Below are 56655 nucleotides of genomic sequence, written 5' to 3'. Positions count from 1 at the left end.
GACGTACTCGGTGATGGGGGCGCCGCCCGCCAGCGACGGCGGCGAGGCCGAGGCCGGCAGCATCGGCAGGTCGATGACCTCCACCTTGATCATCCGTCCGGCGGAGGTGACCACGCCGAGCTGGGCGCGGGCGCTGGCCCGCACCACCGACACCAGCACGTCGTGCGGGGAGCGGGCGCCCTCGTCGGCCAGCGGCTCGGCCGAGCCCGTACGGGCCAGCAGGCCGGTGGAGGACATCAGCACCAGGCACGGGTCGTCGGCGACCTCCAGCGGCACCGCGGCGGTCGCGGTCTGGCCGGACGACTCCAGCAGCACCGTGCGGCGCGGGGTGGAGAACTCCTTGGCGACCTCGCCCAGCTCCTTGGAGACCACGCCGCGCAGCTTCTTCTCCGACTCCAGGATCGCGGTCAGCCTGGCGATCTCCTTGGCGAGCTGCTCCTTCTCCTTCTCCAGCTCCAGCCGGTCGTAGCGGGTCAGCCGGCGCAGCGGGGTGTCGAGGATGTACTGGGCCTGGATCTCCGACAGCTCGAAGATCTGCATGAGCCGCTGCTTGGCCTGGGACGCGTCGTCGCTGTCCCGGATGATCTGGATGACCTCGTCGATGTTGAGCAGCGCGACCAGCAGGCCGTCGACCAGGTGGAGCCGGTCCTCGCGCTTCTTGCGGCGGTGCGCGCTGCGGCGCCGGACGACCTCGATGCGGTGGTCGACGTACACCTGCAGCATGTCGCGCAGGCCGAGCGTGCGGGGCTGGCCGTCGACCAGCGCCACGTTGTTGATGCCGAACGACTCCTCCATCGGCGTCAGCCGGTAGAGCTCGGCCAGCACGCCCTCGGGGTTGAAGCCGTTCTTGACCTCGATGACCAGCCGCAGCCCGACGTTGCGGTCGGTGAGGTCCTTCAGGTCGGAGATCCCGTTGATCTTCTTGTTGTTGACCAGTTCCTTGATCTTGGCCTTGACCCGCTCCGGGCCGACCGCGTACGGCAGCTCGGTGACGACGATGCCCTTGCGGCGGGGGGTGACGTCCTCGATGTGCACGGTGGCGCGGGTGCGGAAGGTGCCGCGGCCCCGCTCGTAGGCGTCGCGGATGCCGTCCAGGCCCACGATCCGGCCGCCGGTGGGCAGGTCGGGGCCGGGCACGAAGCGCATCAGCTCCTCGAGCGAGGCGTCGGGGTTGTCGATCAGGTGCCGGGCCGCCGCGATGACCTCGCCGAGGTTGTGCGGCGCCATGTTGGTGGCCATCCCGACCGCGATCCCGGACGAGCCGTTCACCAGCAGGTTGGGGAACGCGGCGGGCAGGACCTCGGGCTCCTGCTCCTGGCCGTCGTAGTTGGGCCGGAAGTCGACGGTGTCCTCGTCGATGGAGGCGACCATGAGCATCGCCTCGCGGGTCAACCGGGACTCGGTGTACCGCATGGCGGCCGGCATGTCGTCGCCGCCGAGCGAGCCGAAGTTGCCGTGCCCGTCGACCAGCGGCATCCGCATCGCCCACGGCTGGGCCATCCGGACCATCGCGTCGTAGATCGCGCTGTCGCCGTGCGGGTGCAGCTTGCCCATCACCTCGCCGACCACGCGGGCGCACTTGACGTGCCCGCGTTCGGGGCGCAGGCCCATCTCGTTCATCGAGTACAGGATCCGGCGCTGCACGGGCTTGAGGCCGTCGCGCGCGTCGGGCAGTGCCCGCTGGTAGATGACCGAGTACGCGTACTCGAGGAAGCTGCCGCGCATCTCCTCCGAGACATCGACGTCGATGATGTTCTCTTCGAAGTCCGGCGGGGGAGGGGCCTGGGATCCACGACGTGCCATGTGGGACATTGTGGCGGGTCCCTGAGACAGATTCGCACCGCACCACCCCTCGGCGCGCCGAAACCGCCCCCTCCGGGCGTCCGTATGGCCGCCTCCGGCCGTGTCCGGCCCGGTCGCCGGGGCGCCGGTCGGCGGGCGGATCGATCGCCGAGGAGGTTTCCGATGAGCGCGCTGGCCGACTTCCAGAACGAGATCTACCTGAAGGGGCTGGGCGACGTGCTGCCCGAGCTGCCCACCGACCTGACCCGGCTGGAGGGGCTGGCGGAGCGGAGGCTGTCGTCGCGGTCGTTCGGGTACGTGGCGGGCTCGGCGGGCAGCGAGGCCACCGCGCGGGCGAACCGGGCGGCGTTCGACCGGGTGCGGATCGTCCCGCGGATGCTCCGGGACGTGGCGCGGCGCGACCTGTCGGTGGAGGTGCTGGGCACGGCGATGCCCGCGCCGGTGCTGCTCGGGCCCATCGGCGTCCTGTCGATCCTGCACCCGGAGGGGGAGCGGGCGGTGGCGCGGGCCGCGGCGTCGTGCGGGCTGACGATGGTGCTGAGCACGGCCGCGTCGTACTCGATGGAGGAGGTCGCGGAGGCGGGCGGCGAGGGGCCCCGCTGGTACCAGCTGTACTGGCCCAAGGACCGCGAGATGGCGGTGAGCTTCCTGGAGCGGGCCAAGGCGGCGGGCTACTCGGCCCTGGTCGTCACCCTCGACACGTTCACGCTGGCGTGGCGGCCGCGCGACCTCGACCAGGCGTACCTGCCGTTCCTGCGCGGGATCGGCGTGGCCAACTACTTCTCCGACCCGGTCTTCCAGAAGGCGGTGGGCGGCCCGGTCACCGGCGCCAACCGCGACACCGCGCTCCTGCACTGGGTGGCCAACTTCGGGAACCCGTCGCTGACCTGGGACGACCTGGAGTTCCTGCGGGACCACTGGGACGGCCCGATCGTGCTCAAGGGCATCCAGCATCCCGATGACGCCCGCCGCGCCGTGGACGCCGGCATGGACGGCGTGGTCGTCTCCAACCACGGCGGGCGGCAGGTGGACGGAGCCATCGCCTCCCTGGACGCGCTCCCGGGCGTCGTGGAGGCGGTGGGCGACCAGGCCACGGTGCTGTTCGACAGCGGCATCCGCACCGGGTCCGACATCGCCAAGGCGCTGGCGCTGGGCGCCCGCGCGGTGCTGGTCGCGCGGCCGTACGCCTACGGCCTGGCCCTGGGCGGGGAGGCCGGGGTGCGGCACGTGCTGCGCTGCCTGCAGGCGGAGCTGGAGCTGACGATGGCCCTGTCCGGGCACCGGAGTCCGGATGAGCTCGGCCCGGAGAGCGTCCACCGGAGTTGAGCGCGGGGTGCCCGGTGATGACCCGTGACGGATGTCATGGGTCGGCCCCGCGTTTCTCCCGGGGTGCTCCTGACGCCTGTGACTGCAAGTCTTCGCAGGGTGGCGGCGAGCATGGGGGCATGGGCGTGAACGTGATCGAGGTGTCCGGGGCAGGGGTCTGTTTCGGCGGGCGGGACGCCGTGCGCGACGTCTCGTTCGGCGTCGCCGAGGGGGAGGTCTGCGCGCTGCTCGGCCCACCGGGCGCGGGCAAGACGACGCTGCTGGAGATCGCCTCGGGGATGCGGCGTCCTACGTCCGGGCGGGTGCGGGTTCGGGGGGCCGACCCGTACGAGGACCGGGCGGGGCTGCGCACCGGCGCCGTCTGGCGGGAGGGCGGGCTGTTCCCCGGCCTGACCGTGGCGGAGGTGGTCGACACGTGGCGGCGGTGGACGCTCGACCCGCTCCCCGGTGACGAGGCGCTTCGCCTGGTGGGCCTGGGCGGCTGCGAGGGCGTGCCCTTCGAGAGGCTGACCCCGTGTGCACAGCGCCTGCTCGATCTGGCGCTGGCACTGGTCGGGCGTTCTGACGTCCTCTTCCTGGACGAGCCCTCCGCCGGCCTGGACGTGGCGTCCTCCCGCCACGTCGGCTCGGTCTTGAGAGGGTTGGCCGAGGACGGGGTGACGATTCTGCTGGCGACGCGGGATCCGTACGAGGCGTGGTGCGCGGACAGGGTCGGCATCCTCGACAGGGGGCGGCTGGTGCCCGGCGGCGATCCGGCCTGGCCGCGGCGGGCCGCTTGAAGGCGGCACGTACGTGAGGGCGGCACGTACCCTGGGCCGTGCCATAGCCGGCCCCCCGCGCGGAGGCGGAGAGGTGCAGCCCAGGATTCCGCGTCCCACCGGCATCGCCGCGATCATCGTGGCGATGACGCTCGTCACCTTGGCCGGGCTCCTGCTGCCCGCCGTCTGGTACGAAGTGCTGGACCGGCGCGACCCGGGCCGGATCGTCCTGGGCCTGGTGTGCGTCGCGGCCGTCTTCACCCTGTACGGGCGGCTGCTGTGGCTCAATCTGATGCGCCGCACCGTGCCCGCCCACGGGATCGGCCTGGCCGCCATAGCCGCGGTCTGCTGGACCCTCCCGGCTCTGATGGGCGCCCAGGTCGGCTGGGGGAGCGCCCTGGTCGTGCCGGTGGGCCTCATCGCGGTTGTGCTGCCCTTGCGCGCGGCGGTGCTCGTGACGGCGGCGGCCACGGTCCTGACCCCCGCCTACGGGCTCGTGCTGGGGCTGCCGGTTCTCAACGTCCTGTACCAGCTGGTGGGCGTGCCGGTGGGGGCGTTCTCGGGGTACGTGACCGTGTGGCTGTTCCATGTCGTCCAGGAGTTGCGGGAAGCGCGCGCGGAGCTGGCCCGTTCGGCGGTGGGCGAGGAACGGCTGCGCTTCGCCCGGGACCTGCACGACGTGCTCGGCCACAGCCTCCAGGCCGTCGCCCTGCGCGCCGAGGTCGCCGAGCGCTTCGTCGAACGCGACCGGGAGCGGGTCCGCGGGGAGCTGGTCGAGATCCAGCGGATGGCGCGGGACTCGGTACGCGATGTGCGCGAGATCGTCCGCGGCTACCGGGCGACCTCGCTGCGCAGCGAGCTGCAGGGCATGTCGGCGGTGCTGCGCGCGGCGGGGATCCGCTGCGACGCCCCCGAGGTCTCGCCCGACCTGCCCGCGCACGCGCACGAGCCGCTGGGATGGGCGGCCCGGGAGGCGGCCACCAACGTCCTGCGGCACAGCGGCGCCACCTGGTGCCTGATCACGGTGCGGTCCGACGACGCGCACGTCCGGCTGGAGATCTCCAACGACGGCGCGGGCCGGCGTCCCGCGCCCGCCGCCGGAGCCGCCGCCGGGGCCGGGCTGGCGGGCCTCGCCGAACGGATGGCGGCGGTGGGCGGCGAGTTCACCGCGGGCCCGGCCGGGGACGGCACGTTCCGGCTGGCCGCCGCCGTGCCCAGGGCGGTGCCCAGGGCGGTGCCGAGGGCGAAGGGAGAGGCATGATCCGGGTGCTGCTGGCCGACGACCACCTCCTCATCCGGGAGGCGCTGGTGCTGCTGCTGGAGACCGAGGACGGCATCGAGGTCGTGGCGGACGTCGGCCGCGGCGACGAGGCCGTCGAGAGCGCGCTGCGCCTCAAGCCCGACATCGCCGTGCTCGACATCGACATGCCCGGGCTGGACGGCCTCGCCGCGGCCGAGCGGCTCTCCCGGGAGCTGCCCTCCTGCCGGCCGGTGATCGTGACCGCGCACGGCCGTCCCGGCAACCTGCGCCGCGCGATGGCCGCGGGCGTGCGCGGCTTCCTCGGCAAGGACGCCCCGGGCGCCCGGCTGGCGGAGGTCGTCCGCCAGGTCGCCGCGGGCGCCCGGTACATCGATCCGCAGCTGGCGGCCGACGCGCTCGCCGCCGAGGAGTGTCCGCTCACGCCGCGCGAACTCGACACGCTGCGCGCCGCCGCCGACGGCGCCCCGGTGAGCCGGATCGCCCGCGGCCTGGGCCTGTCGGAGGGCACCGTGCGGAACTACCTGTCGGCGGCGGTCACCAAGCTCGGCGTCGACAACCGCCACGCGGCGGTGCGGGCCGCCCGCGACCTCGGCTGGTTGTGAGCGGGGCCGGGGCGAAACGTCCCGGCAACCTTCCGGTAACGCGCGGCCCCTAACCTCTCCGGCACCCGCCGAAAGGTTCCCCGTGCATCCCGTTAGCCCGGCCCGCCGCCTGGTCCATCGCCCAGGTCGCCGACGTTCAGGCGCGGGCCAGGGTGTAGTCCAGGTCGAGGGCGTCGAGGATGGCGCCGTCCAGGGCCAGGGCCTCCACGACGGGCGCGCGGCGGGCGCCCCAGACCACGACGGTGTGACCGTGTGCGGGGACCTCCAGCATCCGGTTGCCCACGCGCAGGTGGCTGGCCTCCGCCGCGACCCGGAGGCGGGCCTGGCTCACCCACTTGGCGCCCCAGGGGAGCAGCCGGTTGGCGTTGCGGACGGTGCGGCCCGTCCCGTACCGCTGCAGGTGCCGTCCGCCCAGTTCGGCGGCCGAGCGGCGGGCGAGGGGCTCGTCGAAGGCCGAACCGCCGGCGCCGCCCAGTTCCATCCACTCGCCGTCGCGGCGGTGGAACATCCAGCCCTCGATGAAGGGAGGGAGCCCTCCTGAGACGCCCCCCGGCCGTCTTAGGAACGTGACAACGGCGATGTCACCGTCGACGTCGAGGCAGAGCGGCAGGAACCCCCGGCCGTCGTCGAACCCGGCGGCGGTGGGCTCGGGGAGGCCCTCCCGCAGCAGCCGCACACACTCCGCGTGCACCTCGTGGTCGTTCATCCGGTGACCTCATGATCAGGCAGGCAGGGGAAAGGGCCCTCCCGCAGAGAGGGCCCTACGTCGGATTCACTCTAAAGGTCTGGGTCACTCGGTTTCATCCGTCTCTCTGACTCCCGTCGGCTCCGGATATGCCGGGAGTGGTCGCAGCGACCGGACGGCAGGGTGCCCGGCGGGGTTCGGCCCGCGGGTGCGGGCCTTTTCCGGCATGTCCGGATCACGGGTCAGCGCGCGCACCGCCAGCGTCGCGCACAGCCCGGCGACGGGCAGTTCCACGCCGGCGGCGAGGGCCAGCGCGGCCGTCCGCCCGGGCCCTGCGGGAGCGGTGGTCACGTCGAACCAGGCGTCCATGACCAGGAGCGACGCGGTGGCCGCGGCGGTCAGGCTGTGACGAACATCGCCCCGGGCCAGCAGCGTCCCGGTGGCGATCAGCCCGGTCGCGAGCGCCGCGTCCAGGCCGATCCACGCCGCGGACCAGTTGGACACCTGCGTCGTGGACGGCAGCCGCGCGGCCAGGACGCCCATCCACGGCACCAGCGCGGCCCCGCCGGCGACCAGCCCCCAGCCCGCGAGCCGCGTCCTCCTGTCGACGGGGTCCGCCAGACCCGCACGCCACTCCGGCCACTCGCGCCGCCGCCGGGACGGGCGGCGGGCTCCTAGGGGGGCGGCGACCATCGATGACCTCCTTGGCTCGGTTCCCCGTCAGCCTGTCGTGCGGGCGGGCCGCTTTCAGTAGCGCGGAAGTCCGTTTCGGGGGTGGCACTAGGTACAGCCCGGGGCTGCACCCCGCTGCATGGCGCGGTCCATTTCAGGGCAATACGGTTTGCCCATGGCGTCCCTCTCCCTGCTGCGGCGTGCGCGCGTGCACGCTCCGTGGTCGGCGGCGGCGTGGCGCGACACCGCGTTCGCCGCCTCCGGGGTGCCGCTCCAGTTCGGCGCCTGGGTGATCATCGGCGCGCCGTGGACGGTCTGGGAGCCGTGGGACGTCCTGCCCCTCCTGGCGCCGCTGGTGGTCGTGATCCTGGCGCACCCCTTCGCCGCGGCGCAGCGCGAGCGCTGCTGGGCGATGCTGGGCCTGCACGTCGCGCCGCCCGGGGAACGGCCCGGGCGCCTCCGCATGGACGGGCTCTGGCGGTCCCTCGCCTACCACCTGATCGCGGGCCCGGTCGTGGGCTGCGCGGCCCTGCTCGTCCTCGCCGCGTGGGCGGGCGGCGCCGCGCTCGCCGGGATCACCGCCTACGCCTGGACGCTCCCGCAGATCGGCCCGTACGGGCAGTGCGCGCTCACCGCGGCCGGCGTGCTGCTCCTGATCGCCGCGCCCTGGACCGCGATGGCGGTGCGGCGGCTGGACACCCGCGCGATCGGGCTGCTCCTCGGCCCGGACCGCGCCAAGGAGCTGGAGCGCCGCGTCGAGGACCTGGCCGAGAAGCGCGCCGGCGCGGTCGACGCCGCTGACATCGAACGCCGCCGCATCGAGCGCGACCTGCACGACGGCGCCCAGCAGCGGCTCGTCGCCCTCGCCATGAACCTCGGCCTGGCCCGCGAGACGCTGACCGGCGTCCCCGACGAGGCCATGCAGGTGATCGTCGAGGCGCACGAGGAGGCCAAGGAGGCGCTCACCGAGATGCGCGACCTGATCCGCGGCCTGCATCCGGCCGTCCTGGAGGACCGCGGCCTGGACGCGGCGCTGTCGGGGATCGCCGCCCGGGTGCCGCTGCCGGTGCGGCTGCGCGTGGACGTCCCGCGGCGCGCCTCGTCCACCGTGGAGGCCGTCGCCTACTTCGTGGTCTCCGAGTCCCTCGCCAACGTGGTCAAGCACGCCCGCGCGTCCGCGGTGGAGATCGACGTGGCGCGGCGCGGCGACGTGCTGCGGGTGACGGTCGCCGACGACGGGGTGGGCGGCGCCGACCCGGCCCGCGGGTCCGGCCTGGCCGGCCTGGGGCGCCGGGTCCGGTCGGTGGACGGTACCTTCCGCATCGTCAGCCCCGAAGGGGGACCGACCACCGTGACCGTGGAGCTGCCGTGCGCATTGTGATCGCCGAGGACTCGGTCCTGCTGCGGGCGGGACTGATCAAGCTGCTGGAGACCGCGGGGTTCCAGGTCCCGGCGGCGGTCGGGGACGCCGAGGCGCTGCTGTCCGCGGTGGAGGAGCACCGGCCGGACGCGGCGATCGTGGACGTCCGGATGCCGCCCGCGTTCACCGACGAGGGCGTGCGCGCGGCGCTGGTGATCCGGCGGCAGTGGCCCGAGGTGGCGCTGCTGCTGCTCTCGCAGTACGTGGAGGAGCGGTACGCCGCGGACCTGCTGGCCACCAACACCAGCGGGGTCGGCTACCTCCTCAAGGACCGGGTCGCGGACGTGTCCGCGTTCCTGGACGCGCTGCGCCGGGTGGCGGGCGGCGGCACGGCGCTGGATCCTGAGGTGGTCGCGCAGCTGCTCCTGCGCCGCCAGAGCGACCCGCTGGACCGGCTCACGCCGCGCGAGCGGGACGTCCTGGGGCTCATGGCGGAGGGCCGCTCGAACGCGGGCATCGCCGCCGCCCTGGTGGTGAGCGAGAGCGCGGTCGCCAAGCACATCAACGGCATCTTCGCCAAGCTGGACCTCCCGGACGCCGAGGGCGACCACCGCCGCGTACTGGCCGTGCTGCGCTTCCTCGGCGGCGGCGCGGGGAGCGGTGGGGACGCATGACGCGGACCGCTCCCCCGGCGCCGGGCGGGGGCGGGGAAGGACGGCCGCGGCGGCGCGGCATCTGGGTGCTGCTGGCGGTCGGGACCGCCCTGGCCGTGGTGATGCCCGCCGGGCTGCGCGTCTACGGGACGGCCATCCGCCGCACCGTCTTCGACACGGTGGTGCACCACCGCCCGGTCAGCGAGGTGGAGATCGACGCCGGGCGGGCCCGGGTGACGGTCGGGCCGGGACGGGCCGGCCAGGTCCGGGTCTTCCGGCGGCTGACGTGGGCGTTCAGCAGGCCGGAGGTGGAGCAGATCTGGGCCGGGGACGTCCTGCTGGTCCGGTTCACCTGCGAGGGGGACAAGGGGATCTACTCCGACATGGAGTGCGGCGCCGACCTCGACCTCCAGGTGCCGCCGCGGGTGCGGATCAGGGCCACGGCGGACTCGGGCGAGGTACGGGTCCGGGGCATCGAGGGCGATCTCCGGCTGGAGGCCCGGTCGGGGCTGCTGGACATGGCCGAGATCCGCGGCCGGGTCTGGGCGCGGGCGGCCTCGGGGCGGATCACCGGTACGGGACTGGCCGTCCCGGAACTGGAGGCCGAGGTGGGCTCGGGACGGATCGGCGTCGGCTTCGCCGTGCCGCCGCGGCGCGTGAAGGCGTCCGCGGGGTCGGGGGAGGTGCGGGTGACCGTGCCGCGAGGCTCCTACTACGGGGTGGAGGTCGAGTCCGGCACCGGGGACGTGCGGGTGGACCCGGCGCTGGACGACCGCTCGTCGCCGCGGACCATCGTCGCGAAGGTCGGCTCGGGCCCGGTCCGGATCGGGTACCACGGCGCCTCCGGATGACCGGTCGGCGTTGAGGCCACCGGGCTTGTGATCCTGTTCACGGCGGTGCCCGAGAATTTGCGTCAGCTGCGTGGGCCGGGTTTACTCATGGCATGACCGCCGTACGCCCCCGCCCCGCGCCGTGCCGCACGCGCGCCGTCCGGGACCTCGGGTGTACGCGCCGGCGGCGAATGTGTGGGTGCTGAGGGCCCCCGCCTGACCTCGCGCCCCGAAGCGAGCCGTTCACTCCGAGAATCACCGCCGCCATGAGCTTCCAGCGCCACCTTCTGAGCCACGCGCCGTACCCGCCCGGCCGCTCCTGAACCCCGGCGCGCCCCCATGCCCGGCCGGCCTGCCTGAACCGCCTGTCTGCGTGGTCTGCCCGGCCGCCCCCATCCCATCTGCCCGTCTGGACGGATGATTTCCTGTGATTCAGATCGAAAAACTCAGCAAGGTCTACCGCTCCCGGGGACGCGAGGTGACCGCCGTCGACGGCGTCGACCTCACCGTCCGCGAAGGTGAGATCTTCGGCGTCCTCGGCCGCAGCGGCGCCGGCAAGAGCACCCTGCTGCGCTGCGTGAACCTGCTGGAACGCCCCGACTCCGGCCGGATCGCGGTCGACGGCCGGGACCTGCTGTCCCTGGACGGCCGCGAGCTGCGCCGCGCGCGCCAGGGCATCGGGATGATCCACCAGCACTTCGGGCTGCTGTCCAGCCGTACCGTGGCGGGCAACGTGGCCTTCCCGCTGGAGGTCATGGGCGTGCCGCGGTCCGAGCGCGCCGCCCGGGTCGCCGAGCTGCTCGCACTGGTCGGCCTGGACGAGCACGCCCAGGCGCACCCCGCGCAGCTGTCGGGCGGGCAGAAGCAGCGCGTCGGCATCGCGCGTGCGCTGGCGGGCCGTCCCAAGGTGCTGCTCTCGGACGAGGCCACCTCCGCGCTCGACCCCGAGACCACCGCCTCCATCCTGGAGCTGCTGCGCGACCTCAACCGCCGCCTCGGGCTGACCGTGCTGCTGATCACCCACGAGATGGAGGTGGTCAAGCGGATCTGCGACTCGGCCGCGATCATGCGGCGGGGCCGCGTGGCGGAGTCCGGCCCGCTGCGCGAGCTGCTGCTGCGCCCCGGCTCCGAACTGGCCCGCGACCTGCTGCCGCTGCCCGACACCCCGCCGCACCCGGGCGCGGGGACGACCGTGGTCGACGTCACCTTCGAGGGCGACAGCGCGGACCGGCCGTTCGTGTCCTCGCTCGCCCGCACCTACTCGATCGACGTCAACATCCTGGGCGGCGCGGTCGAGCGGATCGGCGGCACCCGGATCGGCCGGCTGCGGATCGAGCTGCCCGGCGACCCCGACGTCAACGCCGCCCAGCTCGCCCACCTGCGCGAGGCCGGGCTCACCGTCGAGGTCCGCACCCCCGCCGACACCCCCGCCGCCGAGGAGGCGTCGCTGTCATGAGCTGGGACGAGATGGCGCCGCTGCTGCGCCAGGGCACCCTCGAGACCCTCCAGATGACCGTCTGGTCGACCCTGTTCACCGCGGCCGGCGGGATCCTGGCCGGGGTCCTGCTGATCCTCACCGCGCGGGACGGCCTGATGCCCTCCCGCCCGGTGAACGCCGTCCTCGGCCTGGTCGTCAACATCGGCCGGTCGGTCCCGTTCGTCATCCTGATGATGGGGATCATCCCGTTCACCCGGCTCCTGGTGGGCACCTCGATCGGCACGCAGGCGGCGATCGTGCCGCTGACCGTCGGGGCGATCCCCTTCTACGCCCGGCTGGTGGAGACCGCGCTGCGCGAGGTCGACCCCGGCACGATCGCCGCCGCCCGCGCGATGGGCGCCTCCCGGCCCGCACTGGTCCGCAAGGTGCTGCTGCGGGAGGCCGCGCCGGGCCTGATCGCCGGGCTCACCATCACCGTCATCGCGCTGATCAGCTACTCCGCCATCGCGGGCGCGATCGGCGGCGGCGGGCTGGGCGACCTGGCCATCCGGTACGGCTACCAGCGGTTCGAGACGCAGATGATGCTGGCCATCCTCGTGCTGCTGGTGCTGCTGGTGGCGATCGTCCAGTTGGTCGGCGACCTGTTCGTCCGGCGGCTCACGCACCGGTGAGGCTCACGCACCGGTAGGCCGCCGCGGCACCCGTCCACCTCCCCTCTTCCGCATCCCTCTTCACGAACGAGAAAGGCACTCCTCGTGCTGCGCAAGATCACCACCGTCCTCGCGTCCGCCGGGCTCCTGCTGGGCCTGGCGGCCTGCGGCGGGTCGGGCAACGACAGCGGGACCCTCACCGTCGGCGCCACCTCGGTGCCGCACGCCGAGGTCCTCACCTACGTCAAGGACAACCTGGCGGCCAAGGCCGGGCTCAAGCTGGAGATCAAGGAGTTCAGCAACTACGAGCAGCTGAACCCCGCCCTCAACGACGGCCAGCTCGACGCCAACTACTTCCAGCACCGCCCGTACCTGGCCGAGTCCAACCAGAAGACCGGGCAGAAGCTGGAGTTCCTCGCGGGCGTCCACCTGGAGCCGCTGGGCGTCTACTCCAAGAAGGTCACCAGACTGCAGGACCTGCCCCAGGGCGCCACCGTCGCGCTGCCCAGCGACCCGTCCAACCTGGCCCGCGGCCTGAAGCTGCTGGCCGACAACGGCGTGGTCACCCTCAAGCCGGGCGCGGGCGAGAGCGCCACCGAGAAGGACGTCGCCGGCAACCCCAAGGGCATCACGTTCCGTCCCACCGACGCCGCCGCGCTGCCGCGCCAGCTCGCCGACGTCGACGCCTCGGTCATCAACGGCAACTACGCCCTGGAGGGCGGCCTGACCCCGGCCAAGGACGCGCTCGCCATCGAGAAGCCGGAGAACAACCCGTACGTCAACGGGCTGGTGGTCAAGCCCGAGAACAAGGGCGACGCCGACATCAAGAAGCTGTCGGAGCTGCTGACCGGTCCCGAGGTCAAGAAGTACATCCAGGACAAGTACAAGGGCTCGGTCCTCCCCGCCGCCTGAGGCCGCCGCGAAGCCCCTGGACGCCCGCGTCCGGGGGCTTCGGCCTTTCCCCCGGAGGAAACCACTGATTTCAACCGTTTCGAGGAGGATGTCGCCGGCGACTGATAGGACGGTCCCCGAATCGAAGGGGAACCGATACCGATGAGCATCTACGAGCACCTCAGCACTTTCGCCGGACTGCGGGTGTGCGATTTCCAGCACGAGCACGAGGGCGACACCGTCCAGGAGCACTACAGCGGGGAGGAGGAGCCCGACTCGCCCGGAGAGGCCGCCTGGCGCGTGGGCAGCTGGTTCGAGGGCCCCTCCTTCGACGACCTCTTCGCCGCGTTCCTGGAGAGGATCGACACCACCGAGGTCACGCACCTGATCATCGGCTTCTGGGGCGCCGATTACGACGACGGGGCGGTCGACCCCGTGCCGGTGCTCGCCGGCGCCGCCGACCGCCTGCCCAACCTGCGCGCGCTGTTCCTCGGGGACATCGTGATGGAGCAGGCCGAGATCTCCTGGATCGAGCAGTCCGACATCACGCCGCTGTTCGCCGCGTACCCAGGACTGGAGCACCTGGGCGTCCGCGGGGGCGCGGGCCTCGCCCTCGAGCCGTTCCGCGCGCCGGCCCTGAAGACGCTGCGGTTCGAGACGGGCGGGCTTCCGGCCGGCGTGGTGCGGGCCGTCTGCGCCAGTGAGCTGCCCGTCCTGGAGCACCTGGACCTGTGGCTGGGCACCGCGAACTACGGCGGCGACGCCACCGTGGACGACCTGGCGCCGATCCTGGGCGGCGAGCGGCTGCCGTCCCTGCGCCACCTGGGCCTGGAGGACAGCGAGATCCAGGACGAGATCGCGGCGGCCGTCGCCGGCGCCCCGATCGTGGCGCGGCTGGAGTCGCTGAGCCTGGCGATGGGCGCGCTCACCGACCTGGGCGCCGAGTCGCTGCTGTCGGGGCAGCCGCTCACCCATCTCAAGCGGCTCGACCTTCACCACCACTTCCTCACCGACCCGGTGGTGAAGCGCGTGCACGCCGCCCTCCCCGGTGTCGAGGTGGACCTCGGCGACCAGCAGCAGAGCGACCGCGACTGGCGCTACGTGGCGGTCGCCGAGTAGCCGGGGCCGGTGGCGGGCGGCGTTCGGCGGCGGTATGTCGGCTCCGGCTGGTAGGACAGGTCCCGACGATCATCCGAGAGGGCTTCAGGGGTGGGAAGCGAATGACGATCAACAGCCATCTGACGGAGTTCGGCGGTCTCCCGGTGGCCGTCTTCGACGCCGAGACCGATCCGGAGACCGCCGAGCTGCCGCCGGCCGCGTCCCGCGCCTGGCGGGTCGACCTGAGCAGCGGCTGGCAGGAGGAGAAGGTCACTCCGGCGGTCCTCGACCGCTTCACCGGCGCGGTCGACTCCACCGCGGTCACCCACCTGATCATGGGGCACTGGGGCATCCAGGAGTACGGCGACCCCACGCCCGTCGAGGTCCTCACCGCCGCCGCCGACCGCTTCCCCGCGCTGCGCGCCCTCTTCCTCGGCGACATCGTCATGGAGGAACGCGAGATCTCCTGGATCGAGCAGTGCGACATCACGCCGCTGTTCGCCGCGTTCCCCGGCCTGGAGACGCTGGAGGTGCGCGGCGCCGAGGACCTGGGGCTCAAGCCCGTGCGCGCCGAGCGGCTGAAGAGGCTCCGGTTCGAGTCGGGCGGGCTTCCCGGCCAGGTCGTCCGCGGCATCGCCGCCTGCGACTTCCCGGCGCTGGAGCACCTCGACCTGTGGCTGGGCACGGAGAACTACGGCGGAAACGCCACCGTGGACGATCTCGCCCCGATCCTGAGCGGTGAGCGGCTGCCGTCGCTGCGCCACCTGGGCCTGGAGGACAGCGAGATCCAGGACGAGATCGCGGCGGCCGTCGCCGCGGCCCCGATCGTGGCGCGGCTGGAGTCGCTCAGCCTCGCCATGGGGACGCTCACCGACCGGGGCGCCGAGTCGCTGCTGTCCGGGCAGCCCCTCACCCACCTGGCCTCGCTCGACCTGAGCCACCACTACATGACCCCCGCCACGGCCGACCGCCTGAGGGCGGCGCTGCCAGGCGTCAAGGTCGACGTCGGCGACGGGCAGGACCCGGACGACGACTGGCCCTACGTCGCCATCGCCGAGTGACCCCCGTACGAAGACCACATCGAGGAAGTCGATGACGTTCAACGAGTACCTGGACGAGTTCGCCGGACTGCCGGTGGTGGGCTTCACCCCCGAAACCGAGGTCGACGAGGGGGAGGCGCTGCCCGACGACCGGGTCGCCTGGGCGGTCCGGGGCGACTGGGGCGACGAGTCGTACCCCGACCTGTTCACCCGGTTCATGGACGCCGTCGACACCACCCGGGTCGAGGCGCTGGTGCTCGGCTTCTGGGGCTGGGACGACGCCGACGGCCTCGGGGTCAAGACCCTGGTCGAGGCCGCGGACCGCTTCCCCGCCCTGCGGTCGGTCTTCGTCGGCGACATCCTCGACGAGGAGTACCACCTGTCCTGGATCCCGCACGGCGACCTGACGCCGCTGGTCGAGGCGTTCCCTTCGCTGGAGCGGCTGGAGGTGCGCGGCTGCGCGGGCCTGAACCTCAGCCCGTTCAAGAGCGACACCCTCAAGGCGCTGCGGTTCGAGTCCGGGGGCCTGCCGGCCGAGGTGGTGCGGGCGGTGGCGGCCAGCGACCTGCCCGCCCTCGAAGAGCTGGACCTGTGGTTCGGCGTGCAGATCTACGGCGGGCACGCGGAGGTCGACGACCTCGGCCCGATCTTCGAGGGGGTGCGGCTGCCCTCCGTCCGCCATCTGGGCCTGCGGAACGGCGAGTTCCAGGACGACATCGCGGCCGCCCTGGCGTCCGCGCCGATCGTGGCCCGGCTGGAGACGCTGGCGCTGGGCCTGGGGATGCTCTCCGACCAGGGCGCGGAGTCGCTGCTGGCCGGGCAGCCCCTCACCCACCTGAAGCGGCTCGACCTGAACTACCACTACGTCTCGGAGCCGATGATGGAACGCCTCCGGAAGGCGCTCCCGGGCGTCGAGCTCGACCTCGGCGGGGCGCGCGCCGTGCCGGCGGAGGGCTGGGAGGAATGGGAGGGCTTCATGTACGTCGCGGTCACGGAATGACGTCCGCCGCGTTCACCGTGATCGGCGCGCCCGGCGACCGGCGCACCGCGCTCTTCGCCGCCGCCTGCCGCGCCGCGGGCCTGCCGGGGCCGCTCGTGATCGGCTGGCACGACGTCCTCACCGCCACCTCCCTGGACATCGGGGCGGCGGGGGACGGGACGCTGGTACGGATCGACTCGCCCGGTGAGGACGCCGCCGTCGACGCCCTGCTGCGCGGCCCGGGGGAGCCGGCGCGGGTGGGCGGAGGCGCCCGCTGGTACCGGACGTTCACCGCGGGCCTGTCGCGCATCGCGGCCGAGGCGGACAGGGCCGGCGCGCGGCTGCTCAACGACGTGGACGACATCGCCGTCATGTGCGACAAACGGCGCTGCCACGCGCGCCTCCGGGCCGCCGGTGTGCCCGTACCGGAAGCACTTCCGCCGGTGTCCTCCTACGCCGAACTCCGCACCCGCATGGCGGAGGCGCGGATGCACCGCGTCTTCGTCAAGGCCGCGCACGGTTCGTCGGCCTCCGGCGTCATCGCGCTCCAGACCGCCCCCGGCGGCCGCGTCAAAGCGGTCACCTCCGCCATCCCCACCGGCTTCGGCTACGTCAACTCGCTGCGCGTCCGGTCGTACGAGACGGAGGCCGAGGTCGCCGACCTGGTCGACGCGCTGGCCCCCGACGGCCTCCACGTCGAGCGCTGGTTCCCCAAGGCGGCGCTGGACGGCCGCGTCCTCGACCTGCGCGTGGTCGTCGTCGCGGGCGAGCCGACGCACGCGGTCGTCCGGACGAGCCGCTCGCCCATGACCAACCTCCACCTCGGCGGCGCGCGCGGCGACCTCGGCGCCGTACGGCGGGCCATGGGCGAGGACTCGTGGCGGGACGCCCTCGACGTGTGCGCGCGCGCCGCCGCCTGCTTCCCCGGCAGCCTCATGGTCGGCGTCGACCTGCTCGTCCGGATCGGGTGGCGCGGGTACGCGGTCGGGGAGGTCAACGCGTTCGGCGACCTGCTGCCCGGCCTGACCGGTCTCCCCGGGAGCGGGGCCGAGGGGATCGACACCTACACTGCCCAGGTCAGAGCCGCCCTGTCAGGAAACCTCCCAGCATGTACGACATGAACGAGGTCATCGGCAGCCATGACCTGCTGCTGGTGACCCTCGACACGCTGCGCTACGACGTGGCGGCCGAACTCGCCTCCGCCGGGGAGCTCCCGACGCTCGCCGGACTGCTCCCGGGCGGCCGCTGGGAACGGCGCCACAGCCCCGGCAGCTTCACCTACGCCGCGCACGCCGCGATGCTGGCGGGCTTCCTCCCGACGCCCGCCCGGCCCGGCCCGCATCCGAGGCTGTTCGCGGCCCGCTTCCCGGGCAGCGAGACCACCGCCTCCGGCACCTGGACGTTCGACGCCGCCGACCTGCCCACCGGCCTCGCCCTGGCCGGCTACCACACGGTCTGCGTCGGCGGCGTGGGCTTCTTCAACAAGCTCACCCCGCTCGGCTCCGCCCTGCCCGCCCTCTTCGCCGAGAGCCACTGGGAACCGGAGTTCGGCGTGACCGACCCCGGCTCGATCGGCCACCAGATCGACCGGATCGCCGCGACGATCCGGCGGCTGCCGTCCACCCGCCGCCTGTTCCTCCTGCTCAACGTGTCCGCCCTGCACCAGCCCAACTGGTTCTACCTGGACGGCGCCACCCGCGAGCACGGCGACTCGCGGGAGAGCCACGCCGCCGCCCTCCGCCATGTCGACCGGCATCTGGACCGCCTCTTCGCGCTCATGCGCCGCCCCTGCTTCGTGATCGTCTGCTCCGACCACGGCACGGCGTACGGGGAGGACGGCCACACCGGTCACCGCATCGGCCACGAGGTCGTGTGGACCGTTCCGTACGGGGAGTTCGTGCTGACATGACCGGGCCCTACCAGGGATACGTGTACGCCTATCCCCACAAGACCGCCTACCGCCCCCTCGACCCCCAGCCGTCCCTCCGCGAGGTCTGGGCGGACGAGGACCGCGCTGCCCTCTTCCTCTACCTGCACGTGCCGTTCTGCGAGATGCGCTGCGGGTTCTGCAACCTCTTCACCCGTACGGGAGCGCCCGAGGAGCTCACCGGCGCCTACCTGGACGCGCTCGACCGCCAGGCGACCGCCGTCCTGGGGGGCCTGGGCGACGCCACGTTCGCCACGGCGGCGTTCGGCGGCGGCACGCCCACCTACCTGACCGCGTCCGAGCTGGAGCGGCTGTGCGACATCGCCGGCCGCTTCGCCGGCCTCGGCTCGATCCCGCTGGGCGTGGAGACCTCCCCGGCCACGGCCACGAGCGACCGCCTCGCCGTCCTCGCCGAACGCGGCGTCACCCGCGTCTCGATCGGCGTCCAGAGCTTCCTGGACGAGGAGGCCCGCGCCGCCGTGCGTCCACAGAAGCGCGCCGAGGTCGAGGCCGCCCTGGACCGCATCCGCGCCGCCGCCATCCCGACGCTCAACATCGACCTCATCTACGGCATCGACGGCCAGACCCCGGCGACCTGGCTGCACTCGCTCGACGCCGCCCTCGCGTGGGAACCCGAGGAGCTGTACCTGTACCCGTTGTACGTGCGTCCCCTGACCGGCCTCGGGCGCCGGGCGCGGGACTGGGACGACCAGCGCATGGAGCTCTACCGCACCGGCCGCGACCACCTCCTCGCCCAGGGGTACGAGCAGGTCTCCATGCGCATGTTCCGCCGCCCCACCGGGCCGGCTTCCGCCGCGTCGCCGCTCACCGGGACCGAGTACTGCTGCCAGACCGACGGGATGATCGGCCTCGGCTGCGGGGCGCGCTCGTACACCACCGGGCTGCACTACTCGTTCGAGTACGCGGTGGGCGCGACCCCGGTCCGCGCCATCATCGACTCCTACGTACGGGAGGCCGACTTCACCACGGCACGGGTCGGATTCACCCTGGACGACGGCGAACGGCGGCGCCGCCATCTCATCCAGTCGCTGCTCCAGGCGTCCGGCGTCGACCGCGCCGCCTACCGCGAACGCTTCGGCACCGACGCCGCCGCCGACTTCGACCTGGAGCCGTTCGCCGAGCGCGGCTGGGTGGAGGAGGATCGCGACGTCGTCCGGCTCACCCCCGAAGGACTGGCGCACTCGGACGCCATCGGGCCGGCGCTGTTCTCACCGGAGGTGCGGACCCTGATGGATTCCTACGAGGCGCGCTGATGGGGCACGGGCATCTCACGATCCTCTACCGCGGGCCGCTGGCGAGCTGCGACTACGACTGCCCCTACTGCCCGTTCGCGAAGCGGCGCGACACCCCCGAGCAGTTGCGGGCCGACCGCGCCGCCCTCGAACGCTTCACCGGCTGGGTCCGGGACCGGCGGCACGCGGTCTCGGTCCTCTTCACGCCGTGGGGAGAGGGCCTGGTGCGGTCCTGGTACCGGCGGGCGCTGGTCGAGCTCAGCCACCTTCCGCACGTGGAACGCGTCGCGATCCAGACGAACCTGAGCCACCGCGTCGACTGGACGGCCGAGGCGGACCTTTCCCGGCTGGCGCTGTGGACCACGTACCATCCCGGCCAGGTCCCCTACGACCGGTTCCTCGGCAAGTGCCGCGACCTCGCCGCGCGCGGGGTGCGGTTCAGCGTGGGCGTCGTGGGGCAGCCGGAGCATCTCGACGCCGCCCGCCGCCTCCGCGCCGACCTGCCGGGCGAGGTGTACCTGTGGGTGAACGCGGCCGAGGGGCGCACCTACACCGACGCCGAGGCCGCCGACTGGACGGCCCTGGACCCGCTCTTCGCCTACAGCCGCGAGCCGCATCCCAGCAAGGGCCTGCCCTGCCGTACCGGCGAAACGGTCATCTCCGTGGACGGCGAAGGGACGGTACGGCGCTGCCACTTCATCCCGACCGTCCTGGGCAACCTCTACGACGGCTCCTACGAGGCGGCCCTGCGCCCCCGCCCCTGCCCCGCCGACATCTGCGACTGCCACATCGGCTACGTCCACCTGGAACCCCTGCCCCTCTACGACGTTTTCGCCGGGGGCATCCTCGAACGCATCCCCCTGACGAGCTGAACGAGAGACCACGGCGGAAGGGCATGTGAAGCCGTGACCGCGCTCGGCTCGTGAGCGAGCATGGCCGGAAATGCCTGGGCGGATGTCCCCTGATGACTAGGGAAGTGATCATCAAGGGACATCCGCCGTGGCGGCCGGGGACACCGCCCCGACCGGTCTAGAACCGCCCTCCACCACCCCGCGGGCCTGGACCCTTGAGCACGGGCCCGGCAGGTAGCGGCGTCCCGCCCGGCGGCGGTTCGGCGATGGGCGTTTGGGATGGGCGTCAGGTCTCCTTCTCCGGGCGGTAGTCGCGGGGGTCGATGCCGAACGTCCAGGCCACGCCCTCGCGGGCGGTGCGCGTGCCCGGCGGGACCCGCAGGAAGTAGGTGCGGTACGACCCGTCCGGCTCCGGTGTGGAGTTGACCACTTCGACCATGGCGATGGCCTCGTCGCCGGGGAGGTCGATCCGCCACAGCACTCCGGACTCGCCCCGGTTCACCGGCTTGGCCCCGGTCTCGGCGAGGTAGCGGTCGTAGCCGAAGATCTCGAGCATGATCCGCCGCTGCTCGGCGTTGGCCTCGGCCCGGATCCGCTCGGGCGTCAGGTCGGTCAGCGACTCGATGAAACCGCCGGGCATCGGCATGCCGCGCCAGGCGTGCAGCGAGAGCCCGTCACCGTAGGCCAGGGCGGGCCCGTCGCCCCGGTGCAGGCGGCCCTGCTCGTCGCGGTGCAGGACGACCGGGCGCTCGGAGATGATCGCGATCCGCTCGTACGGCCACCACCAGCCCGCCACCCGGGAGACCTCCGCCAGCCCGGCCAGCGCGGCGCCGGGATGGCCGTGGGCGTCGAGATGGCCGAGGGAGTCGACCAGCGACAGCCACGGGGCGTCGTGCTGGCCGAGGACTGCGTCGAGGGTGGCGCCGCGCAGCAGGGTCGCGGTCGCGGGGTGGTCCGCGGCCAGTTCGCCGATGGCGCGGCGGACCCGCGTCGCGAGGTCGTCGACCTGGGCCCAGAGGCGGCCGCCGGTCTCCGCCCAGGCGCGTGCCCACTGCTCCGGCCCCAGTTCGGAGCATGCGGCGGTGCGCGCCTTCTCCCACGGGAGGGTGCGCACGGCCTCGCGCACGCTCGCACCCGTCTCCGGCATGTCGACCAGGGGCGCGACCGGCGCGATGTACTCGCCGAGCCCCGCCTCCCGGAGCGCGTCCCCGTGGCCGGCGATCAGTGCGGCGGCGATCGCGCCGTGCGCGGGGGAGGGCACCCAGACGATGCGTTCGGGCGGCGCCAGGCCGGCGGCCGTGTAGGCGGTGCGGACTCCGGCCTCGGCGCGCTCGTGCTCGGCGGTGCCGGTCGGGCCGGAGGAGAAGGCGACGGACTGCCAGGCGAGGACGGTCTCGCCGCGCGTCCGGACGGGGGCCTGCGGCTCGTCGGCGCCGGCGGGGGTCTCCTGGGTCGTGGTCTGCACGTCGGGCCTCCGGCTCAGTCGGCCACGACGCGGACGGCGCCCGGCACGTACTCGCGCTGGCGGATGACGCGGAACCAGCCCTTCGGGAGGGCGATCGCCGCGTGCTCCTCGTGCACCAGGCGCCCGCCGTGGGGGAGATGCAGATGGTCGGGGCGCAGCGGATCGGCGTCGCGCAGCAGCTCGCCGGGGGCCGCGACGGCGTGCGCGTGGCCGGTCGCCTCGCCCAGCGCGAGCACCATGCGACCGCGGTCGTCGCGGGGCGCCGGCGACAGCCCGCGCGCGGCGGCGGGGATCTCGTCCTCGGGGACGGGAACGATGAGGATGTCTCCCTGTCGGTACATGTGCCGCAACGTAACCGGCGCCACTGACATTTCCGCGCCGCCGGACCGCCGGAAACCCGCCGCGTCCCCCGGAACCATCGGCCTCTGAAGCTCTGACCAGCGAGGCCACCCGTCTCGGGGACCGCCGGAAAATCGGTGCCGGGCGACCGCCGGACGAGCGATCGCCCGGACGGTCAGTAGCCGCGGGTGCGGCGGGCGGCGGGACGCGCCCAGCGGCCCGAGGCGCTGAGCCCGACCCGCTGGAAGGCCCGGACGAGTTCACCGCCGAGGTTGACCCCCGCGCCCAGGGCCAGCGCCACCGACAGCGCGGCGATGAGGCTGAGCACCCCCGCCTCCGGGTCGCCCGTGTTCAGCTCGACCATGCCCCGGTAGAGGAGCGTTCCCGGCAGCAGCGGCGCGATGGCCGGGACGACGTAGGGCAGCACGGGCGCGTTCCGGCGGCGCGCCAGCATGCTGGCCAGCAGGCCGATGGTGGTGGCGGAGATGGCCGAGGCCAGGACCGGGGTCACGTTCCAGTTGAGCAGGAGCACGTACATGACCCAGATCACGCCGCCGCCCAGGGCCGCCGCGACGAGCACGTCCTTGGGCACGGCCAGGGACACCGCGAACGCCAGTGACACCGCCGCGGCCGCCAGCACGGGCACCGGCTCGAAGAGGGCGGGGGATTCGGGCAGGTGGGCGACGCTCACGTTCACGTTCAGCTTCACCGCCACGTACACGACCACGCCCAGCCCGGCGACGATCGCGGCGATGATGAAGAACACCTCCAGCATGCGCGCGCCCGCGCTCACCAGATCGCCGGTGATGCCGTCCTGGATGCTCGCCACCAGGGGGCGGCCGGGCAGCAGCGCGAGGACCGCGCCGGTCACCACCGTGGACGCGCGCGCGGGGCTGCCCATCGCCACCACCATCGCGGCGGCCGTGGCGCCGAACGACGAGGCCACGAGAAGCTGGAAGAACTCGGCGATCCCCCGGCGCGCCAGGGCGGCGGCGGCGCGGTCGCCCAGCATCGTCGCCACGAACGCGGTCGCGGCGACCAGGGGTCCGCCGCCCACCAGCACGCTGGCGGACGCCGCGATCAGCCCGAACGACACCACCAGCAGCCACGGCGGGTAGGGGCCGCGGCCCCGCTTGATCGCGGCCAGGCGGGCGTGCGCCTCTTCGAGCTCCAGCATCCCGATCGAGGCTTCCTGGACGATCTGGTGCAGCGCGGTGAGCCGCCAGTACGCGGGGGTGCGGCGCCGGATCGCGCGCGACCCGGTGACCGGGAGCGCGCTGCCCCCCGGGTGGGCCGACACCAGCAGGCTGGTGAAGGTGACCTGGACCTCGCAGCGGGGCAGTTCGTAGGCCACCGCCAGGCCGAGCATCGCCTCGTTCACCCGCTCGGTGGACTCGCCGCTGGCCAGCAGCAGTTCCCCCACGCGCAGCACGAGGTCGATCACCCGTGCGTTGACGATCTCGCTGGGTTCGTCCTCCGGGGGTTCCGGTGGCGAGCCGTCCATCAGGACCTGCCAGGTCCGCCGCAAGCGCTCCGTCGCCCGCCTCATTCCCGGTCCTACGCCTCCGTCCGTTCCCGGCACCGAATTCGACGGAAGGCTACCCGTTTGGGGATCATGCTCAATCCAGCGGGGAGGGGAGAGTTGTCCCCAGAATCGGGTTCGGGTGCATGCCGTCGGCGGCGGCTGGTAGCAAGGACGAATGAGCCTTCCCGAGACTCCGCCGGGCCCCGCCGACCCCGCCTCCGACGACGGGCTGCGCGCCGAGGCCGAGCGCTGCCTGCGCGCCCTGGCGGGGGAGGGCGCGCGGCTGCGCGACGACCAGTGGACCGCGATCCACGCGCTGGTCGTCGGGCGGCGCCGGGCGCTGGTCGTGCAGCGCACCGGCTGGGGCAAGTCCGCCGTCTACTTCGTCGCGACCCGGCTGCTGCGCGGCCGCGGCGCCGGCCCCACGGTGATCGTCTCGCCGCTGCTGGCGCTGATGCGCAACCAGATCGACGCCGCCGCCCGGGCCGGGATCCACGCCCGGACGATCAACTCCGCCAACACCGACGACTGGGAGCCGATCTTCGCCGAGGTCGAGGCGGGCGCGGTGGACGTGCTGCTGGTCAGCCCCGAGCGGCTCAACAACCCCGACTTCCGCGACCTGGTGCTGCCCAAGCTCGCCGCCGGGGCGGGCCTGGTCGTGGTCGACGAGGCGCACTGCATCTCCGACTGGGGCCACGACTTCCGCCCCGACTACCGGCGCCTGCGCACCCTGCTGGCCGAGCTCCCGCCGGGCATCCCCGTGCTGGCCACCACGGCGACCGCCAACGCCCGCGTCACCCAGGACGTCGCCGAGCAGCTGGCCGCCGACGACGCGCTGGTGCTGCGCGGCGCCCTCGAACGCGACTCGCTGCACCTGGCCGTGGTGCGGCTCGCCGAGCCCGAACGCCGGATCGCCTGGCTGGGCGAGCATCTCGGCACGCTCCCCGGCTCGGGCATCGTCTACACCCTCACCGTCGCCGCCGCCCACGAGATCGCGGGCTACCTGCGCGACCGCGGGTACGAGGTGGCCGCCTACTCCGGCCAGACCGATCCCGCCGAGCGGCTCCAGGCCGAGCGCGACCTCCTCGACAACAAGCTCAAGGCCCTGGTCGCCACCAGCGCCCTGGGCATGGGCTTCGACAAGCCCGACCTGGGCTTCATCGTCCATGTGGGCGCCCCGCAGTCGCCGGTGGCCTACTACCAGCAGATCGGCCGTGCCGGACGCGGCGTCGACCGCGCCGAGGTGATCCTCCTCCCCGGCCGGGAGGACCGCGACATCTGGGCCTACTTCGCCAGCCTGGCGTTCCCCCCGGAACCGGTCGTGCGGGCCACGCTCGACGTGCTGGAGGCGGCGGGCCGCCCGCTGTCCACCGGCGCCCTGGAGCCCCGCGTCGACCTGGGCCGGGCCCGCCTGGAGATGATGCTCAAGGTCCTGGACGTCGACGGTGCCGTCCGCCGGGTGAAGGGCGGCTGGACGGCCACCGGCCGGGACTGGTCCTACGACCGCGAACGGTACGAGCGGGTGGCCGGCGAGCGCACCCGCGAGCAGCGCGCCATGCTCGACTACCTCGCCACCGAGGGCTGCCGCGAGGAGTTCCTGCGCCGCCAGCTGGACGACCCCGCGGCCGGTCCGTGCGGCCGCTGCGACAACTGCACCGGCCGGCACTGGCCCGCCGAGGTGTCCGAGGCGGGCGCCGCCAAGGCCCGCGACCGGCTGCGCCGTCCCGGCGTGGAGGTCGCCCCGCGCCGCATGTGGCCCACCGGGGTCAAGGACGACCTCGGCGTCTCCGGCCGCATCGCCCCCGACCACCAGGCCGAGCCCGGCCGGGCCCTGGGCCGCCTCACCGACATCGGCTGGGGCAACCGGCTCCGCGAGCTGTTCGCCGGGTCCGACACCGACGTCTCCCCGGAGATGTTCGACGCCGTGGTGAAGGTCCTGGCCGCCTGGGACTGGTCCAGCCGTCCGGCGGGCGTGGTCACCATCGGCTCCCACACCCGCCCTCGCCTGGTCGAGGGCCTGGGGCGGCGGCTGGCGGAGATCGGCCGGCTGCCCTACCTGGGCGGGTTCGTCCCCCTAGGTGAGCCGATCCCGCGCCGCCACAACAGCGCCCAGCGCCTGCGCTCGGTCTGGCACGCTCTGACCCTGCCCGACGACGTCGCCGCCGCCGTCCGCGAGGCGGACGGCCCGATCCTGCTGGTCGACGACCGGATGGAGACCGGCTGGACCATGACCGTGGCCGCCCGCCGCCTCCGCGAAGCCGGCGCCCCGGCCGTCCTCCCCCTGACCCTCGCCGTGACCACATGACCCGCGATCACGGACTTCCTCACCAAACCCTTCACCGCCCCGGCAGGCCCGTTCCCCAGAACGAGAGGACGAGACCCCGCGCGTGACCGCCCCTCGTGGGTCGCGCGCAGGTGCCCTGCCGGTGCGGGTGGGCGGTGGGACGGGGCCGTGCGCGGCCCCGGGCAACGGGAGAAAAGTGTTCTAGAGGTCAGTAAAGATCGTCCAGCTGTTTGGGAGAACATCTAGAGATTAGTTCGGGGGTAATTGTCATCAGTTCCCCTTGGAATGGCCGAGCGGCCATTTGGCGAGGTCGTCGCCCGCCGATCCGGCGGGGTAGTACCGTCCGTGTCCGTGTCGTCCTCTTTGCCGTCCCCCGCCCGTCCGCTGCTCGACGAGCTCCTCGACTGCCCGCCCGGGTTGCTGGACACCACCTTCGACCAGCTGCGGACGCTGCTGGTGGTGTACGAGACGGGCTCGGCGCTGCGGGCCGCCCGCGCCCTCGGCCGCGAGCAGTCCAGCGTCCAGAAGCAGCTCGACACGCTCAACCGCAACTGCCAGGCGCTGTGCGGGGAGGTGCTCACGCTGCGGCAGGGGCGGGGCAAGGACTTCCTGTTCACCCCGACCGGCGAGGGCGCGGCGCGGCTGGCGCGGGAGACGCTGCGGGAGTGGCTGGACGCGGTGCACCTGAGCCGCCGCCGCCTCGGCCGGATGATCACCGTGGGCACCACCGAGTTCACCCTGCCGATCGTGTCCCGCGCCTGGGACCTGGTGGCCGAGGAACTGCGGCAGCGCGAGGTGGAGTTCAAGGTCGTGCACGTGCGGACCAAGGACCTGTGGTCGCGGCTGGAGTCCAAGGAGATGGACCTGATCTGCGGCACGATCGTCAGCACCCCCGACGGCGACCGGAGGCTGCGCGACCACGAGGTGGTGGAGTACGCGCGCGGCCGGGCGATGCTGCTCACCAATCTGGGCGAGCCGGAGCTGCCCGGCGACACGGCGCGCACCAGCGACCTGGCGGGCCTGCCGCTGGTGGTCCCGCCGGCCGGGCTGATCGCCGACTTCCTGGCCTGCTGGTACGGGCCGGGCTTCCGGGAGCGGCTCAACGTCGTCGCCGACATCGACGACGTGCACTACGGGTTCTCGCTGCTGCGCTCCGGCTTCGTCCGCGGCTGCATGATCGTCACGGCCTCGATCGGCCGCCGCATGGCCGAGCGGGTCGAGCCGGGGGAGCGGCCGCTGCGCACCCTCGACCTGCACGACGACCTGGAGCCCAAGGCCGAGCTGATGACCGGCGCGTTCGTGCGCAAGGCCGACCTCGAACGCTACGACACGGGCCATCCGCTCAACCGCCTGTGGCACGCCGTGCAGGAGGACGCCCGCCTCTACACGACCCAGCCCTAAGCGCTCCACGACACAGGCCCCACCCCGCGACAACCCTCGCCAGGCCACAAGCACCCCGGCACGCAACCATCGCCGCCCTACCTGCTGGCCCGCCGGCCGGACGCCGCTGGACCACGTCGTTGGCGCCCTGTCGCGGCCGCCCGCCGAGGTGCCGCGCGCTGCTGATCGCCGGCCCCCCCAGCGCAGCGAGCTGGCCAGCGCGACCACAAGGCACCGCCGGCTTCGAGGGGATTTCGCGGAGATCCATGCGGGCGGCGGCGCCCGTGAAGCGCATGGTGGCCGGGACGAGCAGGGAGCGGACCGGCAGGGCGTCCACGACGACGGCGACGAACGTGCCGATGACGACGAGGAACAGCGGCGCGAGTCCTCCTGGCCGTCGCCCCAGAGACGGAGATGGCACGGAGCGCAGCTCTCACCCAGGCTCAGGCCGGAGTTCGCGTGGTGAGCTGGGCCGCCGTCGGCCACCGCCGAGGAGCCCCATGGTCGACTTCAGCACCTCGCTGGAGAGCACGGCCGCCAGCGCCCCGGGCCAGGGCCCGCGGTGCGGCGGGTCGCCGCGCTGCGGCGCGCTGCGGCTTGGCCGTGCGGCTACGGCGGCCGGTCTTCCCGGATCTTCGGCGGCTCCCGGCGCCGGCGCGCCGGGAAGCCTGCCCGCGCGAGCCAGCCTGAGGTCCGGCGGGTCGCCGCGCTGCGGCGCGCCGCGCTTGGCCGTGCGGTAACGGCGGCCGGTCTCCCCGGATCTTCGGCGGCTCCCGGCTCCTGTACTTCGCTGGAGGGCATGGCCAACGGCGTCCCGGAGCCGGGCCCGCGGTGCGGCGGGTCGCCGCGCTTGGCCTTGCGGCAACGGCGGCTGGCCTTCCCGGATCTTCGGCGGCTCCCGGCGCCGGCGCGCCGGGAAGCCCGCCCGCGCTAGCCAGATGGACACGCGCGGGTCTCAACGGCGCCTTGGCGGGTCGCCGTGCCGCATTCGGCTCGCGGCGGCCGACCATGAGGGCGAGATCCACCACCCCGACCGCGCGCCGGGCGGGGGCCGCCGAACGGCCGGGCCGCGTGGGCGAGCGTCACCGGGCAATCGCCAAGCGATGTCATTGCGGCTGCGGAACCCCGGTGGCGCGGGGTGCCGCCGGGCGGCGCCGACTCGGGTGCGCTCGTACGCGGATCCGGCGCGCCACACATGCCCGTCGTCGGGGCGAACCGCCGGGCGAGCGCCGTGGGCCGGCGCCGTGGATCGGCGCGCCGGTAGACGTCGCGGGTAGGCGCGCCCGCCCTTGTTCTCGGCGCCCCGCGCCGCCGCCCGAGCCGCCGGGGCGCGACCGGCGCTCGCCGCCGGCAGCTAGCGCCAACCCCCGGGGACTCAGGACGGCGCTGCTCGGCGCGCGGCAGCGCGAGCGCTGGCCTCAAGCGTCGGCCTCAAGCGTCGGCCGCCGCTGGTGACCGTGCGCGGGCCGGGCTCACGGCGGCCACGGGGTGTGGGCATGGCGAAGGGCCCGGGGCCTTGCGGCGCCGGGCCCTCCAGCCGAGCGGTCAGTTCTTGATCTGGTTGTCGACCACGTCGAGGGTCGGGCGGGCGCCCAGGTGCTGCATGGCGCGGGCGGCCAGGCGGCACCCGGCGTTCAGCGCCTCGGCCGGCGGCTTGCCGTCCAGCCACACCGGGAGGAAGCCCGCGACGAACGCGTCCCCGGCGCCCGTACCATCGATGATCTTGTCGACCGGTTCGGCGGCGACGGTGACCGGCTCGGGACGGCCGTTGGTGTACCAGAGCGCCCCGTCACCACCGTTCATGATCACGACCTGCGGGTACCAGGCGGTGAGTACCTTGGCGGCCTGGTCGGGCGTGTCCCGCCCGGTCAGCACCTCGGCCTCCTTGGCGTTGACCACCAGCAGCCGGGCGCCCTGCGTCCACTCCAGGAACGGTTCGGCTCCCATCCGCTTGAGCGGGGACGAGGAGCCCGCGTCCACCGAAATGGACATCTGGGCCTTGCGGGCCAGTTCCAAGGTGTGGACGGCGGCCTTCCTCGACCCCTCGTTGATCAGGGAGTACCCGGAAAGGTGCAGGTGGGTTCCCTGGTTGAAAAGGTCTCTGCAGCGTTCGATGTCCTCCGGGAGGAGTGCCGCGTTGGCCCCGGGGTCGGACAGCATGGTCCGGTCACCCTTATGGGTGATCAGCACCACACAGGTCCCCGTGGGCCGCTCCTGGTCCATGACCAGGCGGGCGTCCACGCCGTACCCCATGAGCTCCATGTCCCGGTTCCGGCCCGCGATGTCGGAGCCGCGGCGGCCCACGAAGGCGGCCTCGACCCCCTCAAGGGCGAGCCACGAGGCCACGTTGGCGCCCGAACCGCCTCCGTGCGTCGTCACGGCGGCGGGCGTGTCGCTGCCCTTGGCCAGGGGAAATGCGGCACGAGCCACGGTATCAGTCATCAAATCGCCGACCACGACCACGCGCGTCATGGAGTCATCACCTCGATCAACACGGCCCGCGCGAGCGGCATTCTGGGCGTGTGGTCGACCGTAACAGTTCTTGCCCCCCGAATAGGTCTCGAACGCGCAGCGAAACCAGGGAACCCGGCGTTTTTCCCTGCGCATGGTCACCGGATGGTGACGGAGGCGGAGGTGGGCGAGGTGCCATAACCTCGGGTACGTGAGCGAGCGTTATCCGGATCATTGGGAGGCCGACGTCGTCCTCACCGACGGCGGGACGGCGCATCTGCGTCCCATCCGGAGCGGCGACGCCGACCTGCTGCGCGCCTTCTACGCCCGGCTGTCGCCCGAGTCGATCTACTACCGGTTCTTCTCGCCGCGGCCGAAGCTGTCCGACCGTGAGATCGAGCACTTCGTCAACGTCGACCACGACCGCCGGGTCGCGCTGATCGCGACGATCGGCGGGTCGATGGTGGCGGTGGTCCGCTACGACCGGCTGTCCGACCGTCCCGGCACGGCCGAGGTGGCCTTCCTGGTCGAGGACGCCCACCAGGGGCGGGGCCTGGGCGCGGTGCTGCTGGAGCACATCGCGGCCGCGGCCAGGGAGTGCGGGGTCGACCGGTTCGTGGCGAGCGTGCTGCCCGACAACCGGCGGATGACCCGGGTGTTCCGGGAGGTCGGGTACCGGGCCGAGCAGCGGTTCGAGGACGGCGTGATCGAGATGCGGCTGGACCTGGAGCCGACCGAGACGGCGGTGGAGGTGATGGCGGCCCGCGAGCACCGCGCCGAGTCCCGGTCGATCCAGCGGCTGCTGTTCCCCGGGTCGGTGGCGGTGGTCGGCGCGAGCCGGGCCGCCCACAGCGTCGGGCAGACCGTGATGCGGCACCTGCTGCGCGGAGACTTCACCGGGCCCGTCTACCCGGTGCACCCCACCGCCACCGCTGTGGCGGGGGTGCGGGCCTACACCTCGGTCCTGGACATCCCCGACGACATCGACTTGGCCGTGGTGTCCGTGCGGGCCGACTCCGTGCACGAGGTGGTCGAGCAGTGCGCGAGCAAGGGCGTGCGCGGCCTCATCGTGGTGTCGTCCGGTTTCGGGGAGACGGGCCCGGAGGGCAGGGCGCGGCAGGAGGAGCTGGTCCGGCTGGCCCGCGCCTACGGGATGCGCGTGGTCGGTCCCAACTGCCTCGGGATCGCCAACACCGACCCCGAGGTGCGCCTGAACGCGACCCTCGCCCCCACCATGCCCGGCAGGGGGCCGGTCGGCTTCTTCTCGCAGTCGGGCGCGCTGGGCATCGCGATCCTGCAGCGCACGGCCGAACGCGGCCTGGGCCTGTCGTCCTTCGTCTCGGCCGGCAACCGGGCGGACGTGTCGGGCAACGACCTGATGCAGTACTGGGAGGAGGACCCGGCCACCAAGGCGGTCCTGCTGTACCTGGAGTCGCTGGGCAACCCCCGCAAGTTCGCGCGGCTGGCGCGCCGCCTCAGCCGCCGCAAGCCGATCGTGGCGGTCAAGAGCGGCCGCAGCACCCAGGGCATCCCGATCGGGCACGCCGCCCAGGCGCTGAGCCTGCCCGACCACGCGGTCAGCGCGCTGTTCGCCCAGGCGGGCGTGATCCGGGTGGAGGACCTGTCGGAGCTGTTCGACGTGGCCCAGCTGCTGGCCTACCAGCCGCTGCCCTCCGGCGACCGCATCGCGATCATCGACAACTCCGACTCGCTGGGCCTGCTCGCCCAGGACGCCGCCGTGGCCCTCGGCCTGGACGTCGGCGCCCCCGTCAACCTCGGCCCCCGCGCCGGAGCCGACGAGTACGAGGCGGCGCTCGCCGGGGCGCTGGAGGACGAGAGCGTGGACGCCGTCGTGGCGCTGTTCACCCCGCCCACGATCGGCGGCTACGACGTCCGGGTGCCGGAGAAGCTGCTGCGGCTGGCCACCGGAAGCTCCAAGCCGATCGTGGCGACCTACCTGGGCTCCGAGGGCATGCCGGAGGAACTGCGCGTCCTCGGCCCCGACGGGACGGCGGCGGAGGGGTCGATCCCCTCGTACCCGGCGCCGGAGGACGCGGTACGGGCTCTGGCCTATGTCATCAGGTACGCGCAGTGGCGGCAGCGCCCGCAGGGCACCGTCCCAGAGCTGGCGGACACCGATCGCAAGCGCGCGCGGGCGCTGGTCGGCGAATGGCTGGATTCGGGCGCCCCGGTGACGGCCACCCCAGAGCAGGCGGCCGAGCTGCTGGCCTGCTACGGGGTCACGATCGTCGACAAGGACGACGCCGGATCTCTGGGCGACGGCGTTCCGGCGCGCATCGTCACCATGGAGGACGCCTCGTTCGGGGCGGTCGTGTCGTTCGGCCTGGCCGATGAGACGGCGGCGCTGCTGGACGACCGTGCCTACCGCCTGGCTCCCTTGACCGACGTCGAGGCGGCCGAACTGGTGCGCGCGATTCGCACGGCGCCCCTTCTCCTAGGTCACCGCGGCGCGGAGCCTGTCGATGTGCCCGCCCTGGAGGAACTGCTCCTGCGGGTGTCCCGCCTTGGCGACGACCTGCCCGAGGTGGCGAGGCTGGAACTCGACCCCGTCATCGTGGGTACCTCGGGCATCGCCGTACGCGAGGTGACCTTGCGCCTGGAACGCCCCAGAGGCCCTCGCCCCGAACTAGGCCCCCGCCGTCTCCCCTAGAACTCCCTCACCGGCCACCCCGTCCACTGTCGGCCGACGTACGCCGACCGCATCGCCGGGCGGATCAGTCCGGTGGGTTGGGAGGGCTGGGTTCCGGCGTGGGCGGGACCGGATCGGGGGCCGGTCCCGGCGGCTCGGGCTCGGGGCCGGGTCCCGGCGGCACCGGCTGCGGCTCCGGGGTCGGCGGTACGGGGTCGGGTGCGGGTCCCGGCGGGACGGGCTGCGGCGGGCGCGGCGGAGGCTGCGGCGTGGGGCCGGGGGGCGGGACCGGAGGCGGCACCGGCGGCTGAGGGGGAGGAGCCGGGTCCGGGGTGGGCGGCGGAACCGGGGGTGGAGAAGGCAGCGGATCGCGATCTAACATGCACCTCCCCTACCCATAGGGGACCCAAATGACCACGTTGGGGGGACGGCATGTGCGCAGCCCACCCGGGACAGGGCAGGATGGGGCCATGAGGGAAACCCGAGCGACGGCTAACGGCTTGCGCACGGCCATCGAGCGCAGCGGTTACTACCCGGCACTGGTCGCGGACGCGGTCGAGTCGGCGATAGGCGACGAGCGGGTGATCGCCTACGTGGTGCACCACGAGGCGACGTTCGACCCCGCGATGGAAGTGCGGCGCCACGTGACCGTGCTGGTGCTGTCGGCCTCCCGGCTGCTGGTCTGCCATACCGACGAGCACCCGCCCGGCGAGGGCATGGCCCAGCCGCACGCGTCCACCACGACCGAGGCGGTCAAGCTGGACCGCGTCCAGTCCGTCGCCGTGACCCGGGTGGTGCCCGACCCGGCCTCGTACGTGCCGGGGGTGCCGCCCACGGAGGTCGTGCTGACCATCGGCTGGGGCGCCATCGCCCACATCGACCTGGAGCCGGCGACCTGCGGCGACGAGAACTGCGAGGCCGACCACGGCTACACCGGCAGCGTCACCGCCGACGACCTGTCGCTGCGGGTGAGCGAGGCCGCCGACGGCCGGGACGCGGTCGCCCAGGTGCTGGCCTTCGCCGAGGCGCTCTCGGCCGAGACCGCCAAGTGAGCGCCCCGCCGGTCCCGCACTACGGAACGGGGGCGCTCGCCGACCTTCCTCCGTCGGTGCTGGCGTCCCTCGGCGTCCCGGGCGCGGTCGACGTGCTGGGCTTGGAGGCGCTGCCGCGCGCCTGCGTGCTGATCATCGACGGGCTGGGCAGCGACCTGCTGGCGGCGCACCGCGCGCAGGCGCCGTTCCTGTCCTCGATGGCGAGCCGCACGCTGACCGCCGGGTTCCCGGCCACGACCGTGGCCAGCCTGGGGTCGCTGGCCACCGGGCTGCCGCCGGGCGGGCACGGGCTGCTGGGCGTCCAGGTGGCGATCCCGGGCACCGGGCGGCTGCTCAACTGCCTGCGCTGGCAGGACGACTCGGTCGACCCGGAGACCTTCCAGCCCGCTCCGACCATGTACGAGCGCGCGGCGGCCGACGGGGTGGCGGTCTCCTACGTGGCGCTGCGCATGTACCGGGGGAGCGGGCTGACCCGTGCGACGGTGCGCGGGGCGGAGTACGCGGGGGCCGACGGCCTGGGAGAGCTCGTGGGGCGTGCCGAGCGCGCGCTGCGCCTGGGTGACCGGGCCTACGTCACCGTCTACCACGCCGACCTCGACTCCACCGGCCACCGGTACGGGGTGGGGTCGTCGGAATGGCGGCACCACCTCCGGTTCGTCGACCTCCTCACCGAGCAGATCGCCGACGTGCTGCCGCCGGGGACGGCCCTGTACGTCACCGCCGACCACGGCATGGTCGACCCCACCGAACGCGTGGACGTCGACACCACACCGGCCCTCCAGCAGGGGGTCGCCCTGGTCGGAGGGGACGCCCGGGCCCGGTACGTCTACAGCGAGCCGGGCGCCCACGACGACGTCCTGGCCGCCTGGGAGGAGACGCTGGGCGACAGGGCGTGGGTGTGCCCGCGGGACGAGGCGGTGGCCGCGGGGTGGTTCGGCCCGGTCGCCCCCGATCTCCTGGACCGGATCGGCGATGTCATCGCGGTGCCCCACACCGATCTGGCCATCGTGGCGTCGGAACGCGAGCCGTGGCTGGAGCGGATGGTGGGCATGCACGGCTCGCTCGTCCCGGCCGAACTGATGGTGCCGCTGCTCACCCACACCCGCTCCTAGGCGAGCGTCGCAGGGGCGCCGGTCAGTCGAGCCGCTCTTCGAGCCGCTCCAAGCGCTGGACGAGCGGTGCCAGCTCCTGCCGGATCGCCGCCGCCAGGATCTCCGGCCCGGCCTGACCGGCTCCGGCCACCGGCTGCGCGGGCGCGGCGGTCTGGGCGCGGAGGTGGACGTAGCCGGCGAGGGCGGCGTTCACCGCGCGCCTGGCCAGCCGGGGCTCGGCGCCGAGGGAGCGCAGGATGCGGCCCGCGGGCCCGTCCGGTTCGCTGATGAGGCCGAGCAGCAGGTGCTCGCAGCCGATGTAGTTGTGGCCGAGCGAGGTCGCCTCGGTGACGGTCATCTCCAGCGCGGCGGCGGCCTGGGCGCCGAAGCGCAGCGCGGGGTCGTCCTGGACGGGCCCGCCGTCGCCGGTCGCGCGGACGATCTCGCTCCAGATCCGGTCCGGGTCGATGTCGAGGGCGCGCAGCACCTGCAGCGCCAGGTTGCCGCCTTCGGCCAGGAGCCCGCCGAGGAGATGCTCGGTGCCGATCTCGGTGGCGCCCGCGGTGCGGGCCTGCTCGTGCCCCAGCGTGACGGCGGCTCGGGCGCGCTGGGTGAAGCTGTTCAGCTCGGCCATGGCGGCGGCGATGTCGGAGGTGGTGGACGCCGTCTCGCGGATGGCCGTCACGCGCCGCACGGCCTGTTCGAGGGCCCGCTGGCAGACCGCCGAGACCGGGATTCCGGTTTCCTTGACCGCCTCGGCGAGCTCGTCCGGCAGATAGACGTTGATCTTCGGCATCGGGTCCCTTTCGCGGAAGTTGGGGTTACATGGGGGTTATGACCCCAAGATAACCCCAACTCGGGAACGCCGTCCAGTGCGGGCGTCGTAGGCTCGGGACGTGACGAACGCGACTCCGCCCCTCCCGGATCCGGGCAAGGGGGGTCAAACTGACGATGTGCACCCTCTCATCGACGTTCCCGCACTGGCCCGGCTCCTCCGGCACGATCCCCCGCCCGTCCTGCTGGACGTGAGATGGCACCTGGCGGGCCCGCCGGGGATCGACTCCTACCGGCAGGGCCATCTCCCCGGGGCCGTGTTCGTCGACCTGGACCGTGACGTGGCGGGACCGCCGGGCGACGGCGGACGCCACCCGCTGCCCGCGCCCGCCGATTTCGAGGCGGCGATGAGACGTGCCGGCGTATCGGGCGACCGCCTCGTGGTCGTCTACGACGACGCCGACTCCACCGCCGCGGCACGGCTGTGGTGGACACTGCGCTACTTCGGCCACGATCGCGTCCGCGTGCTGGACGGCGGCTTCCGCGCCTGGAACGAGGCAGGACGCCCCGTCACCGATGAGGAGCCCGCCGTCAAGCCCGGCGACTTCATCGCCCGTCCCGCGCGGCTGCCCGTCCTGGACGCCGAGGGCGCCGCCTCACTCGCCAAGGCCGGAACGCTCCTGGACGCCCGCGCGGCCGAGCGCTTCCGCGGCGAGACCGAGCCCGTCGATCCGGTCGCGGGCCACATCCCCGGCGCCCGCAACGCCCCCACCGTGGGCAACGTCGGAGTCGACGGCCGTTTCCTTCCACCCGCGCTGCTCCGCGAGCGCTTCGCCGAACTGGGCGCCACCGACGCCGTCGACGTGGGCGCCTACTGCGGCTCAGGCGTCACCGCCGCGCACGAGATCCTCGCCCTGACCCTGGCGGGCATCCCCGCCGCCCTCTACGTCGGCTCGTGGTCCGACTGGATCACCGACCCGGCCAACCCCGTCGCCACCGGCAACACCTGACCCACCCCCACCCCAGCCCCGGCTGCGGGCGGGGGCCGGGTACGTCGGTGGTGTGGGTGGGGCGGGCCGGGTGGGGTCAGCCTGCGCCGTAGCAGTTGAAGCCTGTGACGCCCGGCGGGCGCGGTGTGGCGGCCAGGGCCCGCGCGGGGCTCTGGCCGGTGGCGAGTGCGGCGTGGAAGGCGGCCATGAAGGACGGGGCGTCGGCGTCGCGCACCGGGGTCACGCTGGCGATCACCGTGGCGGTGCCCAGCGCGAGGAGGACCCCGACCATGCCGATCACCGCGTCCTGGCTCCCGGCGCGGCCCAGATCGCAGGCCGACAGGACGACCACCCGCGGCGGCGCCTCCAGCTCCTCCAGGTCGCACAGCAGCAGCGGGCCGTCGGCCAGGCGGAGGCTGGAGAACAGGACGTTGCCGTCGCGGAACTCGCCGTGCGCGGCCACGTGGGCGAGGTCGGCCCCGTCGAGGGCGTCCCGTACGGTCTCCGCCTCGGCGCGGCCGCCCGTGTACGTTCGCGCCTCCGGATACAGGTCCACGAGCATGCGGACCTCCTGCTCGGCGTGCTTCAGGCCGGGGCCCGAGGCGAGCATCACGTGCCGGGGCTTGCGGGTGGCGTCCGCAGCGTGCGCTTGAAGCCATGCCGCGGCCGATGGGACGACGGTGTACGGCCGTCCTTCCAGGGACGGGAGCATGCCCCAGGCAAGGCCGTGCAGAGGTCCGACAGGAGCGAGGACGACGTCCCCTGCACCGGACAGCTCCGACTTGAGCGGCGCTAGGAGCAGGTCGTCCAGGCGATACATGGCTTGAAGCAACCCGCTGTGCGGGTCGTCATCGGCGCGCTCGACGAGCCGACGCGCGGCGAAGCGGCACAGGCGGGCCTCTTGCTCCACCCGCTTGTACGGCCCCAGGCGATGGCGCTCCAGCCGTCCTGCCCGGACGGTCACGGCGTGCAGCTCGTCCCCGACCCGGATCAGCTCGACCAGCACGCGCCGTCCCAGTGCCGAGGCCAGCCCGGTGAGGGCAGGCCGTTGCGCGGGGCCCCTGCCCGAACGGCTCCGGGTGCGGGCCCGGATCACGGTCTCCAACTGGGCCAGGCGGCCGGACAGCGCGTCGGCGGGCGCTTGGGCGTGGGCCAGGGCGGCGGCGTGCCGGGCGCTCAGGGTGCGGAGTTCGGAGAGGGCCGCGGCCCGGACCGGATCCCGCGGCGGCCGCAGCGACGCCGGGCGCGCCAGGGCCCGGCGTCGCTCCTCAGCCGACAGGAGTTCGCGCGGCGACCGGGCCGCGTGCAGGCCCAGGTCGGCCAGCTCGGCGCCCAGACCGGCGGCCCGGGCGCGCAGTTCGAACGCCCCGAACACCTCCGCGTACTCCTCCACGACACGCAGCCCGGCCCGGACCGCGGCACGGGCGCCGTCGTCGTCGTGCCGCGCCGACCGTTCGAGCGCGGTCGCGTGCCAGGCCGCCGCGCGCAGGGCTGCGGGCCCGTGGTCGCGGGCGCGGGTGACCGGCTCCAGCAGGTGACCGGCGGGACGGCCCAGGAACAGGGCGATGCGGGCGGCGATCACGCGGGCCTCGGCGGAGGTCTCCGCCCAGCCCCGGTCCTGCAGCCGCTCGGCCGTCGCCACCGCCGAGCGCAGGAAGACCGCCGAACGGTCGCCCGCGGCCCAGCGGGCGCGGAGCAGGAGGTGCTCGGCCAGCAGCATCCAGCCCGCGCGCCCGTGGTCGGCGAAGGCGGCGCGGGCGCGTTCGGCGGTCGCCGCGGCGTGCTCCGGGTCGCCGTCGGCCAGCTCGGCGTGCCCCAGCAGCAGGAGGCCGTCGGCGACGTCGCACCGGTAGCCGTTGGCGGTCACCTCGACGAGCGTGGCCTCCAGGAGGGGACGCGCCTCGCCGGGCAGCCCCGCCTGGATCAAGGTCTCGGCGACATCGAAACGGCACTGCGCGACGCGTTCGGGCGTCAGCCTGGGCTCGGCGGCGGCGAAGAGGCGCAGCGCCCGGGGGACGTCGCCGCGCCTGGACGCGACGAAGGCGAGGTTGCCCCGGGCCATCGCGGCGACGTGACACAGGCCCGCGTCCTCTCCCACGGTGACGGCCTCGGTGAGGGCCGCCTCGGCGGTGTCGAGGTCGCCGCGAAGGGCACGCGCCAGGCCGAGGTTGGTGAGGAGCCCGGTCAGCGTCACGGGGTCGTGCTGCCGGCGAAGACGGGGGAGGGTCTGGGACGCGACGGCATCGGCCTCGGGAACCCGTCCCGCACGAGCCAGCGCACAGGCGATATTGGCCGCCAGCCGGTCCGCGTCGGCGCCCTGCAGAACACCCTCCGCACGAGCCCCTTCGGCCAGCGCCCCATGGAAGTCGCCACGCGCGGAGAGCAGGCCGACGAGGTTCATCCGTACGAGGGCGGCCTCATAACCCTGCGCGCGTGCCAGGGCCTCGTTGAGCAGACCTATGCCTTCCTGCAGTCGGCCCAGTTCCTTGGCGGCCAGCCCTGCGGCGCGCAACGCGATGACCATGGCCCGTCCTGAGGAGGCGGTGCCCGCACGGGACAGGAAGGCCCGTGCGCTGGCATACGCGGTGGCCGGGTCGGACATCGCCAGCCGCAGCAACTCCTCCGCCCCATCGTCAGCTGCCCTTTTCGCAGTCTCGCGCTCCCCGGATTCGCGTTGCTTGGTTTGGGGTCCGGTGGTCACAGGCGGATCCAGCTGGTCACTACGGACGTGTCGTCCGGCAGCAGGAAGACGAGGCTGACCAGGCCCTCCGGTAGGTCGGGCAGGACGAACTGGCCCGCGCGGTCGGCCTCGGCCGTGGGCTGTTCGGGTACCAGCGCCAGATGCCGGACGCGCACCCGGGCGGCCACCGGCGGGGCCACCCGGCCGACGATCTCCCGTGTCCGTCCCGTCCCGCCGATCTCCAGCTCGATGGCCAGGCCGGGCGCGGTGAACGTCAGGGAACGGGTGCCGTCGCCGCCGGCCCGCACGCCCGGCCCCGCGGCGCTCGGGGCGTCTCCGGAGTTCTCGGCCAGCATCGCCCCCGGCACCCGCCACGCCAGCGCCGATCGTGCCGCGGCCAGGACCTCGCCCGGCACCGGATCGATCGCCTGGAACGTCGCTCGTATCCGGGCCAGCAGCTCGTCGCTCATGAGGCGAGCCTTCGCATCAGGCGGTCGAGGCAGCGGGCACGGGTCGGGCCGATGCTCCCCAGCGGCATCTCCAGGGCCGCCGACAGCTCCGCGTAGCTCGGTGCGACCGCCAGCAGCCGCAGCAGCACCTGGCAGCGTCGCGGCAGCGCCTCCAGCGCGACGGCGACCTGCCCGAGCCGTTCCCGCGCCAGCGCCCGTTCCTCGGGGGTGGTGTACACGGGTGCGGCCAGCACGTCGTCGGCGATCAGCTCACGGTGCGCCGAGGCGCGGCGGGCCGTGCGGAGGCTCTCCCGGCGGGCGGTCACCACCAGCCAGCGTCCGACCGCGGCGGGCTCCTGGATCTGGTCGATCCGCTCGACAAGCCGCAGCCAGGTGGTCTGCACCACGTCGCCGGCGTCCGCCGTGCCCAGGCCGTAGGAGCGCGTGATCGACCAGAGCAGCCTGCTGTAGCGCTCGACCAGCCGCGTCCAGGCCGCCCCGTTTCCCGCCCGCGCGCGGACGACCAGCGCTCCGACGTCTTCCGCCGGTTCGTCCTCCGCGCGCGGCGCCGTCGTCGGTTTGTCGTGGACGGTCACGTCGCCTCGCACGGGGTGTCCACGACGACTCCCAGGTCGGGCAGGGCGCGGTGGGACGAGGGGGCCAGCACGCGGTCGGCGGCCTCCGCCGCCTCGATCCCCTCCGCGGCGGCCAGCCCCGCGATCCGTCCCGCCACGGCGGGGGTCGCGAACGACGTGCCGCTCCAGGTCGCGAACCCGCGGAACTCGTCGGGGTCGACGCCGCGCATCCCCGGACGCGGTCCGTCGAAGTAGACGTAGCTGCTGGCGATGTCCTCGCCCGGCGCGCAGGCGTCCACCCACCAGCCGTAGTTGGAGAACCAGGCGCGGTCCGTGCCGTCGCGGCCCAGCGCCGCCACCCCGATGACCTGCTTGAGCGCGGCGGGCCAGAACGGGCGGTCGCCGCCGGTGTTCCCGGCGCAGGCCACCACGACGGTGCGGCGGCCGAGCGCGGCCACGGCGCGGGCCATCAGGGGGGACGGCCGGTCGTCGAAGGTGTGGCAGCCGATCGAGAGGTTGACCACGTCGGCCCCGCCCCGGGCCACCACCCGGGCCAGCGCCCGGATGATGTCCAGCTCGTCGCCCACGCCGTCGCCGCCGATGACCCGGTGGGCGCACAGCCGCGCGGTCGGCGCGTGCCGCAGCAGCACCCCGGCGATGAACGTGCCGTGTCCGGCCTGGGCGTCCAGCTCGAAGTCCAGATCGGAGTCGAGGATCTCCGCGACCTCGGCGCGCTGCTCGGCGAACCAGTCGGCGTCCTCGTACCAGGGGTGGGGCGACAACCCGGTGTCGAGCACGGCGACCGTGACCTCGCGGCGCGCGGCCGCGGCGTGCGGCGCGGGCAGGGGCTTCGCCGGGCGGGGCAGGTCGGCCGGCCCGCTCCACCACATGGGCTGGCCGTGCACCAGGTGGTTGGGGGACAGGCTCAGCCTGCGGTGCCGGCCGTCGCGGCCCAGGCCCGCCACGAGCTCGCACACGTCGACCTTGGCGGGGGCGCGCAGCCGCAGGCTGGTCACGCCGTGCTCGTCATGGCTGGAGTCGTGCCAGCGGCGGACCAGTTCCTGCGCGGCGGGCGCGTCGCGCTCGGCGACCAGGAGCTGGTCGCGGCGGATCAGCGCGCGGCGGCCCGGCATCGGCTCGACGACGACGGCGTCCGAATGGCGGGCCAGCAGGCGTTCCAGACGGGCTTCCTGATCGAACATCCATCCTCGCTCTTCACTTAGTGTGATCGCTCAATGACCCATGGTGCCCGCTCATGTCGCCCGGCGACGGTCGTTCAGGAAAATGTGCGTTACTGGAGAAGTGATCGGACGTGAGGGGGCCCGCGGGCGGGAGCGTCCGTCCGGTCCTCGGCCGGAGACGCCGCCGTCCGGGTCCGCGGGCGACGTCGATCAGCGGCGCCCGGGACGATGGCGCATGCGTGCCGCGTGCCTCCTGGCGGGCGCGCTGCCCGTGCTCACCTTCCCCCGGCCCGGCCTTGCCTGGCTGGCGTGGGTGGTGCTGGTGCCCGGCCTGATGCTGATGAGGTCGGCCCCCACCGTCAGAGCGGCGGCGGTGCGCGGCTGGTGGTTCGGGGGCGCCTACCTGTTCGCCGCCCTTTACTGGACGATCCCCAACATCGGCCCCGGCCTCCTACTGGTCGCGTTCGTGTTCGGCGCGATGTGGGCGGGGTGGGGAGCGGCGGCCCGATGGCTCCCTCCGCTCGCGGCAGTGGCCGTCCTCCCCTGCATATGGGTCGCCATAGAGTTCGTACGGTCGTGGCCGCGCCTGGGAGGTCCCTGGGCTGTGCTGGGGGCGAGCCAATGGAGCCACCCGACCGTCCTGAGCCTGGCGGCCTTGGGGGGCGTGTGGCTGATCTCGCTCGTCCTGGTGGCGGTGAACACGGCACTGGCGCTCGCCCTGCTCTCTCCGCGGCATCGCTATGCGCTCCTGCCCTACGCCCTCGCGCTGGTGGCCGTGGGGCCCGCGGTGTACGCCGTCCGTAGCGCGCCCCCGGCCGACCGCACGTTCCGGGTGGCGCTCGTCCAGCCGGGCGTGGTGCACAGCCCCGCGGCGCGGCTGGCCGAAGGCGAGCGCATCACCGCCCGGATCCCCCCGGTCGACCTCATCGTGTGGGGGGAGAGCAGCGTGGGGTACGACATCGCGAGCAACCACGAGGTGGCCGCCCGTCTCAACGCGCTCGCCACCACGACCCCGCTCCTGGTGAACGAGGACGCCCGGGACGCCCAGGGCCGCATCTCCAAGAGCGCGATCCTGCTGCGCCCCGACGGCACCCGCGAACGCTACGTCAAGACGCGGCTGGTGCCGTTCGGCGAGTACATCCCGTTCCGGTCCGCGTTCGGCTGGCTCGCCCGCATCAGCAGGGCGGCGGGAGAGGACAGGGTGCCCGGCACGGGGAACGTGGTCATGCGCACCTCGCCCGGCGGGGTGGTGATCGGGCCGCTGATCTGCTTCGAGTCGACGTTCCCCGACCTGGGACGGGCCGTCACCCGGCAGGGCGCGCAACTCCTCGTCTACCAGTCCTCCACGTCGACCTTCCAGGACAGCTGGGCCCCGCCCCAGCACGCCTCGCTCTCCGCCGTGCGCGCCGCGGAGACCGGCCGCCCGGCCGTCCAGGCCGCGCTCACCGGGGTCTCCGCCGCGTTCGACGCCCAGGGGCGCAAGCTCGCCTGGGCCGACACCGACCGCCGGGGATTCACCGTCGTCACCCTGAGAACGTCCGCGCCCGGAGTCCGGACACCATACGATCGCCTTGGCGACTACGTCGCCCACCTGGCCATCGCCGTCTCGGCGGGCACCGCCGTCGCCGCGGCGGCCGCCTCCGCCCGCGGCCGGCGCCGGGCGGGGGACGCGGAGCGCTAGCCGCCGTCACCCACGGCGCCCGGCGGGGACGGGACCGCGGTCCCTCGTGTCCGGGACGGCACCGCCCGTAGTTTCTGAGACGCGACGGCCACCTGACCACCGCTCGCCGCGTCCGCAGACGGGGGTTTCCGCGAGACCGCGAGCGGGGTCGTCGCGTTTCCGCGTCCGGACGGCCCGTTCTCCATGTCCGGGGATCCCGATTCTCACTTCCGCGCCCCGTCGCGAGCCGTTTCGGCGTACCGTCCTGGTGATGGACAGGGCACGTCCTGTGGTCAAGGTCTCGGCAAACAGCGGACGTGCGGTGGTGCGACCGGTGTCAATGATGCAGAATGAGGGACGCGGACGCCGTTCTGGGATGTACGAGGCCGTAGGGGAAGACGAGCCTCAGTACAGATCCAGGAGGTCCGGTGACCGCACGTGGCGTTTTTTACGTCCACTCCGCGCCACCTGCGCTGAGCCCGCATATCGAATGGGCCGCCGCAGGTGTTCTTGGCGTGCCTGTTTCCCTTGAGTGGGCCGATCAGGCGGCCGCGCCGGGGACCCTGCGCGCCGAGCTGCATTGGGAGGGCAAGCCCGGTACCGCCGCCGGGATCACCTCCGCGCTGCGCAACTGGAAGCTCCTGCGCTTCGAGGTCACCGAGGACGCCACCACCGGCTGCGACGGCGTGCGCTACAGCTTCACGCCGTCGCTGGGCGTCTTCACGGGCGTCATCGGCGCGAGCGGCGACATCATGGTGCCCGAGGACCGCCTCCGCGCCGTCATGGCCAACGCCGCGGTCGGCAAGGCCACGCTCGAGCACGAGCTGGAACGCCTCCTCGGCACCCCCTGGGACAACGAGCTGGAGCCGTTCCGGCGGGCCGGCGACGGCGCCCCCGTCCGCTGGCTGCACGCTGCTGTGTAGATTTGCGTTCCCGAGCTGCGGTCTCGCCTGGCGGCTCGGCCTTGTCGGCAGCGCGGCGAGCGCTAGCATCGCTTCGCGATCTGCCGTGAGGAACTTCGCCTTCGGCTCGTTCCCCCCGGCAGGCCTTCGGACGCGCTCGCGGCGGTCGGGGTCGTCGCGTGGCCGGGGAGACGGGCTGGGGTTGTCGCGAGCTTGGGGCCCCTGAGCCTTGCTTGGGGCCTTAACGCGCTTGAGGACCCGGCCCTGGTGGGGCGGGTCCTCGTTGCGTCTTGTTCCGGCGGAACGGTGGCTTCTCAGGCGCGGCGGAAGGCCACCGACACGTTGTGGCCGCCGAAGCCGAACGAGTTGTTGAGGGCGGCCAGCGGGCCGTCCGGGAGCTTGCGCGGCTCGCCGCGGACGATGTCCAGGTCGACCTCGTCGTCGAGGTCCTCGAGGTTCGCCGTGGGCGGGACCAGGCCCTCCTTGAGCGACATGACCGTGATGATCGACTCCAGCGCGCCGGCGCCGCCGAGCAGGTGGCCGGTCATCGACTTGGTGCCCGTGACGATCACCTTGGCGGCGGCCTCCGGGCCGAGCGCGCTCTTGATGGAGGCGAGCTCGGCGACGTCGCCCTGCGGCGTGGAGGTCGCGTGCGCGTTGATGTGCGCGATGTCGGACGGCTCCAGCCCCGCGTCGGCCATCGCGCGGCGCATGGCCTTGGCCTGGCCGGTGCCGGTGGGCTCGGGCTGGACGATGTCGTGCGCGTCGCCGGAGTAGCCGCAGCCGGCGGCGATGCCGTACACCTGGGCGCCGCGGGCGCGGGCGTGCTCCTCCGACTCCAGGATCATGACGGCGGAGCCCTCGCCGAGGACGAACCCGTCGCGGTTCTTGTCGTACGGGCGGGACGCGCGCTCGGGCTCGTCGTTGCGGGTGGACAGCGCCCGCATCACGCCGAACGAGGCCATCTGCAGCGGGTGGATGCACGCCTCGGTGCCGCCGCAGATCACGACGTCGGCGCGGCCGTTGCGGATCATGTCGACGGCGTAGCCGACCGCCTCGGCGCTGGAGGCGCAGGCGCTGACCAGCGCGTGCGAGCCGGCCATCGCGCCGAACTCGATGCCCACGTGCCCGGAGGCGCCGTTGGGCATCAGCATCGGGACGGTGAACGGGGTGACCCGCGTCCAGCCCTTCTCCCGGTAGACGTCGTAGCTGCCGAGGGCGGTGTGCAGGCCGCCGATGCCGCTGGACACCACGACGCCGAGCCGGTCGCCGTCGACGGTGAACCCGCCGGCGGGTTCGTCCTCGGCGCCCTTGCGGGAGCGGGCTGGCGCGGCGAAGCCGGCGTCGTTCCAGGCCTCGCGGGCGGCGATCAGCGCGATCGCCTGGTTGCGGTCGAGCCGGCGCAGCTGCTGCTTGGGCATGACCTCGGACGGCTCCACCGCGAGCGTGGCGGCGAACCGGACCGGCAGCTGGTCCACGTCCTCCCAGTCCAAGCTGCGCACCCCGGACTTGCCGGCGAGCAACGCGGACCAGGTCGACGGCCAGTCGCCGCCGAGTGGGGTCGTGGCACCCAGCCCGGTGACGACGACGGTGGTCTGGCTGGTGCTCATGTGTGAGTGCTCCTCGCGAACTGGGGAAACGGGACCGCGGCGCGCCGCCGCCCGGCCCGCCCCCGGCGCGGGGGCGGGGGAGCGACGGCGCGCCGCTCCAGCCGCCTTACGGCTGCAGGTTCTGAACGAAGTTGATGACGTCCTTGACGGTCTTCAGGTTGCGCAGCTCGTCGTCGGGGATCTCCACGCCGAACTTGTCCTGGGCGGCCACGGCGATCTCCACCATCGACAGCGAGTCGATGTCGAGGTCGTCGATGAAGTTCTTCTCCGGGGTCACCTCGGCCTTGTCGATGCCGACGATCTCATCGATGATCTCGGCGAGACCGTCCAGGATCTCCTTCTCGCTGACTGCCATTTCGTGCGTTCTCCTTCTTCGGTTGGGTCCCAGGTGCCCTGGTTGCGGTCCTCGCCGGTCGGCGGGGGCGTTACGGGATCTGGATGACCTGGGCAGCGTAGGCCAGTCCGGCGCCGAAGCCGACCAGGAGGGCCGGTGCGCCGGACGGGACGTCGCCGCGTTCGATCATCCGGGAGAGCGCCAGGGGGATGGACGCTCCGGAGGTGTTGCCGGAGTGGACGACGTCGTCGGCCACGACGGCGTTGGTCGCCTTCACCTTGCGGGCGATGGCGTCCACGATGCGCAGGTTGGCCTGGTGCGGGACGATGGCGGCGAGCTCGTCGGGGCGGACCCCGGCGCGTTCGCACGCCTCGAGCGCGACCGGTGCGATGGCGCTGGTGGCCCAGCGGAACACCGCCTGGCCCTCCTGCTGGATGAAGGAGTGCCGGTCCGGAATGATGATCTTGTCGAACTGGTCGCCGGCGCTGCCCCACACGACCGGGCCGATGCCGGGCTCGTCGGCGGCCGCGACCACCGCGGCGCCGGCGCCGTCGGCGAAGATGATGCAGGTGGAGCGGTCGGTCCAGTCGAGCCATTGCGACATCTTCTCGGCCCCGACGACCAGCACGTTGCGGGCGGCGCCGTCGCGGACGGCCGAGGCGGCGGCGGCCAGCGCGTAGCAGAACCCGGCGCAGGCGGCGTTGAGGTCGAACGCGCCGGGCGCGCCGATGCCGAGCCGGTGCGCGACGATGCCGGCGTGGCTGGGCATCGGTGACTCGGCCGAGCAGGTGGCGAGGATCACCAGGTCGATGTCCTCGGGGGCCAGGCCGCTGCCGGCGATGGCCTTGCCGCCGGCCTGGACGGCCATGTCGACGATGCCCTCCTCGGGCCCGGCGATGCGGCGCTCGACGATGCCGGTGCGGGCGCGGATCCACGCGTCGTCGGTGTCGACCTTCTGGGCGATGTCGTCGTTGGTGACGACCGTGGCGGGCTGGTAGTCGCCGAACGCCAGGATGCGGGCGCCGGCGGCGGCCTGGGGGACGCGCAGCTTCATGACGCCACCTTCTCGGCGTCCTCGGAGATGAGGGCGCGTGCCTTGTCGAGGTCGTCGGGGGTCTTGAGCGCCAGCGTGGCGATCCCCTTCAGCTCGCGTTTGGCGATGCCGACCAGCGTGCCCGCGGGCGGCAGTTCGATGAGGGCGGTGACGCCGATGTCGCGCATGGTCGCCATGCAGGCGTCCCAGCGGACCGGGGCGCTGACCTGCTCGACCAGCCGGGACAGGAACTCGGTACCGGAGGCGACGACGGCGCCGTCGCGGTTCTGCAGCAGCGTGACGCGCGGGTCGGCGACCTCGACGCCCGGCGCGAGCCGGCCCAGCGTGCCGACGGCGGGCGCCATGTGCTCGGTGTGGAACGCTCCGGCGACCGACAGCTTGCGGAGCCGGGCCTTGGCCGGGGGTTCCTCGGCGAACGCGGCGAGCTGCGCGGTGGTGCCGGCGGCGACGACCTGGCCGGCGGCGTTGACGTTGGCGGGGGTGAGGCCGTGCTTCTCGAGGGCGGCCAGCACCTCGTCGGCGTCGCCGCCGAGGACCGCGGTCATGCCGGTCTCGGTGACGGCGGCGGCCTCGGCCATCGCCCGGCCGCGCTCCCGGACCAGGACCAGCGCCGACTCCGGGGACAGCACTCCGGCGATGGCGGCGGCGGCCAGTTCCCCGACGCTGTGCCCGGCGACGGCTCCCGGCCCCGCGTCGGGAGCGTCGCCGTACAGCGCCTCGTAGGCGGCCAGCGCCGCGGCGACCAGCAGGGGCTGGGCCACGGCGGTGTCGCGGATCTCCTCGGCGTCGGCGGTGGTCCCGTAGCGGACCAGGTCCAGACCGGTGACCGCGGACCACCACGCCAGGCGGTCGGCGACTCCGGGGACCTCGAGCCACGGCTGCAGGAATCCGGGGGTCTGGGCGCCCTGGCCGGGCGATGCGAGGAGAATCACGCGCTCAAGCCTGCCGGGTACGCGGTCCAGGCTCGATGCCGATCGGCACGAAGTTTGGTCGGAGGGCTTTGTACGACCCCTACAAGCACCCCCTACCGGCACCCCCTATGTGCCGTGACTGCTCAGGACTGCGGCGAGCGGTCGGTGAAGCGGCCGAGGACCAAGGCTATCCGGAGAGTGAACGCGTTGCGTCCGTCCGTGGGCGCCAGGCCCGTCAGCTCGGCGACGCGCCGGAGCCGGTAGCGGACCGTGTTGGGGTGGACGAACAGCAGCCGCGCCGTCGCCTCCAGCGACGACCCCTGCTCCAGGTAGGTGGTGAGGGTGTCCAGCAGCGGGGCGCCCGCGGCCAGCATCGGGTTGTAGACCTCATCGACCAGGTGGCGGCGGGCGGCGTCGTCGCCGTCCAGCGCGCGTTCCGGGAGGAGTTCGGCGGCCAGGACGGGACGGGGCGCGTCCGGCCATCCGGCGGCGGCGCGCAGCCCGGCCATCGCGGCGCGCGCGGAGCCGGTGGACTCGTACAGGTCGTCGACCTGCGGGCCGATGACGACCGGGCCGGGCCCGCACTTGGCGGCGATGGGCCGGGCGGCCTCCAGCGGGTCGGCGGCCCCGCCGACGATCACCACCACGCGGCGGCCCTGGACGCCCGCGAGCACGTCGACCCGGGCGCGGCGGGCGGCCAGCTGCATCTGGTCGATGGTGACCTCGGGCTCCTCGTCCTCGGGGGTGTACCCGGCGACCACGGTGACCGGCTTGGACGTCCAGCCGAGCGCCGCGGCCCAGGAGTGCATGCCGTCGTCGACCTCGCCGCGCAGCACCGCGTTGACGACCAGGGCCTCCAGCCGGGCGTCCCAGGCGGCGCGGGTCTCGGCGGCGCGGGCGTACACCTGGGCGGCGCCGAACGCCACGTCGCGGGTGTAGCGCAGGATCGCCTCGCGCAGCTGGGCCTCGCCGCCGGGCCCGGCCAGCTCGTCCAGCCGGGTCTCCACCACGTCGATGATGACGCGGATCATGTCGATGGTGTGCTGCAGTTTCATGGAGCGCAGCAGCTCGCGCGGGGCGGTGCCGAACACCTCGCCGGCGAGCGCGGGACGGGTCCGCTCGGCGCTCTTGAACCACTCCACGAACGCGGCGATGCCGGCCTGGGCGACCAGGCCGATCCAGGACCGCTGGTCGGGCGGCATCCGCCGGAACCAGGGCAGCTGCTCCTCCATGCGGGCCAGTGCCGCGGTTCCGAACGTGCCCATCGCCTTTTCCAGGCGTTCGCTCGTCTGCTCCCGGATTGCGGCCTCGCTCGCGGTGTCCACACCCCCAGAGTGCCACCATCGCGGCGATGAACGGGCCCGGCGCGGCCGAGCGGCCCGTCGCGGGGGCCCTGGTGGGAGCGCTGCTCTGGCCGCTTCCGGACGGTCCGGAAGGTCAGGCGGAGGAGACCCTTGTCACGTTCGACGGCCGTCCGAGGGCGATGTCGGCGAGGTTGCGCAGGGACGCGGACCCGGGTTCGAGGTAGTCGCTGTGACCGCCGGAACCGGCGTCGAAGACCCGCGCGCCGAACCGCGGCGCGACCGGGTCGGGGCCGAGGCCGAGCCCGAAGATGCGCACGTGCGGGACGTCCTCCATCCAGTCGGAGGCGCCGCGCGCGGCCCACACCCGGGCGGTGCCGCCCAGGCGGGAGGCCGACCAGGCCGTCGTGCCGGGGCTGCCGTACAGCGCGATGTCGGTGACGGTACGCCAGGCCGCGCCGCCCGGCCCGCGGCCTTCGAGCGCGGCGCGGCCGCAGACCACCGAGCCGTAGCTGTGGCACAGCAGGCTCACCTGCGCGCCCGGGTTGACCCTGTGCAGGCCGCCGAGGAAGGTGCGCAGCTCGTGCCCGCCCTGGTCGGCCCGCTCGTCGGTGAGCACGTCGCTGCTGAAGGTGCGCGGCGCCGCGTACCCGAGCCAGGCGACCACCGCCAGCCCGGCCGCCGTCCCCGCCGCGCCGGCGGCCGGAACGCGCGGGTCGAGCCTGCGGGCCTGGTCGTAGAGGGCGCGCGCGCCGCCGCCCGGGGTCGACCAGGGCTTGCCGGAGCGGCGGTCGAACGCGCTGAGGGTCGTGTCGGCGCCCGGGACGATCAGCGCGACCCGCCGGGCGCGGGCCAGGTCGCCGACCACCTCGATGGCGCGTCCGCGGCCGCGCGGATCGAAGAACAGGAACCGGCGGCCGGGGTCGAGGAAGCCGTCGAGCGCCCGGGCCCGCTCCTGGTCGCCGACCTCCCGCGCGGTGTCCAGCGCCGTTGCGATGGACCGCCGTTCGGCGGTGTACCGGGCGGCCAGGGTGGCGGAGCTGAGGGACGGGGCGGGCGCGGGCGCCGCGTAGGGGTCGGCGTGGCCGGTCCCGGCGGTCGTCAGCAGCACCCCGGAGATGGTCGCGGCGCAGGCAAGGGCCCGTCGCAGCCGTCGGGCGCGCGGTGAGGGTGTGCGTGGCGGCGGCATGGTCCGCCTTTCTACCGGATGCCCGGTGATGGTCGGTGCACCCGATGACCGTCTGCGTGTTGGGGCCCCCGGATCACCGCCGGGGGCGTTCGAACCGGCGCGCCGCCGCCCACAGCACGGCCAGCGCGGCGGCGAACGCCGGCAGCCAGCACAGCCGGCCGAACGCCCACCCGGAGTGGTCCGGCCTGGAGTGCAGGCCGGGCAGCGCGCCGGCGAGCAGGAACGCGCCGACCGTGACCGACATCATCGCGGTCTGGTGCCAGAGGAACACCGTCATCGCCGACAGGTTGGCCACCGCGACCGCCGCCCAGGCGCGGGGCCGCCGCATCCAGCCCTCCAGCCGGTCCCGGACGAGCAGCGCCAGCCCGGTCTGCGCGAGCCCGAACGCGACGGCGGCGAGCGTGGGCGGGTTGAGGTTGGACACCTCGGCGCCGGGGACGCCGACCATGCTCGCCGGGTAGCCCGCGAACAGGATCAGCGCGGCCGTCGCGGCGGCGCCCCCGGCCAGCAGCGACGCGGCGGCGCGGCGCGAGCCGAGCGCCCCGTCCGCCCAGGCGACCCCCAGGTAGAACGGCACCAGCCAGCCCGTCAGCAGCGTGCCCCAGCCCAGCCACGCGGGACCGTCCAGCCCGAACCGGGCCACGTCGATCGCGGCGGTGGCGGCGACCGGGACGGCGGCGCCCCACACCCCGGCGCGCCGGTACGCGGTCACGATGAGCGGCGCGAGCGCGGTCAGCGCCCCGTACACGAGCAGGAACCACAGCGGGCTCAGCACCAGCTTCACCAGCACCCGCGCGGTGTCGCCGGTGAACCCGGCCCACAGCAGCCCGGCGGTCGCGGGGACCCACGCGAGCAGCAGCACCGGGACGGGCCGCAGCAGCCGCGCCGTCCGCCGCCGTGCCCACGGCGCCCACGGCTCGCCCGGCCGGTACCCCTTGCCCGCCGTGTAGCCGCCGACCAGGAAGAACACCGCGAGCGTCTGCAGCACCCACGAGATCGGCGTGAACGCGGGCATCGCCGACAGCGGGCTCGTCACCCGCAGCTCGGTGCCGTCTCCGGCCGCGACGAACGCCGTGACCAGCCAGTGGCCGAGCACGACGCCCAGGATCGCGAAGGCGCGCAGCGCGTCCACGGCCCGGTCGCGGCCCGGCGGCGTAGCGGCGTTGATGCGGGCGACCGGCCCGGGGCGCGGCCCGGTTCCTGAGGGGGGCTTACGCGTTTCGAGCATGGGTGGCCTCCGTGTCGTGCGCCCCCGGGTCACGGCCGAGCGCGATGGATGTGAGGTTGCGCAGCGAGCGGGAGCCGGGCCGCAGGTAGGCGCTGTGCGGGCCGGAGCCGGCGTCGAAGCGGAGCGCGCCGAACGACGGCGCGGCCGGGTCATGGCCGAGACCGATCCCGGCGATCCGAACTTTCGGGACGAACCGCGTCCAGTCGCCGCTCGACCGTCCCGCCCAGATCCGGGCGCCGGACGCCAGGCCGGCGCAACACAGGGCGGCGGCGCTCGCGGCGGCGACACCGGGGCTGCCGTACAGCGCGACCTCGTCCACCGGCAGCCGCTGCCGGGCCAGGCGCGGCGCGGCCTTGCCGCACACCACCGACCCGTAGCTGTGGCACAGCAGCGCCACCTCGGCGCGGCCGTTGACGCGGTGCAGCTCGCCGACGAAACGGGTCAGCTCCCGCGCCCCGTCGGCCGCGCGGCCGTCGGTGAGGACGGCGGGGCTGCGCGTGGACGGCGAGTCGTACCCGAGCCAGGCCACGACCGCCAGCCGCGTCCCGGGCGCGGCCGCCGCGGCCTGCCGGTGGAGCGACCGCGCGCCGCCCCCGGCCCACTTCCAGGAGTCGAAGTTGGTGAGCAGGCCGTCGGCGCCGGGGACGACGACCGCGACGCGGTCCGCCCGCGCCAGGTCGCCGACCGCCTCGACCGCCCGGCCGTGGCCGCGCGCGTCGAACGACAGGAAGCGGCGTCCCGGTGCCAGGAACCCCGACAGCGCCTTCAGCCGGTCGCGGTCCTGGGCGCGGGCCGCGTCCGAGTGCGCCCGGAGGATGTCGCGCGCGACCGCGTCGAACCGGGCCGCCAGCGAGTACGCCCCCGACAGCACGGGGAGCGAGCCCGGCGCCGCGTACGGCTCGGCCCGGCCCGGGGCCGCCGCGGTGGTGGTGACCGCGGCCAGCGCCGTCACGGCGGCGGTCCTGCGGTGGAGGGTGCGCACTGGGGCCGTCCTTCCTGCTCAGTGGTTCGTTCACTGAGCAGGAAGGTAGAAATCGGCGCCTGTAGCGCAGATCAACCCGAAGAGCCGTCTTCCCCCGTAGGACCGGGGTACTACAGGGGCGACCGCCTCACCTGTCCCCGGCTAACCGCCGGGGGTCACCAGCCCCACCTCGTAGGCGAAGACGATCGCCTGCGGACGGTCGCGCAGGCCGAGCTTCATCAGGATCCGCCCGAAGTGGGTCTTGACGGTCTGCTCCGCCACCACCAGCTCGGCGGCGATCTCGCCGTTGGACAGGCCGCGGGCCACCAGGACCAGCACCTCGGTCTCCCGTTCGGTCAGCTCCTCCAGCCGCTTGCGGGACGGGGCGCGCGGCGCGCCCAGGCGGGAGAACTCGGCGATCAGGCGGCGGGTGATGGAGGGGGACAGCAGCGCGTCCCCGGCGGCGATGATCCGCACCGCGTCCGACAGCTCGCCCGCGGAGGCGTCCTTGAGGAGGAACCCGCTGGCGCCCGCGCGCAGCGCCTCGTACACGTAGTCGTCGAGGTCGAAGGTGGTCAGCATCAGCACCTTCGGCCCCGCGCGCCCGCCGTCGCCGTCGCCGGACGCGCCGTCGAGCAGCCGGCGGGTCGCCTCCAGGCCGTCCATGACCGGCATCCGCACGTCCATCAGGACCACGTCGGGCTCCAACTCGGCGATGACCCGCAGGCCCTCCTCGCCGTTCACGGCCTCGCCGACCACCTCGATGTCGGGCTGGGCGTTCAGGAGCACCCCGAAACCGGTGCGGACCATGCCCTGGTCGTCGACGATCACGACCCTGATCGTCATGCCTCCCGTCCCAGGGGGAGCGTGGCGGTCACGGCGAATCCTCCTTCGGGGGTGGGGTTGGCGGTCAGGCCGCCGCCCAGCATCGCGGCGCGTTCGCGCATCCCCAGCAGCCCGTGCCCGCTGCCCGGCGCCGACAGCGCGGACGGCTCCGAGGTGGCGGGCGGGCCGTTGATGACGCTGAGGAGGAGTATGCCCTCCTTCTGGATGAGCTCGACGTCCACGCGCGATCCGGGAGCGTGCCGCATCGCGTTGCTCAGCGCCTCCTGCAGGATGCGGTACGCGGTGATGCCGACGCCCTGCGGCACCCGCTCCAGCTCGCCGACCACCTTCGTGTGGATCGACAGCCCGCTGCCGTGGGTGCCGGCGAGCAGCGAGTCGAGCCGTTCCAGGCCGGGCTGCGGGGCCGTCTCCACACCCTCCTCCGAACGCAGCACGCCGAGGATCCGGCGCATCTCGGTGAGCGCGTCCAGCGCGGTCGCCCGGATCTCGGCGAGATCGGAGCGGATCTTGTCGGGCACCTCGGGGACGGTGTACGGCGCGGCCTCCGCCTGGATCGCGATCATCGACATGTGGTGGGCGACCACGTCGTGCAGCTCGCGGGCGATCCGCTGCCGCTCCTTCAGCACGGCCTCGGTGTCGCGGTGCCGGCGCTCCTGCTCGGCCAGCTCGCGCTGGGCCGCCTGGTCGCGTTCGGCCAGCTCGCGGCTGGCGAGATGGCGCTGCCGCACCAGGTAGCCGGTCAGCAGCGGCACCAGCGCCAGCGCCGCGGCACCGAACGAGGATCTCTCGTCGATGAAGAACCCGCCGACGAACAGCACCAGCCCCGCGCCGGCCGTGACCCCGCGCGGGCAGCGCACCGCCACCGAGTACAGGCACAGGATCATGACGAAGACCCCGCCGGGCACGTACGGCATGTCCTTGGGACTGTCCAGCATCCAGCCGTGCAGCGCGGTGAGCACGAGCGCGAACGCCGACAGCCGGAACGCCCCCAGCGGGTGCCGCTGCCGCAGCGCCGCGGGCGCGGCCAGCGCGATCGAGCACACCATCAGGTACCAGTGCGGGGTGTACGGCTCGGTCTTCGCGGCCTGCGACTGCAGCAGCGAGTAGGTCCCGAACATCACGGCCACCGCGATGATCAGGTCGGTGACCTGGAGCGCGAGGTCGTACGGGACGCGCTGGGCGCCGAAGCGCCGCGTCCAGCCGAGCCAGGAGGGCCACGGCCGCCCGGCCGGCGGGGGATCGGCCCTGCCGGTCACCAGGGCCGCGACGGGCCAGGCCGCCGGCCGGGTCAGGAGCCGGAACGTGGCCGCGGCGCCGTCGCCGTTCTCGCTGGTCATGCCGCTCAGGCTAGAGGCCCCGGGGGACGTCCCGAATGCGACCACGGTGCCATGGCCTTGTAGTACCTGGGTACGGTCTGTGGGTGGACCCCGTTGAGGCGCTGCGCCGGATCGCGTTCCTGCTGGAGCGCGCGCACGAGCCGACCTACCGCGTGCGGGCCTTCCGCAAGGCGGCCGACGTCGTGGCGGGCCTGCCGTCCGGCGAGCCGGAGGAGCGGGCCCGAGAGGGCACGCTGACCGCGCTGGACGGGATCGGGAAGGTCACCGCCCTGGTGGTCGAGGAGGCGCTGCGCGGCGAGGTCCCGGTGTACCTGCGGCGGCTGGAGGCCACCGAGGGCGAGCCCCTGGACGCGTCGGCAGCGGCGCTGCGGACCGCGCTGAAGGGCGACCTGCACACCCACAGCGACTGGTCGGACGGCGGCTCGCCGATCCGGGAGATGGCGGAGGCGGCGCGCGGCCTCGGCCACGACTACGTCGCGCTGACCGACCACTCGCCGCGCCTGACGGTCGCCAACGGCCTGTCCGCCGACCGGCTGCGGCGCCAGCTCGACGCGGTCGCGGAGCTGAACGAGGAGCTGGCGCCGTTCCGGATCCTCACCGGGATCGAGGTCGACATCCTGGAGGACGGTTCACTCGACCAGGACCCCGGTCTGCTCGACCGCCTCGACGTGGTGGTGGCCAGCGTGCACTCCAAGCTGCGCATGGAGAAGGTCGCGATGACGCGGCGGATGGTCGCGGCCGTCGCGAACCCGCGCGTGAACGTGCTGGGGCACTGCACGGGCCGCATCGTCAAAGCGGGCGGCAGGCGCGGCGGGCTGCGCCCGGAGTCGGAGTTCGACGCGGACCTGGTCTTCGACGCCTGCGCGGCTTACGGGGTCGCCGTCGAGATCAACTCCCGTCCCGAGCGGCTCGACCCGCCCAAGCGGCTGCTGCGGCTGGCCCTGGAGGCGGGCTGCGACTTCTCGATCGACTCCGACGCGCACGCGCCCGGACAACTGGACTGGCAGCCCTACGGGTGCGAGCGCGCCGCGCGCTGCGGGGTGCCGGCCGACCGCGTCGTCAACACGTTGAGCGTCGACGCGCTGCTGGCCTGGACGACCGACTCCCGCTGAGGTTCGCCGGTCACCGCGCCAGGGTGCAGGTGTTGGCGAGGTCTCCGGTCGCCGGGCGGGGGTGCGAAGTGTTCGCCTGTGAGGTCGGTTGAGTGAACATGCGGGTGATCAAGCGATCCGGCTTGACGGTTTGTGTTCGTCTCTGTACTTTGAGTAGCGCGATCTGGGACGCCGGGTTCGATGTCGGCGTGCGGGGCCCCCTTTCCACCGGAGTGATGGTCTGGGGCCTCCCCGTCGCCTCCGGTCGAGCCCACCTGGCCAGGTCGCGTAGGGAGCCGGCCTCCCGGGAACGGACCACGCACGGGATGCGTGTCGCCGCCCCGGGGCCGAGTACGCCGGGGACCAGCGCGTCCAAGACCGTTCGGGGCGCGCGGCTGAGCAACTTATGCACAGTCCTTAGGAACGGTGCCTGTCCGCCTGGGAAGGGCCGTGAAGGCGGTGCGCGACGGCGGCCACGTGTGCGGGTGCCACTCTCGGCGGGCCCTGTGTGGGCGGCGTCCCCATGCCGGTGGGGACGCCCCCGCCGTGTAACCCGCGCGCAGGATCGCCTTGTGGGCCTTGGGGTCTCCGGTGGCGGCGTACGACGGGTACGCGCGCAGCACCGGCGGGAGATAGGTGAGCAGGTTCGGCCCGTCCGCGCGCCACAGGGTGCCTTCGGAGTCGATGCCGCCGTCATAGAGGTCGGGCCGATTCTCCAGCTGCCAGCGGACGAGGTAGCCGCCGTTGGAGATGCCCGCCGCGTACGTCCGCCGCGGGACGCGGCCGTAGCGCTGCGCGACGGCGGCCTTGGCGGCGACGGTCAGCTGGGTGGTCCTGCGGTTCCACTCCGCGATGGCGTCGCCGGGGCGGCGCCCGTCGCGGAAGAACTCCGCGCCGCTGTTGCCCTTGTCGGTGGAGGCGAAGGCGTACCGTTCCTATGGACTGTGCATGAGTTGCTCAGCCGCGCGCCCCGAACGGTCTTGGACGCACTGGTCCCCGGCGTACTCGACCCGGGGCGGCGACACGCATCCTGTGCGTGGTCCGTTCCCGGGAGGCCGGTTCCCTGCGCAATCTGGCCATGTGGGCTCGACCAGAGGCGACGGGGAGGCCCCAGGCCATCACTCCGGTGGAAAGGGGGCCCCGCATGCTGACATCGAACCCGGCGTCCCAGATTGCGCTACTGAAAGTACAGGGACCAGCACAAACCGTCAAGCCGGATCACTTGGATTGCCCGCATGTTCACTTAACCGACCTCACAGGCGAACAGTT

49 protein-coding genes (1 of these 49 only partly in view) are annotated in these 56655 nt (G+C 73.7%); 26 read left to right on the top strand and 23 right to left on the bottom strand.

What is annotated here, in order from left to right; all coding sequences use genetic code 11:
• Positions 1 to 1803, bottom strand: partial view of a DNA gyrase/topoisomerase IV subunit A gene (locus tag ACFPZN_RS31850; RefSeq protein WP_378285981.1) — the 5' portion only. The gene continues 696 nt to the left of window position 1, outside the view; only the first 1803 of its 2499 coding nucleotides appear in the window; it begins with the start codon at positions 1801 to 1803; its stop codon lies beyond the left edge, outside the window.
• 162 nt (positions 1804 to 1965) lie between these two features.
• Between ACFPZN_RS31850 and ACFPZN_RS31845 the strand changes: the two genes are divergently transcribed.
• The 4 genes from ACFPZN_RS31845 (at position 1966) to ACFPZN_RS31830 (ending at position 5750) form a co-directional block, all read left to right on the top strand.
• Complete coding sequence (locus ACFPZN_RS31845) at positions 1966 to 3129, top strand: lactate 2-monooxygenase (RefSeq protein ID WP_378285979.1); 1164 nt, start codon at positions 1966 to 1968, stop codon at positions 3127 to 3129.
• Positions 3130 to 3248: 119 nt separating this feature from the next.
• On the top strand, positions 3249 to 3908 hold the full coding sequence (locus tag ACFPZN_RS31840) for an ATP-binding cassette domain-containing protein (protein WP_378285978.1): 660 nt from the start codon (positions 3249 to 3251) through the stop codon (positions 3906 to 3908).
• Between the two features lie 73 nt (positions 3909 to 3981).
• Positions 3982 to 5148 carry a sensor histidine kinase gene (locus ACFPZN_RS31835; RefSeq protein WP_378285977.1) on the top strand — a complete coding sequence of 389 codons (1167 nt, stop codon included), beginning with the start codon at positions 3982 to 3984 and terminating at the stop codon, positions 5146 to 5148.
• Positions 5145 to 5750 (top strand): response regulator, encoded by a 606-nt coding sequence (locus ACFPZN_RS31830; protein WP_378285976.1) that lies wholly within the window; start codon positions 5145 to 5147, stop codon positions 5748 to 5750. Before ACFPZN_RS31835 ends, ACFPZN_RS31830 begins: the two co-directional genes overlap by 4 nt.
• Before the next feature lie 136 nt (positions 5751 to 5886).
• Here the strand turns inward: ACFPZN_RS31830 and ACFPZN_RS31825 are convergent, their stop codons facing one another.
• Both ACFPZN_RS31825 and ACFPZN_RS31820 read right to left on the bottom strand, forming a co-directional pair.
• A complete protein-coding gene (locus ACFPZN_RS31825; protein WP_378285975.1) occupies positions 5887 to 6456 on the bottom strand; it encodes a hypothetical protein in 570 nt (189 codons plus the stop codon).
• Positions 6457 to 6540: 84 nt separating this feature from the next.
• Positions 6541 to 7128, bottom strand: a complete 588-nt coding sequence (locus tag ACFPZN_RS31820) for a hypothetical protein (protein ID WP_378285974.1) — start codon at positions 7126 to 7128, stop codon at positions 6541 to 6543.
• A 154-nt stretch (positions 7129 to 7282) separates the two neighbouring features.
• Between ACFPZN_RS31820 and ACFPZN_RS31815 the strand changes: the two genes are divergently transcribed.
• The 13 genes from ACFPZN_RS31815 (at position 7283) to ACFPZN_RS31755 (ending at position 20098) form a co-directional block, all read left to right on the top strand.
• On the top strand, positions 7283 to 8488 hold the full coding sequence (locus ACFPZN_RS31815; RefSeq protein WP_378285973.1) for a sensor histidine kinase: 1206 nt from the start codon (positions 7283 to 7285) through the stop codon (positions 8486 to 8488).
• Positions 8476 to 9141: a response regulator gene (locus ACFPZN_RS31810; protein WP_378285972.1), complete on the top strand. Its 666-nt coding sequence runs from the start codon at positions 8476 to 8478 to the stop codon at positions 9139 to 9141. The genes ACFPZN_RS31815 and ACFPZN_RS31810 overlap by 13 nt, the downstream gene beginning before the upstream one ends.
• Positions 9138 to 9971 (top strand): DUF4097 family beta strand repeat-containing protein, encoded by an 834-nt coding sequence (locus ACFPZN_RS31805; RefSeq protein WP_378285971.1) that lies wholly within the window; start codon positions 9138 to 9140, stop codon positions 9969 to 9971. Before ACFPZN_RS31810 ends, ACFPZN_RS31805 begins: the two co-directional genes overlap by 4 nt.
• A 406-nt stretch (positions 9972 to 10377) precedes the next feature.
• Complete coding sequence (locus ACFPZN_RS31800; protein ID WP_378285970.1) at positions 10378 to 11406, top strand: methionine ABC transporter ATP-binding protein; 1029 nt, start codon at positions 10378 to 10380, stop codon at positions 11404 to 11406.
• Positions 11403 to 12059 carry a methionine ABC transporter permease gene (locus ACFPZN_RS31795; protein ID WP_378285969.1) on the top strand — a complete coding sequence of 219 codons (657 nt, stop codon included), beginning with the start codon at positions 11403 to 11405 and terminating at the stop codon, positions 12057 to 12059. Before ACFPZN_RS31800 ends, ACFPZN_RS31795 begins: the two co-directional genes overlap by 4 nt.
• 84 nt (positions 12060 to 12143) lie before the next feature.
• Positions 12144 to 12950 (top strand): MetQ/NlpA family ABC transporter substrate-binding protein, encoded by an 807-nt coding sequence (locus ACFPZN_RS31790; RefSeq protein ID WP_378285968.1) that lies wholly within the window; start codon positions 12144 to 12146, stop codon positions 12948 to 12950.
• A gap of 141 nt (positions 12951 to 13091) precedes the next feature.
• Entirely contained in the window at positions 13092 to 14048 is a 957-nt protein-coding gene (locus ACFPZN_RS31785; protein WP_378285967.1) for an STM4015 family protein, read from the top strand.
• 101 nt (positions 14049 to 14149) lie between these two features.
• Complete coding sequence (locus tag ACFPZN_RS31780; RefSeq protein WP_378285966.1) at positions 14150 to 15088, top strand: STM4015 family protein; 939 nt, start codon at positions 14150 to 14152, stop codon at positions 15086 to 15088.
• 31 nt (positions 15089 to 15119) lie between these two features.
• Complete coding sequence (locus tag ACFPZN_RS31775; RefSeq protein ID WP_378285965.1) at positions 15120 to 16067, top strand: STM4015 family protein; 948 nt, start codon at positions 15120 to 15122, stop codon at positions 16065 to 16067.
• Positions 16064 to 17167 carry an STM4014 family protein gene (locus ACFPZN_RS31770; protein WP_378285963.1) on the top strand — a complete coding sequence of 368 codons (1104 nt, stop codon included), beginning with the start codon at positions 16064 to 16066 and terminating at the stop codon, positions 17165 to 17167. The genes ACFPZN_RS31775 and ACFPZN_RS31770 overlap by 4 nt, the downstream gene beginning before the upstream one ends.
• The gene (locus ACFPZN_RS31765; RefSeq protein WP_464043016.1) at positions 17155 to 17955 is read left to right on the top strand and encodes an STM4013/SEN3800 family hydrolase; all 801 of its coding nucleotides are present in this window, start codon (positions 17155 to 17157) and stop codon (positions 17953 to 17955) included. Before ACFPZN_RS31770 ends, ACFPZN_RS31765 begins: the two co-directional genes overlap by 13 nt.
• Entirely contained in the window at positions 17952 to 19247 is a 1296-nt protein-coding gene (locus tag ACFPZN_RS31760; protein WP_378285961.1) for an STM4012 family radical SAM protein, read from the top strand. The genes ACFPZN_RS31765 and ACFPZN_RS31760 overlap by 4 nt, the downstream gene beginning before the upstream one ends.
• Entirely contained in the window at positions 19247 to 20098 is an 852-nt protein-coding gene (locus ACFPZN_RS31755) for an STM4011 family radical SAM protein (RefSeq protein ID WP_378285959.1), read from the top strand. Before ACFPZN_RS31760 ends, ACFPZN_RS31755 begins: the two co-directional genes overlap by 1 nt.
• Positions 20099 to 20363: 265 nt before the next feature.
• Here ACFPZN_RS31755 and ACFPZN_RS31750 read toward each other — a convergent pair whose 3' ends face one another.
• The 3 genes from ACFPZN_RS31750 to ACFPZN_RS31740 all read right to left on the bottom strand — a co-directional run bounded on the left by ACFPZN_RS31750 (position 20364) and on the right by ACFPZN_RS31740 (position 23430).
• On the bottom strand, positions 20364 to 21542 hold the full coding sequence (locus ACFPZN_RS31750) for a DUF6745 domain-containing protein (RefSeq protein ID WP_378285958.1): 1179 nt from the start codon (positions 21540 to 21542) through the stop codon (positions 20364 to 20366).
• Positions 21543 to 21556: 14 nt separating this feature from the next.
• On the bottom strand, positions 21557 to 21883 hold the full coding sequence (locus ACFPZN_RS31745; RefSeq protein WP_378285957.1) for a hypothetical protein: 327 nt from the start codon (positions 21881 to 21883) through the stop codon (positions 21557 to 21559).
• A 173-nt stretch (positions 21884 to 22056) separates the two neighbouring features.
• The gene (locus tag ACFPZN_RS31740; RefSeq protein ID WP_378285956.1) at positions 22057 to 23430 is read right to left on the bottom strand and encodes a threonine/serine exporter family protein; all 1374 of its coding nucleotides are present in this window, start codon (positions 23428 to 23430) and stop codon (positions 22057 to 22059) included.
• A gap of 151 nt (positions 23431 to 23581) precedes the next feature.
• On the opposite strand from ACFPZN_RS31740, the gene ACFPZN_RS31735 reads away from it, so the two are divergent.
• The gene (locus ACFPZN_RS31735) at positions 23582 to 25711 is read left to right on the top strand and encodes a RecQ family ATP-dependent DNA helicase (protein WP_378285955.1); all 2130 of its coding nucleotides are present in this window, start codon (positions 23582 to 23584) and stop codon (positions 25709 to 25711) included.
• A 330-nt stretch (positions 25712 to 26041) separates the two neighbouring features.
• On the top strand, positions 26042 to 27091 hold the full coding sequence (locus tag ACFPZN_RS31730) for a LysR family transcriptional regulator (RefSeq protein ID WP_378285954.1): 1050 nt from the start codon (positions 26042 to 26044) through the stop codon (positions 27089 to 27091).
• Positions 27092 to 28615: 1524 nt separating this feature from the next.
• Here ACFPZN_RS31730 and ACFPZN_RS31725 read toward each other — a convergent pair.
• A complete protein-coding gene (locus ACFPZN_RS31725; RefSeq protein WP_378285953.1) occupies positions 28616 to 29542 on the bottom strand; it encodes a carbohydrate kinase family protein in 927 nt (308 codons plus the stop codon).
• A gap of 190 nt (positions 29543 to 29732) precedes the next feature.
• Between ACFPZN_RS31725 and ACFPZN_RS31720 the strand changes: the two genes are divergently transcribed.
• From ACFPZN_RS31720 to ACFPZN_RS31710, 3 genes are all read left to right on the top strand, one after another.
• Positions 29733 to 32192: a bifunctional acetate--CoA ligase family protein/GNAT family N-acetyltransferase gene (locus tag ACFPZN_RS31720; RefSeq protein WP_378285952.1), complete on the top strand. Its 2460-nt coding sequence runs from the start codon at positions 29733 to 29735 to the stop codon at positions 32190 to 32192.
• A gap of 449 nt (positions 32193 to 32641) precedes the next feature.
• Positions 32642 to 33223 (top strand): DUF5998 family protein, encoded by a 582-nt coding sequence (locus ACFPZN_RS31715; RefSeq protein ID WP_378285951.1) that lies wholly within the window; start codon positions 32642 to 32644, stop codon positions 33221 to 33223.
• On the top strand, positions 33220 to 34335 hold the full coding sequence (locus tag ACFPZN_RS31710) for an alkaline phosphatase family protein (protein WP_378285950.1): 1116 nt from the start codon (positions 33220 to 33222) through the stop codon (positions 34333 to 34335). The genes ACFPZN_RS31715 and ACFPZN_RS31710 overlap by 4 nt, the downstream gene beginning before the upstream one ends.
• A gap of 22 nt (positions 34336 to 34357) precedes the next feature.
• Here the strand turns inward: ACFPZN_RS31710 and ACFPZN_RS31705 are convergent, their stop codons facing one another.
• Positions 34358 to 35110, bottom strand: a complete 753-nt coding sequence (locus tag ACFPZN_RS31705) for a Clp protease N-terminal domain-containing protein (RefSeq protein ID WP_378285948.1) — start codon at positions 35108 to 35110, stop codon at positions 34358 to 34360.
• Positions 35111 to 35267: 157 nt separating this feature from the next.
• On the opposite strand from ACFPZN_RS31705, the gene ACFPZN_RS31700 reads away from it, so the two are divergent.
• Positions 35268 to 36098 (top strand): sulfurtransferase, encoded by an 831-nt coding sequence (locus tag ACFPZN_RS31700; protein ID WP_378285947.1) that lies wholly within the window; start codon positions 35268 to 35270, stop codon positions 36096 to 36098.
• A 76-nt stretch (positions 36099 to 36174) separates the two neighbouring features.
• On the opposite strand, the gene ACFPZN_RS31695 is transcribed toward ACFPZN_RS31700, so the two are convergent.
• The 4 genes from ACFPZN_RS31695 to ACFPZN_RS31680 all read right to left on the bottom strand — a co-directional run bounded on the left by ACFPZN_RS31695 (position 36175) and on the right by ACFPZN_RS31680 (position 40983).
• The gene (locus tag ACFPZN_RS31695; RefSeq protein ID WP_378285946.1) at positions 36175 to 38694 is read right to left on the bottom strand and encodes a CHAT domain-containing protein; all 2520 of its coding nucleotides are present in this window, start codon (positions 38692 to 38694) and stop codon (positions 36175 to 36177) included.
• An 80-nt stretch (positions 38695 to 38774) separates the two neighbouring features.
• Positions 38775 to 39227, bottom strand: coding sequence for a hypothetical protein (locus ACFPZN_RS31690; RefSeq protein WP_378285945.1), 453 nt, complete (start codon positions 39225 to 39227; stop codon positions 38775 to 38777).
• Positions 39224 to 39814, bottom strand: coding sequence for an RNA polymerase sigma factor (locus ACFPZN_RS31685; protein WP_378285944.1), 591 nt, complete (start codon positions 39812 to 39814; stop codon positions 39224 to 39226). Before ACFPZN_RS31685 ends, ACFPZN_RS31690 begins: the two co-directional genes overlap by 4 nt.
• Positions 39799 to 40983 carry a S8 family peptidase gene (locus ACFPZN_RS31680; protein WP_378285943.1) on the bottom strand — a complete coding sequence of 395 codons (1185 nt, stop codon included), beginning with the start codon at positions 40981 to 40983 and terminating at the stop codon, positions 39799 to 39801. The genes ACFPZN_RS31685 and ACFPZN_RS31680 overlap by 16 nt, the downstream gene beginning before the upstream one ends.
• 214 nt (positions 40984 to 41197) lie before the next feature.
• Between ACFPZN_RS31680 and lnt the strand changes: the two genes are divergently transcribed.
• Together lnt and ACFPZN_RS31670 are read left to right on the top strand one after the other, a co-directional pair.
• Positions 41198 to 42643, top strand: coding sequence for an apolipoprotein N-acyltransferase (lnt, locus tag ACFPZN_RS31675; RefSeq protein ID WP_378285942.1), 1446 nt, complete (start codon positions 41198 to 41200; stop codon positions 42641 to 42643).
• Between the two features lie 407 nt (positions 42644 to 43050).
• On the top strand, positions 43051 to 43545 hold the full coding sequence (locus ACFPZN_RS31670) for a DUF3145 domain-containing protein (protein WP_378285941.1): 495 nt from the start codon (positions 43051 to 43053) through the stop codon (positions 43543 to 43545).
• A gap of 293 nt (positions 43546 to 43838) precedes the next feature.
• On the opposite strand, the gene ACFPZN_RS31665 is transcribed toward ACFPZN_RS31670, so the two are convergent.
• The 10 genes from ACFPZN_RS31665 to ACFPZN_RS31620 all read right to left on the bottom strand — a co-directional run bounded on the left by ACFPZN_RS31665 (position 43839) and on the right by ACFPZN_RS31620 (position 54295).
• Positions 43839 to 45134 carry a beta-ketoacyl-[acyl-carrier-protein] synthase family protein gene (locus tag ACFPZN_RS31665; protein ID WP_378285940.1) on the bottom strand — a complete coding sequence of 432 codons (1296 nt, stop codon included), beginning with the start codon at positions 45132 to 45134 and terminating at the stop codon, positions 43839 to 43841.
• Positions 45135 to 45240: 106 nt separating this feature from the next.
• A complete protein-coding gene (locus ACFPZN_RS31660) occupies positions 45241 to 45489 on the bottom strand; it encodes an acyl carrier protein (protein ID WP_378285939.1) in 249 nt (82 codons plus the stop codon).
• Positions 45490 to 45559: 70 nt separating this feature from the next.
• Positions 45560 to 46522 carry a beta-ketoacyl-ACP synthase III gene (locus tag ACFPZN_RS31655; protein WP_378285938.1) on the bottom strand — a complete coding sequence of 321 codons (963 nt, stop codon included), beginning with the start codon at positions 46520 to 46522 and terminating at the stop codon, positions 45560 to 45562.
• Entirely contained in the window at positions 46519 to 47454 is a 936-nt protein-coding gene (locus ACFPZN_RS31650; protein WP_378285937.1) for an ACP S-malonyltransferase, read from the bottom strand. The genes ACFPZN_RS31655 and ACFPZN_RS31650 overlap by 4 nt, the downstream gene beginning before the upstream one ends.
• Positions 47455 to 47576: 122 nt before the next feature.
• On the bottom strand, positions 47577 to 48758 hold the full coding sequence (locus tag ACFPZN_RS31645) for a PucR family transcriptional regulator (protein ID WP_378285936.1): 1182 nt from the start codon (positions 48756 to 48758) through the stop codon (positions 47577 to 47579).
• Positions 48759 to 48870: 112 nt separating this feature from the next.
• Positions 48871 to 49845 carry an alpha/beta hydrolase gene (locus tag ACFPZN_RS31640; protein ID WP_378285935.1) on the bottom strand — a complete coding sequence of 325 codons (975 nt, stop codon included), beginning with the start codon at positions 49843 to 49845 and terminating at the stop codon, positions 48871 to 48873.
• A 151-nt stretch (positions 49846 to 49996) separates the two neighbouring features.
• Positions 49997 to 51151, bottom strand: a complete 1155-nt coding sequence (locus ACFPZN_RS31635; protein WP_378285934.1) for an acyltransferase family protein — start codon at positions 51149 to 51151, stop codon at positions 49997 to 49999.
• Positions 51135 to 52133, bottom strand: a complete 999-nt coding sequence (locus tag ACFPZN_RS31630) for an alpha/beta hydrolase (protein ID WP_378285933.1) — start codon at positions 52131 to 52133, stop codon at positions 51135 to 51137. The genes ACFPZN_RS31635 and ACFPZN_RS31630 overlap by 17 nt, the downstream gene beginning before the upstream one ends.
• A gap of 141 nt (positions 52134 to 52274) precedes the next feature.
• The gene (locus ACFPZN_RS31625; protein ID WP_378285932.1) at positions 52275 to 52958 is read right to left on the bottom strand and encodes a response regulator; all 684 of its coding nucleotides are present in this window, start codon (positions 52956 to 52958) and stop codon (positions 52275 to 52277) included.
• On the bottom strand, positions 52955 to 54295 hold the full coding sequence (locus ACFPZN_RS31620; protein ID WP_378285931.1) for a sensor histidine kinase: 1341 nt from the start codon (positions 54293 to 54295) through the stop codon (positions 52955 to 52957). Before ACFPZN_RS31620 ends, ACFPZN_RS31625 begins: the two co-directional genes overlap by 4 nt.
• A gap of 83 nt (positions 54296 to 54378) precedes the next feature.
• Between ACFPZN_RS31620 and ACFPZN_RS31615 the strand changes: the two genes are divergently transcribed.
• Complete coding sequence (locus ACFPZN_RS31615) at positions 54379 to 55407, top strand: PHP domain-containing protein (protein WP_378285930.1); 1029 nt, start codon at positions 54379 to 54381, stop codon at positions 55405 to 55407.
• A 383-nt stretch (positions 55408 to 55790) separates the two neighbouring features.
• On the opposite strand, the gene ACFPZN_RS31610 is transcribed toward ACFPZN_RS31615, so the two are convergent.
• Complete coding sequence (locus ACFPZN_RS31610) at positions 55791 to 56210, bottom strand: prolyl oligopeptidase family serine peptidase (protein ID WP_378285999.1); 420 nt, start codon at positions 56208 to 56210, stop codon at positions 55791 to 55793.
• Between the last annotated feature and the right edge of the window lie 445 nt (positions 56211 to 56655).

The organism is Actinomadura rugatobispora, from assembly GCF_042656285.1.
GTDB classification, from domain to species: Bacteria; Actinomycetota; Actinomycetes; order Streptosporangiales; family Streptosporangiaceae; genus Spirillospora; species Spirillospora rugatobispora.
This window is presented reverse-complemented; position numbering and strand designations above follow the sequence as displayed.

What these genes read in the sequence shown, in the direction of transcription:
- ACFPZN_RS31845 (WP_378285979.1), top strand. Translation starts at nt 1,966, where the DNA reads ATGAGCGCGCTGGCCGACTTCCAGAACGAGATCTACCTGAAGGGGCTG.
- ACFPZN_RS31840 (WP_378285978.1), top strand. Translation starts at nt 3,249, where the DNA reads ATGGGCGTGAACGTGATCGAGGTGTCCGGGGCAGGGGTCTGTTTCGGC.
- ACFPZN_RS31830 (WP_378285976.1), top strand. Translation starts at nt 5,145, where the DNA reads ATGATCCGGGTGCTGCTGGCCGACGACCACCTCCTCATCCGGGAGGCG.
- ACFPZN_RS31825 (WP_378285975.1), bottom strand. Translation starts at nt 6,456, where the DNA reads ATGAACGACCACGAGGTGCACGCGGAGTGTGTGCGGCTGCTGCGGGAG.
- ACFPZN_RS31820 (WP_378285974.1), bottom strand. Translation starts at nt 7,128, where the DNA reads ATGGTCGCCGCCCCCCTAGGAGCCCGCCGCCCGTCCCGGCGGCGGCGC.
- ACFPZN_RS31815 (WP_378285973.1), top strand. Translation starts at nt 7,283, where the DNA reads ATGGCGTCCCTCTCCCTGCTGCGGCGTGCGCGCGTGCACGCTCCGTGG.
- ACFPZN_RS31805 (WP_378285971.1), top strand. Translation starts at nt 9,138, where the DNA reads ATGACGCGGACCGCTCCCCCGGCGCCGGGCGGGGGCGGGGAAGGACGG.
- ACFPZN_RS31795 (WP_378285969.1), top strand. Translation starts at nt 11,403, where the DNA reads ATGAGCTGGGACGAGATGGCGCCGCTGCTGCGCCAGGGCACCCTCGAG.
- ACFPZN_RS31785 (WP_378285967.1), top strand. Translation starts at nt 13,092, where the DNA reads ATGAGCATCTACGAGCACCTCAGCACTTTCGCCGGACTGCGGGTGTGC.
- ACFPZN_RS31780 (WP_378285966.1), top strand. Translation starts at nt 14,150, where the DNA reads ATGACGATCAACAGCCATCTGACGGAGTTCGGCGGTCTCCCGGTGGCC.
- ACFPZN_RS31775 (WP_378285965.1), top strand. Translation starts at nt 15,120, where the DNA reads ATGACGTTCAACGAGTACCTGGACGAGTTCGCCGGACTGCCGGTGGTG.
- ACFPZN_RS31770 (WP_378285963.1), top strand. Translation starts at nt 16,064, where the DNA reads ATGACGTCCGCCGCGTTCACCGTGATCGGCGCGCCCGGCGACCGGCGC.
- ACFPZN_RS31765 (WP_464043016.1), top strand. Translation starts at nt 17,155, where the DNA reads ATGTACGACATGAACGAGGTCATCGGCAGCCATGACCTGCTGCTGGTG.
- ACFPZN_RS31760 (WP_378285961.1), top strand. Translation starts at nt 17,952, where the DNA reads ATGACCGGGCCCTACCAGGGATACGTGTACGCCTATCCCCACAAGACC.
- ACFPZN_RS31755 (WP_378285959.1), top strand. Translation starts at nt 19,247, where the DNA reads ATGGGGCACGGGCATCTCACGATCCTCTACCGCGGGCCGCTGGCGAGC.
- ACFPZN_RS31745 (WP_378285957.1), bottom strand. Translation starts at nt 21,883, where the DNA reads ATGTACCGACAGGGAGACATCCTCATCGTTCCCGTCCCCGAGGACGAG.
- ACFPZN_RS31740 (WP_378285956.1), bottom strand. Translation starts at nt 23,430, where the DNA reads ATGAGGCGGGCGACGGAGCGCTTGCGGCGGACCTGGCAGGTCCTGATG.
- ACFPZN_RS31735 (WP_378285955.1), top strand. Translation starts at nt 23,582, where the DNA reads ATGAGCCTTCCCGAGACTCCGCCGGGCCCCGCCGACCCCGCCTCCGAC.
- ACFPZN_RS31725 (WP_378285953.1), bottom strand. Translation starts at nt 29,542, where the DNA reads ATGACGCGCGTGGTCGTGGTCGGCGATTTGATGACTGATACCGTGGCT.
- ACFPZN_RS31715 (WP_378285951.1), top strand. Translation starts at nt 32,642, where the DNA reads ATGAGGGAAACCCGAGCGACGGCTAACGGCTTGCGCACGGCCATCGAG.
- ACFPZN_RS31705 (WP_378285948.1), bottom strand. Translation starts at nt 35,110, where the DNA reads ATGCCGAAGATCAACGTCTATCTGCCGGACGAGCTCGCCGAGGCGGTC.
- ACFPZN_RS31690 (WP_378285945.1), bottom strand. Translation starts at nt 39,227, where the DNA reads ATGAGCGACGAGCTGCTGGCCCGGATACGAGCGACGTTCCAGGCGATC.
- ACFPZN_RS31680 (WP_378285943.1), bottom strand. Translation starts at nt 40,983, where the DNA reads ATGTTCGATCAGGAAGCCCGTCTGGAACGCCTGCTGGCCCGCCATTCG.
- lnt (WP_378285942.1), top strand. Translation starts at nt 41,198, where the DNA reads ATGCGTGCCGCGTGCCTCCTGGCGGGCGCGCTGCCCGTGCTCACCTTC.
- ACFPZN_RS31665 (WP_378285940.1), bottom strand. Translation starts at nt 45,134, where the DNA reads ATGAGCACCAGCCAGACCACCGTCGTCGTCACCGGGCTGGGTGCCACG.
- ACFPZN_RS31660 (WP_378285939.1), bottom strand. Translation starts at nt 45,489, where the DNA reads ATGGCAGTCAGCGAGAAGGAGATCCTGGACGGTCTCGCCGAGATCATC.
- ACFPZN_RS31655 (WP_378285938.1), bottom strand. Translation starts at nt 46,522, where the DNA reads ATGAAGCTGCGCGTCCCCCAGGCCGCCGCCGGCGCCCGCATCCTGGCG.
- ACFPZN_RS31635 (WP_378285934.1), bottom strand. Translation starts at nt 51,151, where the DNA reads ATGCTCGAAACGCGTAAGCCCCCCTCAGGAACCGGGCCGCGCCCCGGG.
- ACFPZN_RS31625 (WP_378285932.1), bottom strand. Translation starts at nt 52,958, where the DNA reads ATGACGATCAGGGTCGTGATCGTCGACGACCAGGGCATGGTCCGCACC.
- ACFPZN_RS31620 (WP_378285931.1), bottom strand. Translation starts at nt 54,295, where the DNA reads ATGACCAGCGAGAACGGCGACGGCGCCGCGGCCACGTTCCGGCTCCTG.